This window comes from Candidatus Defluviilinea gracilis (assembly GCF_057138825.1).
Genome location: NZ_DBNHEF010000078.1, coordinates 1 through 57,671, shown reverse-complemented (window position 1 = coordinate 57,671; position 57,671 = coordinate 1). Strand labels below are relative to the sequence as shown.

Below are 57,671 nucleotides of genomic sequence, written 5' to 3'. Positions count from 1 at the left end.
TCCAGCGCGCGCGGGCGGGATCCCACGCTGCGAGGTTTACCTGCGCGTCGAAGACGCCTCCGCGTATCATCGCCGCGCGCTCGAAGCGGGCGCGACCGAATTGAGCGGACTCGCCCGCCGCGATTGGGGCGATGATGTCGCCTATTGCCTCGATTTGGACGGTCACACGCTGGCATTTGCGGAGAAGAGCAAACTGTTAGGTGACTAGAAAGTGAGTTGTAATTGTTCCAGCCACCTGACACTTTTGAATCAAGTGGTGGTCGAGTAGCCCCGAGGTACTCCGAGGGGCGTATCGAGACCACGATTCTGGCAATTTTCACCTATTGTTGGTCTCACCTCTTGCATAAGTTGCCCGACGTTTGAAAACGTCTCCTATGCAAAGCGTATTGTGCGCTCTCCCCTGGCAACGCCCGCCAGGGCAGTTGTTGCGCATTTTTGCAGGAGGTCTGTTGAAAAAGCGCTCGATACGGCGGCAACAGTACGTGTTCTTGAAAACAATTGGCATTTTCTGCCGCCTACCCTTCGGCAGGTTCAGGACAACGCTCGACCAACGGCGTGTTTTTGAAACAAACTGTCAGGTTGCTAGTCGTAATCTACTGATTATGAATTGGGAGATATTCCATGTTGAACGATAAATCGCAATGGACCGACACCCTCATCCACCTCTTTGCCCTCGCTTCGCGGCTGGAAGGGGAGGGACAATACAACCTCGCCAAGCTGACTCGCGCCGCGGCGGATTCGTTGTGCCGCCAGGAAACGTATCCGCTCGACATTCCCACCGACAAAGACGAACTAAGCGCCGAAGTCCAAAAAGCGCTTGAGGCGTTATCCCGTCTGAACGTGAGCGCGGAGTTGCTTTCCGCGTTGAAACAGGGCGCGGAGTTCATGGCTCAGGGAAAACTTTCGCCCATCACCGCCACGCCTCACCCGTACGTCTGCCGCGGGTGCGGACACGTCACGCTTTCTCCGCCCGTCGAGCCGTGCCCAACTTGCGGCGCATTTGCCGAGACCTTCCAAAAGTTCATGCCCAACTACTGGTTCGACGCGCTCCAGCCCGAGGCGGCGCGGGAACGCCTGCGTCAGACTCCGCTCGTGGTGGAGAAACTCATCGCGGGGTTATCCGATGAGGCGATGAATCAATCACCGTCCGACGGCGGCTGGGCGATCCGCAACACGTTGAGTCACTTGCGCGACGCGCAGGGCGTGCTCGATTTCCGCGTGGACTTGTTCCTCAAAGAGGCGCATCCCATCCTTGAATCGAAAGCCGTCTTCGCATGGGCAAAAAATGAATCGGAACGTCCGCCCTCGGGGCGCGACATCTTCGAGACCTATCGCGCCTCGCGCGCGGAGACTCTCCGCAAACTGGAATCGTTCGCCCCATCCGATTGGGAGCGCGTGGGCGAGCATGAAGAATTCGGCACGGTCACTCTCCGCCAGCAGGTCAGTTATTTCGCCGCGCACGAAGGCACGCATCTGGCGCAGATCGAAGCGCAAGCCGTCCATTGGCGGAGTGAACGTCGCTGACATGAATAACCCAACTCCCAACCCCGACCTCGTCGGCGACCTCTTTTGGGGCATCTTCAAACCCCAATAAATTCGCCTCGCGCTGACTCTCGATATCTTCGCGCCGTGGTCATGTTTAGCTGATTGAAGTGTATTCATCCTGTGGTCGCGCTGTGTGACAAAAGTCATTGGACATTTTTTCCTTTGACCAATACACTTACATATTATTCTCGAAATTGCCAAAGGAGAGATATGAAAACCTTCATACTCATTCACGGTATGTGGCACGGCGGCTGGTGTTGGGAGAGACTCGCTTCGATTCTTCACGCGATGGGACATCAAGTCTATACGCCCACACTGGCGGGACTCGCCGAACGCGCAAACATGCGCGGGGACGATATTGACTTGAACACCCATATTCAGGATGTGGTTGATTTGTGCCAAGCCGAAAATCTGCGCGATGTGATTCTCGTCGGTCACAGTTTGGGCGGATTCATGGCTCCCATCGTCGCGGACAGAATCCCCGAGCGCGTCGCGCACATCGTCAATCTCGATGGGATGGTTCCCGAAAATGGCAAGTCGCTGGCTGACCTGATCGGCGAGACGTGGGGCTTCTTCAAGAAGAAAGCAATCGAAGGCGGTGACGAGTGGTGGTGTCCGCCGATTCTGGAATGGACGTTCGGCGTCTCTGGCGCGGACTTGGAATGGGCGCAGTCCAAGTTGACTCCGCACCCGCTGAGGACGTTGTCCACGCCCGTCGCGCTCGAAAACCCACGCGCCAAATCCATCCCGTCTACTTTCATTCTTTGCTCCGAAGGGATGACGGAGGAAGAGATCACCGCCGAAGAAAAGAAGTTCACAGGCTTGGGAATGAAATTTCTGAGTCTGCCGACGGGTCACGACGCGATGATCACCATGCCGAAGGAACTGGCAAAGATTTTGCTAGAACTTGCATAATTCGCAAACTTCACTTGCCAAGGATGTTTCATGCTGCCAAAATCTGTGATGACTTTGAACTTTGTATTGATTCTATTCCTGCTCTCCTCCTGCTCGACCGTCGCCGCCCCGACGGGAAAGGCTGGGGAAACAGAATCCGCTCCCCCGTCGGGGAATGAGGCGAACGCCAGCCCGACGCCGATCCCGCCCACCGCCACATCCCTCCCCACGTTCACGCCGACTCCCGTCAGCCGCGTCGCAAGTCCCGAAAATATCGGCGAGTTTGTGCAGGTTTACAATTATTGGGAACAGGTGAGCGAGCAGATCGGGATGCCATTGACTGACGGGGTGATTTTTGATTTTGTCATCAGCCAGGATGGGAGCAGGTTTGCGATGGGATTCTGCAAGGGAGGGACTCATTCGATGACAGGGTATTGCCTGGCGGATAGCGTGATCGCGGTGAGGGACGCGCTGACGGGAGAGGCGATTCAGACTCTCCCTGTGGGCGACCTGAGCGTTCAGTCGGTGTCGTTTTCGCCCGATGGAAAAAAACTGCTGGCGACCCTGAAAAATATGTCGCTCGATTTTGTGATGGCGCTGTACGACCTGGAGACGGGCAAGCGCGAGCGCGCGTATTTTGACGGCAAGGCGGAAGATTGGTCTTATGTCACCGCCGAGTTCAGCCCCGACGGTGAGTTGATTTTATACAACTACAAAGGCGAAGACGATATACTGGAGATTCGCAGGGCTTCGGATTGGGAATTGCTCGGTTCCAAACTGGGCGTATTCAGTTACGAGAACATCGTGTTTGGCGACGACCCGAACATCGCGTACGGCTATGGGTATGACCCCGCCGCGTTCAAATTCGTCGTCTTCCGCATTGACCTGACTACTTATCAGGTTGTGGAAGTGGCGCGTTTCGACGATGAGAATTACCTGAAGCCTAGTTATCTGAACGTCATATCGCCCAACGGGAAATGGATTGTCTTCTTTTGGTATGGAGACTCGACCCTGAAAGTCCACGATCTCGAAAGCGGCGAATTGGTCGCCACCCTCAGCGAGCCAGAAATGTTCGATATTCGCGACGCCCGCTTCAGTCCCGACAGCCGCCTGCTGTTGGCGGATGGAGCCTTCGTCTGGGATCCCGACATCTTCGATTGGTCGCCTCCCGCCTTGAACGCGTGGGATACGTCCACGTGGGAGCATACCGCCTACGTGTACGGGAGTCACAAAGACGCGGATTGGATCTGGTTCGACAAGTCGGGCGAATCGTTCATCACCGCGGACAGGGTGGAGATCATGCGCTTCACCCTCCCCGACGCGGATTTTCTCGACGCGCAAGCCAGCGTGGAGAAATATCTCGACGCCGTCAGCGCGGGCGATTACGTCACCGCCGCCGATATGTTATTCCTGCCCGAAAATAGCGCATACGAGTTACTCGTCAGCAACGGCTTCGACCCCACGGATATGCCCACTGCGCTCGAAGGCGCCTGCGCCGTGCAGGACGGCTTTCCGTGCCTGCCCCTGCGTGACATTGTCCTGGGCTACCGCGAACCCGCGGGCGAAGACGGCGTGGTATACAGATTCTTTGTCACCTTCACCGCGCCCGACGGCTCGCAATTTATCGCGTCCGACGGCACAGACGAGTTCATCATCTGGGTCGGCGCGGACGGGAAGATCATGTCCCTGCACCCTGGGGCATTGGAGTGAGAGTATTAAATGACCCAACAAACATCCACCACCGTCAACCCCTGGTCGGACGACGACAACTCTGTCTTTCTGCGCCTGCGGATGAAGACCTTCTGGAATGGCGACTACTTCGAGCGGATCATCCTCCCGCTTCTCGACCTGCCCCAAAGCGGGCGCGTCCTCGACGTGGGCTGCGGCAACGGCGGCATTTCGCTTCTTCTCGCGGAACATCGCCCCGACCTGAAAATCACGGGAGCCGATTACGAATCGAAACCCATCGAAGACGCTTCCGCGTATGCCGCGCGTAACGGACTCAAGAATCTCACCTTCGAGCAGGGTGACGCGCACAACTTGAAATACGACGACGCGACGTTTGATGCAGTTGTCTGTCAGACCGTGTTGACTCACGTCCGCGACGCGGAAACGGTCATCAGGGAAATGGCGCGCGTCCTCAAGCCTGGCGGAATCTTCTTCGCGGCGGAATACACCAACTCCGCGATGGCGAACTACGACAACGTCCACTTCGACAAATACGACGAAGCCTGGTATCGCGAGTATTATCGAATCAACCTGCTGTTCATGAAAGGCAAGAAGGCGTTGGGACGCGGGGACAATACCGTCGGCGTGCGCGTGCCGTTGCTGGCGACTCAGGCTGGATTGGATGTGTACGACGTCCGTCTCAATGACCGTGCCATGCACGGCTTCCCTCCCTATCGCCACGAGAAGCAGAGGAATTATCTCGAACTCGTCAAAACAGCGAACATCGTTGACGACGATGAAAAATGGCTGAGGCTGGATATCGAAACCGTGATGGCTGGCGGCGGCACGGAAGAGGACGGTCGCTGGTTCCATCACGCCATAGACAGCGCGGGAATCGTCCGCGCGATTGACGAGGGGACGTTTGCCGCGACGGGGTCGTTTGCGTTATATTTGACGTTTGCGAGAAAAACCTAATTCTTCGTCATTGCGAACGATGGTCGAGTAGGGCTGAGTGTTCTTCTCAGCCCGTATCGAGACCGAGTGAAGCAATCTCTGCATTCAACAAAGGGATTGCTTCGTCGGGGAGAACACTCTTCTCGCAATAACGGAAAACTCTTTGGAGACCAACATGGAATCAAAACTCACAGGACAAACCGCCATCGTCACAGGCGGCGGGCGCGGATTTGGGCGCGAGATCGCGCGCGCGTTGGCGAAGGAAGGAGTCAAGATCGCGGTGGTGGCGCGTTCGGCGGATCAACTCGCGGAGACCGTGTCGCTGATTCAAAACGAAGGCGGACAGGCAATCCCCGTCACCGCCGATGTGACCGATGTTTCCGCCGTTGCCAAGATGGTCGCGCAGGTCGAGCGCGAACTCGGCGCGGTGGATATTCTCGTCAACAACGCGGGGCGGCTCACGTCCATTGCGCCCGTCTGGGAGGCGAATCCCGATGAATGGTGGCGCGATGTGGAAGTGAACATCCGCAGCGTGTTTCTTTGCTGTCACGCCGTCTTGAAAGGCATGACCCAGCGCAAACGCGGACGAATCATCAACTTCACCAGTTCGGGCATGCCCAATGTCTCGGCGTATGATTGCTCGAAGGTCGCGGTCACGCGCTTTACGGATACGCTCGCAAGCGAAGTCAAAGAATTTGGCATTTCCGTTTTTGCCATGACCGTGGGTCCCACGCACACCGAGATGATGGATTACATGATCGAATCCGAAGCCGGGCGCAAGTGGCTGCCCGACCTGTCGAAATGGCTCGAAGGCAAATGGCAGCCCGCCGAGTTGGCGGGGACGCTGGCGGTGACTCTCGCTTCGGGCAAGTACGACGCGCTGACGGGACGCTGGGTCAGCCCTGAGGATGATTTGGATGACATGCTGAAACGGATCGAGGAAGTGGAGAAGGATGGGTTGTATGCCTGGAGCATTCGTGGCTTGAAAAATCAGGCGGGGTAAGGTCAATGAATCGCTTTACAGATGTTGTAAAATTAATTGACGCGGCGTCCGTGCAGCGTTGGCGTTTATGTTATAAACGCGTCTGCATTATTGCCCATATATGAAAAGCCAACACGTACCCCTCCTCAAACGCCTGCAATCCTTCGAATTCCTGCGCGGGTTGGATTCTGCCATACTAAAAGATTTGGCGGGTAAATCGGCGTGGAAGGTGTACGCGCCCAACGAAGTCATTTTTTGGGAAGGCGACCAGCAATCAAATTTGTATTATCTGCAATACGGCTCGTTGAAGGTGTTGAAGTCCGCGCCCGACGGGCGGCAGCAGGTGTTACGCTTCATTAACGCGGGCGAGGTGTTCAACGAAATTGCCGCGCTTGCGGGCAAACCCAACCCCGCCACCGCCATCGCGCTGGAAGAATCGGGGTTGTGGTTGATTCCGCGCGGCGCGTTGTATCTCGCCCTGCCAGCCATGCTGGAGTATGTTTTTGCAAAGGTCGGGCTGGATCGCAAAGCAGTCTTGCTGCTGAAGCGAATCACCGCGCCGCAGACGACGGTTTTGCCTAACGGCGACAAGGTCACATTTGGCGACGGCTTGCGCGTGACCGTCGAAAAGAAAAATGGCAGGGTGGACGAAGCCGCGCTGAAAAAAGAGTTGGACAACATGATGAAACGCTGGGAGCCAGCCCTGCGCCTGCTCACCGAAGACATCCTGGTCAATCCGCTTTCGTTCTCGCGCATTCTCACCAGAGGCTGGCGGCACTTGCCCAAGTTTGGCGGCACGGTAGCAGACGAGTTGAAGCGCCTCTTTAGCGACGATTCAGTTCGCGCCGCGATGTCGGGCGTTTTGCTGTACACGGGTCTGCCACCTGAAAAACAGCCCGCCATTTCGGTGATGGGTCTGGTGACGCTCTTTGGCGACGGCTTTCATTTGCCCGAGGGCGGCATGGGCAAAGTGCCCGAGGCGCTCAGTCAGGCAATGCTCGCGCACGGCGGAGAAATCCATTTGAATACGCGGGTGGATAAAATCATCGTCAAGGATGGTCGCGCGCGCGGCTTGGAAATTCGCGGGCAGGGCTTGGTGGAAGTGGATGCGGTTCTTTCGACGGTCAGCGGGATGCTAACCTTCGGCTCTTTACTCGCTGACGAGGATTCCCCGCCTCGCTTGAAGCGCATGGCAAAAGAAGCGAATCTATCGCACAGCGCGTTTTCGGTGCAACTCGGTTTGCGGAACAAAATAGACGCGCCCAGTCATTCGCATTGTTTCCTGCCGCCGATGGAAAATCAAAGCGATGTGTTCACTCCCTGCGACGAAGGTGTAAAGTGGCTGGTGTACGACGCGCCGACGGTGACTCTGCCCGAACTCGCGCCCGCGGGCGGAAGCGTGATCGAAATGTATCCGCCCGTGCGCCGCGACTTGCCGCTCGACGATTGGAGCGAAGAGAAAAAAGAGGCGGTTCTCGAAAAAGCGGTGGCGGCTCTGTCGCGCGTTCATCCATTGGACATTGCCGTCAAGCGCATCGTCAGCCCGAAGGATTTCAGCGTCAATCTGAATTTGTATCGCGGAGCAGTGTACGGTTTGTCGCCGCAGATCGCGCCGTGGAATCACTTCCCACATCGCACGCCGATTCAAGGCTTGTACCAGACGGGGCAGACCACCTCCCCAGGCTACAGCGTGGGGCGAGCCGCCACGTCGGGCATCCTCGCCGCCGAAACGCTGATGACGGAATAGAGACGCGAAGATTTAACATCCAACGCAACACAAACACAACATCAAAGGATATTCACGATCAATATGAAGAAACTGTTCTTGGCATTGGTAATGATTACGTTAGCCGCCTGCGCGCCATCCACGCTATCCACACCCGAAAATACCCTCGTTGCGCCTGTGACGGAAGCGCCGACAGAAAGCCCAACCGCGCAGGGGAACGGTTGCCCTGCTGAGATAGCAGGCATGAAACTGCTGATAAACGAGGAGAATGGATACTGCCTGCTGTACTCCGCTGACCACTCCGTGATTCTGCCGCATTTGATTGTCATCAATCCCGTCAATGCGCCTGGGGATGTCCCTGGGGAGGCTTGGGCGGAAATCGTGATGGAGCCAGCGTCGGGTCGCACCGCGGCGCAAGTGGCGGACGCTCAAATTGCAGAATGGGGTGAGGGCTTCGGCATCACGCGGAGCGAGATTCTGGTGGACGGTCAGCAGGCAATTGTGGTGGACGGACTCCCCGGTCCGGACTCGCAACGCAAGGTTTTCGTGGTCGGCAACGAGCGTCTCTACACCTTGGCGTTCCTGCCGTGGTTTCCTTCCAATGACCCGAGCCAACCTACGCCGCTGGAAAATCTATATGCGACGATTGTGGGAACGATTCACTTTTTGCCGTAGGATGCGGGCTTTCACTCAAAACGCAAACCCAAAAGCGATCGCCATCCCGCACAGCATCACATCGAAGACAACCAGCAACAGCCACATCAGCCACTGCGCGTGCGCCTTTTTCTCCAGCACCGCATCGGAGGGGTTGTTCGGATCGTAGAACACTATCACCTGCGCGCCTTAGGGATATTTCGCGATCACCCGCCCCGCGCCCGTGCCGCCCACTTCCATCCCCGGCGCGATCTTTGCGCCTTGATACGTCTGCCCGCCGACTTGATACGAATATTGCACAACGGGATAATTCACGCTTCCGCTGTCGCCTGAACGCCTGCGCTCCAAATAGGATGCCAGCACCGTTCCCATCGCAGACGACCAACCTTGCACCGCGTTCATTTTCCGCTGGGTGAAAAAAATAATCGCAAGAAAGACCACGTTCAATATTACGAAAACACAACCAAGAATTCCAACTGTCAGCATGGATTCGTTGCTCATATCTGCTCCTTGTTGTTTGTACTTCGTATTACGTACTTCGTATTGCGTATTCCGCACCGCGTATTACGTAGTACGCAGTATTCATCCCTCATCCCTGAACAAAAGTCTCCAATCTCCAGTCTCTAATCTCCAATTCTCCAATTACGAATTACCACTTACCAATAACTCCCTCACCTCACCGTCACCTGCACCACCGCGCTATCCACGTGCTGATCGGTTCTCACTACCTGCAACTGTATGGCATACAACCCGCTCAAGCCATCCGTGTTCCACTCGGCGAGTAGACCATTGGTCACGGGCGCGTTGCCTTCGCCGATCTGAATCCACTCTTGCGGATTGAGTCCCTGCCCGATCAATACGCGATATGATGCAAAGTCTGCGCCAGCCGCGGTGCCGTTGACTTGCACCACTCCGCCCACCTCCGCAAACAATTCGGGGAAAGTGATATTCACATCGGGATTCGTCGGCGGGGCTTGAATGACATCATACGAGGAAGGCGGAATCGCCACGCCCGCGCTCTCTGCCCACGCGCGCGCATCGGACGGAACGACAAGATACACGCGCTCCTCAATTAATTGCGGCAACGTGAACACGGTGGCAAGCAAACCTGTCTCGCGGTTGATGGCGTACTTGCGATACATGTTATCGGCTTGCACAGGTTCGTTGCCCTGCAAGAAAACTTCATTCACCACGTTGGGACAATCCGATGTCGGCAACATGCCCGACGGATCGCACACATTGATCACCGAAACACCCGCAGGCAATGACCAATCTTCGGCGGGTAAATTTTGCGAGGCAACTTGCATCAACGCGTTCCACAACACACTGGAAATGCGCGGCGATAAATTTGTTGATTCGCGCGAACCTGCCCACACAGCAACCACGCGCAACGGCGAATAACCGATCGTCCACGCATCGAGCGCGTCTTCAGTTTGACCCAACATCACCGCGGCGGGTCTGCCTACGTTGAACGCGCTTGAATGATCCACACGCGCCGATTCATCGCTCAGCGAATGATTGATCAAATACGCAAGCGCGGGCGTGACCACAGGCTTCGCTTGCGGCGTCGTCCAATCGAGCCACACGCTGTCGTCGTTACCCTCCACTATCAAAATCGTCACCGACGTAAATTCATCATTGATGCTCTGCCCAAAATGCACGCCCTGCTCCGCGAACACGCCATACGCGCTCGCCGCGTCCACCAACGACAGATCAACGTTACGCGCGACTCCAAACGACGACATGATGTTGTCCACATTTTCAACGCCCATTTGCGATAGCACTTGCGCGGCGGGCGCGGGATAATCGTTCACCAACGCTGTCCGCAAACGGATGGGTCCGTGATACGCGCCGTCAAAATTTTGGATTTCCGTTTTACCGGGGATGTCCCACACTAATGAAGCGGGACTCAAGCCTCGGGTGAATCCAGTCAAATAGACAAACGCGTCTAACGCGGACCCCGACCTGTGCGCGCCTACGAGAGGCGTTTCTCGCCCCTCGAACGTTTCGCCGACCACCGCGAGGATTTGTCCCGTTGTTGGATCGGTGATGATCGCGCTGGCAGATGAATCGGGAATCGTGACCGAAGGCGGCAGAGCGGATAAGAATCGCAACGAGTCACATTGAATGGATGGATCAGGCAGACCCGCGAGTCGCGCCGCGTAAAACGCGCTGACGCATGAGGCTTGTTGTTGCACATTGAAATCCAATGTTGAGATGATCGTCAAGCCGCCGCGTTCGATACGCGCGCGCGGGAATTGCGAATCCAATTGGGCGAGGAGCAGGTTGACGAAAGCCGCGGCAGGTTGAACGTCGGGAGGAGGCGGTGGCTGAAAGAAGGGAGATTCTCCCAGCGCGTTGGCTGTCGCTTCGTCCGATAAAAATCCAAGAGCCGACATCTTCCGAATCGTTTCGTGTCCGCGTTCGATGGCAGTCTGCGGCGCGTCGTGCGGATTCAGACTCGGCGAGTCGCTCACCGCCGCGAGGATGGCGGACTCGGCAGTGGAAAGTTGCGTGGCGGATTTTCCGAAGTAGAGTTGCGCCGCGCTTTCGGCGCCGAACGCATAGCGACCGAAGTGCGCCGAGTTGAGATACCACTCGAGGATTTGTGCGCGCCCGAATTGCGACGTGATCTGCGCGGCGAGGATGCGTTCACGCAACGCGCGTCGGAATGATGGCGGCTCGTTGAAGAGGAGGAGATCGGAGACGAGTCGTTGCGCGAGGGTGGTGTGTAATTGGTAATTGGTAATTGTGGCGAGGTCGTAGCCCGCGTGATCGTAAAAATTTGGGTCGGAGGTGGCGATGACGGCGTCGGCGAGGGATTGAGGAAGATGTTGCGGGTTTGCGTCGCTGAGGGGAATGTAACGGCGCGGAGAATCATCGGGCGCGAAGGTGAATAAAATATGTTCGCGCGTGCGGTCATAGATGCGCGTGGGTTGGAGGAGGAGCCCGTTGGGAGGATTGAGGAGAATTGGGAGAGTTTGTATCGAGGGCAGGTCGCGCGTGAGGCTCACATACGCAAACGCAGTGACGATGATGAGCGCGGCAATCACCAACGAAAGGATCATCCCCGCGCTGACGAAGAGACTGCGCTTGCGAGAGTCGCTGGCGTGTTGTTTGGCGAGTCGCCGCTCGCGCCGCGCGCGCAGGATGGGGAGGGTGGAGGGCATGGGGGAATTGTAAAGGCTTGTCGTGAGTTTGTCGAAGGGAGGAAGGAGGAAGGATGATTATGGAGGAAAGACGAAAGAGGAAAGATGGTGGAAAGTAGAAAGTGGATTATGGTGTTATTGTGAATTTCACCCCTCGATCAATTCCCCCTGTCATTTCATCAAAGTAGCTTTTCTAATTCAGGGATCAAGGGCGGCAAGTCGTTTTGGACTGTATCCCACATTACTTTTTCATCCACCTTGAAATACACGTGCACGATCCGATTCCGCATGGCGCGCATCAAACTCCATGGGATGGAAGTGTGCGCTTCTTCCACTTCTTCGGGAATTTGATTCGCCGCCTCGCCAATGATGATGAAATTCATCTCGACCGCGCGAATCGATTTATCGTCTTCCTTGAATGTTTCGAAATCCATGTCCGCTGTGAATTTCTGGATTTCGGCAATCGCGCTGAGAATATCACGAATACGGTCCTGCCAGCCTCTAGGTGACATGGATCAATTCCCCCATCACGCGCTCGCGAATGTAGGGTTTCAAGCTGTCGGGAGTCCCAAGGTCAACGGGACAGCCGAGTAATTTTTCAAGGTAATCCTGCAACGCGAACAAGCCGAAATAACCGACGGGGCGGTTGAACTCGACGAGCAAATCCACATCGCTGGAGGTTGTGGCGTCATTCCGCGCGACAGAGCCAAACAGCAACAGGGATTTGACGCCGAATTGTCTTTCCATTTCGGCGTTCTTTTGCCTCAAGAGTTGAATAACGGCTTCCTGTTTCATGTCGAATATTATACGCTATCCTTCGATCAAATCTCCCAGCCATTCCATCAACCCGCCTGAGCCATTTTCTGGCAGATCGCTCTTCACGGTTCCAGTCCAGCCGTTGATCAACACGAGATGCTCGCGCCCGCCGAAGGGAAGTTCGGTCATCCACACAGGGAGCAGGGTGAGGCGGAAGGATTCGACCATCATCTTTGACGATGATGTGGAAATGAGTTGCGCGGGGGCGATGAGCGCAGGCAGTTCGCGTTTGTAGCGGGCGAGCGCTTGCACGCGAGCGTCGAGCGAGGCTTCCGCCATCGGGATGTCGTACACTTCGGCGGGCCAGTTCGCAAGATAACCCGCTTCGTATGGCTTGACGGCTTTCAATTCAAAGGTGGGAATCAATTGTTGGAAGACGCCTGAAAGTTTTCGCGCGGCAGGGATGGGCAGGTCGTTGATCAAAACGGGATACGAATCGGAGACGCGCTTCATCCGCATTTCAGATGTTGGTTGGCCGAAAACACCTTTATCATTTTCATACATTTCGCCCACATACTGAATTTCACCGCCGATGTCGAATGTCCATAACGGGAGATAAACGCCGCGCGGCAGATCAACTTTCTTTTCGGGTTGAATCTTGTTTTTCTCCACCCATTCGACCAAATATTTGATCGCGCGTTGTTGATCGAATTGATGCGGGATGATGCCATCGGGCGCGAGCAGTTGCTCCTCCGATTCCCAGTTGACGACGTGAGGCGAGCCGCAATAGACGCATGTGGTTGAAATTTGATTCGGCGGCAGGATGAACTCGCATCCGCAACCTTCGCAGTGGAAGACTTGCTGGTTCAACGGCTTGCCGTGTCCGCGCGCGGTTGCCATGGCGACGATGAAATCCTTTTCCCCCGCAAGGGGGGCGGCGCCGGGTTGCCCAACAAACTTTTGATTGCGCGAACAGTATTCGCACGTCAGCGATTGACCGTCGGGAGAGAACGACATCCGCCCGCCGCATTTGGGACACATGAATCGCTCGGCGTCTGCGGAGCGCAATCCCTCAGGCGGGAGAGGCAGATGGTCGGGGTCAACGATCTCGTCCGCTTTGAGTTTGCCGTCGAGGATCGCCAGCGCGCGCCGCGCCCGCGCGTGTTGCAGATTATGCGCGAGGCAATTTTCCAACGCTTTGCGCTTTTCGGCTTTATCGTCAATCAACTGGCTCATCCAAAACCATGTTTCGGCGAGGACATCGTGATCGTGGCTCATGTAGGCGGCGCGATCCAAGTAGCGGAGCGCGGCGTCTTTGTGTCCCGCCTTCGCTTCGATGATTCCACTGCGTAATAATTCTCTGCCGTAATCGCTGAACATCAATTAAATCTCCTTTACGGACCCGCGCACACATAATGGATCAACAAGTCGCTTCGATCTCTCGCATTTCCATCTATGGACAATTCACCGGGATAATAATCTCCGCGCGTGAGAAGCGCAATGACCATATCTTGCGGATTGGGAGTATCAACCATCAGTTGTATCTCAAACTCCCCGCCGCGCGAATCAGGCGGAAGGTCGGCAGGAATCGTCAGGTAGTCCTCCGGCACGATCTCTCGGAAGGGTATCCCTTTTTGAGCGACGATATTTTGCCTCTCGTCCAAGATGGTGAACAACAATTTTCCATCCGAATCATCAGGCACAGATTTGATGAACACAGACACCGACTGCAATCTGCCGCAGAAATTCGTAAACGACTGGCGGACTTCAACCCCATCATAAATTTCGGCTTGCGGGGCGTCTTCCTTTTCAAGATTTTTGTAGGTGGGCAGGGCGCACATCCCTCCTACATAGGCGTCATAGCCGCAGTAGGTGTAATAGGTTGTGTAGATGCCGATGGAGAAAAACACAGCGGTCAGCAGGATCGAGCCGAGACTAAAAAATTCCGCGAGCCGTCGTCTTTGTTCATTCGCCGCGACCAACCCTGCGAGACCCAGAAAAAACATCGGCGCGTATGGGATGTAATAGCGTCCATGCTTTGCGAGGGCAAGGACTCCGCCGGTGGCGTAATTCCCAACGAAGGCGACCGTGTAGGTTACGATACAAGCAAACACGAAGAACCCGATCAAAAAGAATCGAACCCCGCGAGGGATCGTCACACGTCCCGGCTCGGCAACGAATGCGGCGATGAGACCGATCAGCCAAATCAGATACAGCGGACTGGGGACTTTGCCTGCCCAATATCCATACGCGGCGATCCAGCCTTGGACTTGATACGGAAACGTCAGAACCATTCCCTGCACGAGCGGCGTGATGAATCCCATCGGGTCCGAAAGCATCGAACTCATCTGGCGCGGGACGCTTTGCTCTCCGCCTTGTCCGTATGTCGAAACATTGGTCGCGTAGACCGACCAGCCAACATTGAATATAGCCGATGCCGCCAACACGACGCCTAACAATAGAATCCATTTTTTTGAGGGGAAAGGATGCCGAACGAGAAGCAATAACAGCGGAAACAAAATAATCGCGCCGGGCTTTGCGCATCCCAGCAACAATGAAAGAAGGACCAACGCCCAAAGAGACGAAGACTTAATCTCCTGCTTTTCGTTCAGATAGATTCCGAGGACCAAACCGATGAAGGCGAAACTAAGTCCGTTCGTGAAGCCGTCCCCGTTCAGCGTGGACGCTTGAAACATGGCGCTGGGTGAAAGCGCGAGCAAAGCAAAGACCCACTTGCCGAACGGAATTTTGCGGATGGCGAAATATCCGCACAGGACATAGATCATCAACCCAGTGATCCGCAGAAGAATGATCGTCGGCAGAATTGGGAAATCGAACTTCCACCATAAGTATCTGCCGAGCAATGCCTGCGGTAAAAAAATGACAGGCGAATAGATGGACTGCGTCCCCTGCCCGTAACGAAGATTATCAGAAGCGCCAAACCGCCGCAGAAAATTTTCGCGGCTGAACAAGTCGAAGGCAGGCGACTGCGCGAGCCTGCGTTGATACGAAAGTTCAAACACCTCCTGGTGAATGCTCACGTTTGAAAAAACGGGCAGGTACTCATTCTCCGACATGTAATAAATGCGCACGAGATGCCGCTCTTCGTCGAAGCCCGCTCCATACGGAATTGTCACGCAATAAAAAATTCCGATCAGCAAGCCAGCGATCAGAAAAAAATTTGCCGCGTCAAACAATTTATTTTTTCGTTCGATCACTCCGCGTTCTCCTTTCGCTTGCGCGCAATCGCATCCGTCATCTTTGCCACGCGCGTCATCTCTTTCACATCATGCACGCGGATGATGTCTGCGCCGCGCGTGATGCCCACTGCCACGGTCGCGGCTGTCCCTTCGACTCGCTGGTCGGCGGGCAGATCGAGCGTGAAGCCGATGAACGATTTTCTGGATGAGCCCAACAGCACGGGATACCCCAACGCGCGGATTTCATCCAGCCTGTTGATCAACTCGAGATTATGCTCGCGCTTCTTTCCGAACCCGATGCCTGGGTCCAAGATTATGAGCGACTCTTCCACCCCGGCCTTTTTCGCGATCTCCACGCTGACGAGTAGCTCGCGCTTCACATCTTCGATCAGATCTTCATACTCGGAGCCAATGTACGCATTCCCAAGCCGCTCACGGACTTCGACACTCGCGGGATTACTGCGGTTGTGCATCAGGATCACTGGCACACGAAAAGCCGCCGCAACCGAAGCAAGCCGAGGGTCGGCACGAAGCGCCCAGACGTCGTTGAGAATGTTCGCGCCTGCTTTGAATCCCGCCTCGGCAACATCCGCTTTGGAGGTGTCAATCGAGATGAGCGCGTCGGGAAAATTTTTGCGGATGTCTTGAATGACGGGGATCACGCGCGCGAGTTCTTCCTCGGCGGTGACGGGTTGCGAACCGGGGCGAGTCGATTCGCCGCCGATGTCGAGGATGTCTGCGCCGTTTTTCAAAAATTGTTTTGCTTGTTCGAGTGCGGGAGACTTGCCCTCACCCCGTCCCTCTCCCGAGGGGAGAGGGGGTATCAGCCCGTCGCCTGAAAATGAATCGGGCGTGATGTTGAGGATGCCCATCACGTATGTTTTGCTTCCCCACTTGAATGTGAAGTTTCCAACTTGCAGAGAGTCGGATTTCATCGCGCGTGTTTGTTTGTATGCAACTTGCGCTTCGACTGCGCGGCGCGAACATCACGCGCCACTCCGCTCAGCGCGGAAATCATGGGATCTGATCCAACGGGCGCGCGAGCCAGGCTTCGGCTTCGTTGATGTCGGAAAAAATTTTCATCGCGGCGGCGGTGCCTGCCAGCGCGAGCGCGGCAACTTCGCGGATCGAGCCTGCCACTTTTTCATCGGCGACGACAACCGCGACGCGAATATTTCTTGCAGACGGATCGCTGTTCGCTTCGACCGCCGCGCGGATGGCTTTTTCGGGAATCTCTTTCACCGCGCGTAAGTCGTATAAATTTCGCGTGCGTCCTGTTGCGCCAAGCAAATGTTCCATCGCAAATTCGCGCCAATCGTTGAGAGTCGCGTCGGATAGATCGGTAAAGGTAAGCGTCATGCCGCCATCGCCGCGCCGCACGACGGTCATGCCGACGCCGGGTTTGGGTTTCCAATTGAGGGGTTTGATTTCAGTCATGGGAATGCCTCCGAGGTGATTATATCGTACCAAACCTCTTTACCGCGAAGCGCGCGAAGAACGCGAAGAAAACCTTTAACTCTTTGCGACCTTAGCGGTCTTTGCGGTTCGTTTTTTCCAACACACTCAGGATGTATTCCGCCGTGCGTTTGCCCGACATTCCATCGGTGAAGGTGATCTCATCCGCGACGAATTTCCGCCTCTCCTCCGCGTCGACGGTTGGATTCGCCAAGTAGAGATTTAACGCGTCTCGAAGCTGACTCTCGTTTTCGGCGACGCGTCCTGCTTTCGCCTCGCGGAATCGTTTGTGCGTGGGCCAGTCGCCAATCTCTTTCAGTGACAGTGAAAATTTATTTTTCTTATTCCACCCCCCAGGGATATCAATCGTCGCGGCGATCATCGGCGTATCGTGGACAGCGGTCTCGACCAGCATCGTCGAATAGACCGTCACCACTACATCCGAATATGCCATCATGGAGGATTTCTCGTCCATGTCTTCGCCGCCGTAGTAGCCGAGCGATCCGCCCAACGCGACGGGTTGGACAACGTGGACGTGCGGATATTTCTTCTCTAAATCAAATACTCTTGCGCGTTCTTCGGCGAAGATCTTCGGCCTATCCTGAAAATGACTCGGGTGCAGTCGAATCAACAACTGCGAAGGTTCTGCCAACGAATCGGATGAGACCAACTTCGCCAATGCTTCGATGTTCGGATAGTTCGGCGCGAAATGGACAAAACTACTGGCGTACGAAATTAATTTGCGATTGGGATCGAGTTTATGTAACTTGAAATATTCATCACGCGGCATGAGCCATTGCTTGCGGAAGTATCCATCATACGATGGGATGCCGCCGATATTGACGTTTTCAGGCTGCCAGTCCGAGCCGTAGACCAGTTCATCCTTTTGCAGTTGCGACCAACACGTTGCATACTGCACACCCGCGCCTGAGACGTTGTACGACGATGAATTGTCCCAGCCGACGATGACGGTCATGTTTGGGATTCCGCGTTTGGCGGATTCGCGCAGGAGGTAACGATCCATGCGCCAGCCTGGAGTCGAAGCGATGACTAAATCGGGTTCGTATTTGTCGAATAAGTCAGAATAAATATTTGTTGTGAAGCGATTTTGAATCTTCACAAGGAGTTTTCTTGCCCATGAAAAATTTCGCAATAACAAAATCATCAATGCAGATGGAATCCAAATCCCTAAGCGAAACTTCCAACCGTTCTCTGCCCACACTTCCCAGATGTGACTGTCCATGGCTTCGGTGTTGATGCGGCGCGAACCGCCGACGCGGCGCAGGTAGGCGAGGAGCCATTGGAGGCGGGGTTGAATTTTTTTGGCATAGTCGTTGGCTTGTTGGAGGCGGAGGCTTTCGAATGTAAGACCGTGAAGCGTGAAGCGTGAGGCGAGCTGTGCGACAATCGCATCATCGGTGAGGAGGATGACGTCGACGCCCGCGTTGAGCAATGTTGGGATAACGTCGCTTTGCAGGAAGTAGATGATCGCCATGCCGTGGTCGGCGGAGATGAAGATTCTTTTAGTCATGTAGTTTGGTGGTCGCGTGGTTGGATAGTCGGAAGATGATCCGCTTCTTTCCTGGTTTGAACTGATTCGGCTTCGGGAGATTCTATCTCATCTTCAACCCCGCCCGACGATGAACCATCGGGCTATTCCTACAAAGGACGCTATAAGCGTCCTAGCCGACTTTCAGTCGGCTTTGTAAATGTAGCACGGACGTTCACGTCCGTGCGGGATTGCCATGCCGTGGTCGGCGGAGATAAAAATTCGTTTCATATCTGATGGGTTTTACTCGCTTCGAGATTCGGCGGGATAAATCCCTGCCTCAGTACGTGAAAGTCCGCTCAAAGCGGACTCGCGCATCCAGCGCGAAGCGCTTCCATGTACTGAGCGTGCGGCTTCAGCCCAGCGTTTGCCATACCGTGGTCGTCGGAGATGAAAATGCGTTTCATATTTGATGGATTTTACCCGTTTTGAGACTTAGCAAAACACACATACCGACTTGTAGATTCGCCAAGAGTGCGGGAAAAATTGTCAACTATGGCTTTTGCCCAGTAAGTTCTTCGTATTTCTTGAAATCGGCGTCAGCCTCGACAGTTTTGCCAAGCGCTTGGTAAGCTAAACCACGAGGATAGTAAGGATCTGCATTTTTGGGATCAAGTTCTATTGCTTTGTCGAAATCTTGAATAGCAAGCTCATATTCCCCAAGCAACGCATAAGCAAGTCCACGATTGAAGTAAGCATATGCATCTTGAGGATTAAGTTCTATTGCTTTGCTGTAATCTTGAATTGAGAGCTCGTGTTTTCCTTGGTTATCATAAGCAAAGCCGCGATTAAGATAAGCCTCTGCATCTTGAGGATTAAGTTCTATCGCTTTGTTGAAATCTTGAATCGCTTGCTCGTTTTCTTCTAAAAAATAATAAGCTCGACCACGAAAGAGGTATGCATTTGCGTCCTGGGGATTGAGTTCTAAAGCCTTATTGTAATCTTGAATAGAGTGTTGATATTCTTCCAAATCACTATAAGCTAAACCGCGACTGATATAAGCTGTCGCATCTTGAGGGTCAAGCTCTATAACCTTATCAAAGTCTTGAATAGCACGTTCATATTCTCCAAGGAAGCCAAAGGCTACGCCTCGGTTACGGTAAATGAATGGGTTTTGTGGATCAAGTTCTATAGCCTTATCATAATCTTGGATGGCACGCTCATAATACCCCAGATAAGCATAAGCTAAACCACGATTAAGATAAGCCCGCTTGTCTTGAAAGTTTTGGATACCAAATTCGAAGGCATTGTCAATATCTTGTATGGTGCGCTCATATTCCCCTAACACGAAATAAACCGAACCACGATTGAGATAAGCAAGTGGGTTTTTGGGGTCAATCTCTAAAGCCTTATCGAAATCTTGAATAGCACGTTCATATTCTCCTAAATTGGTATATGCACTTCCGCGATCATTGTAAACGCCTGTCAATTGAGGATCAATTTCGATAGCTCTATTGTAATCTTGAATGGCACGTTCATATTCTCCTAAAGCTCTATGAACGCTTCCACGATTGAGATAAGCCTCTGCAAATTGAGGGTTGATATCAATCACCTTATCAAAATCTTGTATAGCACGCTCGTAGTCTCCTGAAATCGCATAGACCGAACCACGATTAAGATAAGCTCGTGCATATTGAGGGTTGATCTCAACAGCTTTGTCATAGCTTTGAATAGCACGCTCGTAGTCTCCTAACAACATATAAGCTAAGCCACGGTTGTAATAAGCAGCTGAAAATTGGGGATTATGTTCAATAGCATGGTCAAAGTCTAGAACAGCTTGGTCTAATTTATTGATATCACTCTTTGCGATGCCCCTATAGAAATAGATATTAGCAAGATTCTCAAGAATCTCTGGTTTCTCTTTCATATTTTGAATTGACAGATCAAACCGAGCAATAGCAGAGTCGTAGCGGTAAGATTCGTAATCAATGATGCCAGCCAAAAATGAGATTAATGCACTTGTCTCTAAACCTGCCTGTTGCTGAAAAGAGAATGATTCGAGTTCCGCTAATGTTGTAGATGGTTGTAAGGTTGTACTTTCTTCAAGAGGATAAAGTTGTTCAGGAGTCAGATTTTCGATATGCACGGTGATATTCGGGTTTTCAGTGGGACGATACCATCCCCAAAGCACAATATCAGCTAGATAACGCTCGCCTAATTTGCGTGCATAATCGCTACCCTGAGTTAATGTAATAACATCATCGATAATTACAATTTCGACATCTTCATCATTTGAAAAATCCGCATTCAGATTTTCTATGATTTCATTACGTAATCCATATACTTCTTCCGGCCCCTCGAAGGCGGCAATCATTATTACTAATTTTTCTTTGAGCTCCTGTCTGTGTTTCCCAAGTAAATACATTCCCACAAGTGCGCTCAATAATAAAATCACTAAACCAACCCTTACAATTCGCCTAGCAGGTTGAGAATATCGAGGACTTGTTTCTGGGATCTTGGCTCCTATTGGAAATGAGACCTTCAAATATACAGTCTTTTTACTGAACCCCACCCATCCCAACATAATGACGATGATGATTAATGCTGCGCCTGCTGTTATAGATGTCACCGTCTCCTGATCCCCCAACCACATCTTATAGTAGTTATACACCAAAGTAATCACCCCAATAAAGCCTGCAAGAGGTAGCCACAATTTCTTGAGCAGTTCAAAGAGATCGTTATCAGGCGGTTTGTCTGGCATAATCGCTCCGTATACTATTTATACCTAACATTCGTTGAAAATGTCATCTTTAACCCTACGAATAATACCAACTGAAAATCCTGTTATACACCGCCAGCAAAATCTTCTTGATAAACCCAACTTCCAACACGCGCTTTCCCCATCCAACTTTCTTCTTTCCTCTTTCTTGTCCCAACTCCCCTCTCAAATACCCCAGCGTATTGGACATATTCATCGCCAGCGGATCGGAGACCATCAGCCGCAACAAGCCCGCATCGTTCATGCGCTTGTCCAACTGGCGGACTTGCCCCATCGGCTTGTCCATGTCAAAGGGCAGGAAAAGTTGGCTTGAATTCATTTTTACAAGTGAGTATAATGCATGTATAAAAGCCGCAAGGCTTACCCCGTCTCGCGAAAAGTGGCCGCCTGTGGCCGCCTGCCCCCATCTATGTTGATGGACAAGGCTAGCGAGACGGGTTGCTTTAATACTCGAATACTTCTACCAACTTGTCCTTTATATAATCAATGGCTTCGCTGTCGTTCTTTGTATCACGGCGAAGGATTGCTCCCGCCACTAGATCTGCAACTTGAATCAAGTCTTCACTTCGGGAGCGTCGGAAGAAAACGCGGCTAAACCCATGCTGAATACCACGCACTTTCAACATGCGTTTTAATTTGACCAATGCGACATTGGCAGAGCCAACTTCATCCAAAATCAGGGTTCCCTTCTCGCGGACTTTTATGGGAATACGGTCTATCAATTCGGTAACAAGATACAGATAAAAATCCATTCCGTCGAGGATGCGAAGAGGCTCAGGGATTGTAGTCTTATCCACAATCAACGCCCAAGCCTTGAAGTTGGCCGCTTGAAGAGCAGATAGAGTCTTCTCGCGCAATTTCTTTGTAGTTAACACATTGAAATGAAATTCAAACCCTTTTGCGTAGTGTTCGCGTTTACGCAAATTTTCCAAAACAGAACGAAGTCCGTCGGCATCCTGAGTACCAACGAGCGCAACCACAAAATAACGAGAGGCTCCCTTTTCAAAGTTGAGACTGGCATCTCCCGCTTCATCGCCTGCAAGTGTAAAAGTTGTCATTGGATTAACCTTCCGCTATGAATAGTACCAACCAAAGATCTTGTTATACACCGCCAGCAAAATCTTCTTGACAACTCCAACTTCCAACACGCGCTTCCCCAAGCCTTCTTTCTTCCCCTTCGGGGACGATGTCTTTCCTCTTTCCTTCCCCAACTCCCCTCTCAAATACCCCAGCGTATTGGACATATTCATCGCCAACGGATCAGGGACCATCAACCGCAACAAACCCGCGTCGTTCATGCGCTTGTCCAACTGGCGGACCTGTCCCATCGGCTTGTCCATGTCAAAGGGCAGGAATTGTTTCAGTGAGGATTTATACGCGGTGAACTGCCAGTGACTCGCGCCAACCATCGCGGTCACGTCCTTCGACTGCGCTCCGCTCCGCTCAGGACGGTAAGTCAATCTCCAGTCTCTAGTCTCCGCATAGACTTTTCTATTCTCTTCCTCAGTCTGCCCCAGCGACAAGTTGAATTCCAAAAACGTTTCCCACGGAATGAATTGACCTTCTTCCAACTTCGCGTTTTCCCGCGCCCACTTGAGAGTCGACTCGTAAAACTCAGGCGGCGTGCGGAAGGGACGCGCCGTCACCATGCCAACATTTGGAAAAGTCTCTAAAATTTCAACGGAACGCGAGAGCCACTTCGGGGAGAACAACACGTCGCTGTCGGTGTAGGCGATGATCTCGCCAGGCGCGCCCACCAGCATCACATTCCACGCGCCGCCCTTGCCCATGTTCTTTTCGGACAGAATCAAATATTGGATTCGCCCTTCTTCTTTTTCTTTCACGAGAAAGTCGCGCACTTCGGCGCATGAACCGTTGTCAAAGACCATCAAGTCGAAGGGCAGACCCGCGTCCTTGCGCATGGATTCGAGCGAGACTTTCAGCACCTCGAGCGTCTCAGCGTAGAATCCGCTCAGGAAGGGGATGTAGTTCAACAAAGCCACGGTGATCCGTTCGGGCTTGGCAACATCTTTGACGAACTTGGCAGGGTTTTGACCTTTACGCATTTTCGATTTCCGATTTACGAATTACGATTTACGATTTTTTTGATTCGCTTCTGCCATCTCTTCGGTCTTACAACATTCTCGATCATATTTTCTGGCAAAAAGAAAAAGATCGCACGCAAAAACAATTCCAACTTGCGCGTCAATCTCAGCGACGTCATCTTCGGGCGGATAAGTTTACCATCCGCGAGTTGATGCGTCGCGTCTAAAATTGTGTAGCGCACATTCGCCTGTCCGCCCGCGAGACGGATATTTTCATTCGTTTCGGGATGTTCGTGGTGCGATTTGCCATCAGGCAGATGCGAGTAATCGTGATTTTGATGCACGATCATCACCGACGGCGTGCAATCAATCACAGCCCAGCCTTCCTTCCGCGCTTTGTAGATCATCCAATTGTCCCAGCCCGCGCGACCGATCGTAAAGTTCGGGACATCTTGATAACAGGATTTTGGGAAGAGGAAAAAATCGCTTCCTGCGGGACGGTGGAGAGAGCCTACTGCGTAAGCCATACTGCGTAATTTGTCTTGCCAGTCATTGGCGAACTCAAGCGGTTGAGTTACATCGAGATCCCAACGCTGACTAAGAAGGACGAATTTCGACCTTTGACTTTTGACATGCTTTGCGGCTTCAATAAAATCATCCATCAAAATCATATCCGCGTTGACGATGCACAGCAGGTCGCTGTCCGAGTGTTCGCGGGCAAGTTGAAACATGGATGAGATCAGCGGCACGCCCGATTCATTCCGCGCCACGTTGGGGATGTGCTTCACACCCAATTCACGCGCGGCTTCGGCAAGACCCGTCTCTTCGCCAAGCAAAATAACTTCGACATCGTAGAGAAGAGTCCATGAGCGGATAGCATTGCGCTGAATCATCGCGATGTGAGGGTTGGTAAAGGGTTTGGGGGCGGAGAAGAGGGTGAGTAAAGTCATCAGTGATCAGTTTTTAGTACCGCAAGATTTATCTTGCGCCCCCCCAGCGGCAACATGAATGTTGCGGTACGTTTACTTCTTGAGCGCGCGTTTATCAACATCCTTCAACGTCTTATGTTGCACGCCCGCATTGATCTTCATCAATTCGGGATGATCGTGAACCAGGTCCAAAACTTCCTTCCACGAGAAATCATCGCGTCCGTTGAAGTGGGCATAGACTTGGCGCATGAATTCCAAGTCTTCGGGCGTGTCCACCGTCCAGCGGTAGTCGCCGAAGTCAGTGACGTGGTGGAGCAGGGCGATATTATATCCGCGCGGGGAGGTGCCAGTTTGGAGTGATCGGTTATCAGTGATCAGTTGTACACCTTCGTAGAGATAGGGCATTACATGTTCACGGTGTTGAGGCTCTTTGGCTTTTTTCCACGCCTGCTCCAATGCGGTAAACGTGCAGACTTCGGTATCCAGACCAATCGGGTAAGTTCTTTTCCATGGAGGCGGAAGCCGATTCGCCGCAAAATCCACTGATGACTGTTCACTGATTACTGTTCTAACTACCTTATCAATCAACTCAGGGTCAATCACTGGACAATCCGCCGTGACACGCACAACCACATCCGCCTTCGTGGATTTGGCGGCTTGATAGTAACGGTCGAGCACATCGTAGAGACTGCCGCGCGTGAACGGGATTCCGCTGAAGTCGCAGTATTCGGCGACGGGGTCGTCGGACGCGTCCGTCGTCGTGGCGAACAAGGTTTGGGAAACAGAAGCAGACCGCGAGGTCCGAACGAAGACGCGTTGTAACATCGGTTGACCCGCGATGTCGGCGAGAATCTTCCCAGGCAAACGCGATGACGACATGCGTCCCTGAATGATGGCGACTACGTTTGGTTTCATGGTTTCTAGTAGGACAAATTGGCAATTTGTCCTACGATGTCTCTCCTTCAAATGGAATGGGAAGCGGAGTCACAAATCCTTTCACGCTGAATTTTTCAACATACTCGTAAACAGTTTGATAATCGAGACCGACCTGCTCGGCGATGTCGAAGATGCTGTGCTGACCTTCGAAGCGCATCATAATTTTTTCGATAGCGCGGTTGAGCGCCCAATTGTCGCGCCAATCCACCCAGAGACCGTGACCGCTGAGAAAAACGGGACCGCGGAAGGTGCGCTTGGGAATGTAGTTGCTGGCGTAGATGCGGATGATGTCTTCGGCGATTCGCGCCGCGCCGATGAGCATGTCCTCGTGGATGATGTCGAGATTATCGTCGGTGGTGTGATACTCGTCGTATGGGAAACGGTTGAGCGAGATGCATGGCACGTTGACGCCAGGTCCGTTGATGACGCGCTCGTCGTTGGCGGGAGCCGCCGCAAATTCTCGCACCTCATGATCCGTATCTCGTAACACGTAACTCGTAACTCGATCTAAAAGATGTGTGTGTTGCCGCGTATGATGCCATGCAATTTTATTTTTGTTGCCCGTCATCTCCATGAAAATTCCGCCGCGCAGATTCGGGATGAGCGACTCGTTGTGCGCGAGCCAGGCGATCGTGCCGATGGTCTCGGGTCCAAACCAAAAGCGGACGCTCATCGAGCCAGCGGGAAGCGGATTCTCTGCGAGTCGCCGCGCCAACTCGATCGCGCTGACTACGCCCGCGCCGTCGTCGTTGGCTTGCATCGGGTGACACGTATGCGCCTGCACAAGGAACTCACCCGCTGAGGGGTTCGCTCCGCCCTGCGGATGGACAACAGCCATAGCGACTTTGAATCCCTGCCTGGGATCGGTGATGAATTCAGACTTGATGACCGCGTGATACTTCTTGTCGCGTGGGAGTTTGTCGAACGTGTTCTTCGGCAGACAGAATCCCCAGTCGCGTTCGTAGTATTTGAAAACCCACGGCACGGTGTGCGGACGCTTCTCGTTGAAATACAAATGCGGCTGGAGTTCTTCAAAGGTCAGTACTTTATCAACGGGTAACGAGTACGAAACAATATGAAGCGGATTGTCCTTGAAATCCACGATGCGCTCGCCATCTTCGGTTTCCAAATACGCATCATGGACAACATATCGCTCAGGCACTTTCCATGTCCAGACTTGAGTCAGCGGCGCGTAGGTCTCGATGGTGTAGTTGGACGAGTCGGGCATATACGAGCCGACGATCTCCAACGTCTTGTCATGGTCGTCGGAGGCGAGGGTGCGGTGCAGAGGAAAGAATTCCGCGAGGATGGATTTGAGGGAGGAGTAGGGTTTCATAATCTTTGATTCAGCGGGCTAAAGCCCTGCCTCAGTTCTTGAAAGTCCGCTCAAAGCGGACTTGGCTACGCCAGCCCGAAGGGCTTCCATGTACTGAGCAGGCGGCTTTAGCCCCGCTCGTTTTTCCGCGAGGATGGATTTGAGGGAGAAGGCTTCACCTGAAGATACATCAAGGATAATAATCCCCCGCACCAGGATTGCCATTCTCCACAATTCGCCAATTATTTTTGTTATCAGGTGATGATAAAACAATTCGCTCTACCGAATAACAATCATTAATTGGAAAAGGGAAATTATCCTGTCTTTCACTCTGAATGTTATGAGGTGAAGAGCCATACGAAGGAGCGCCATAGGTTGACATAACTTCGTTCATAAAATCTTGAGTTCCCTGATACAAAACCAACACTGAGTAAGGAAGAGAATTTCCGAGCAAACTAATGCTATCAAGTCCAAGATATTCAGAATTTCCAAGAGATAGAAGTATCGTACCTTTCGGAAACCTATAAGGCAAACTGTATTTTCCATCATCAATATAGTATAGTGGAGACAGAATAATCGCATAGGAATTTGGGGGAATGATCGTGGTGTCAGTAATAACATCTTCACCCATATCCACACTAGGATTTACGGCATCCCAAGACACAATTACATCTGGCGTGCCTTGACCATTCGCATTAGTCGCAATCCACCATCCATTCACGTTTACGTCACCAGTCCCATAATTATATATTTCAACGTATTCGTTTTTATTTGGACCACTAAAAGCAAAACTACAAGGAACAGACATGACCTCAGATATTACGATTTCCCCTCCCCAACTATCGGTGTAAATGGAATTGGTTGCGTATCAATTGGAAGAACAGCAGAGGTGTTTGTGGGCAGTGTTGGCGTTTTCGTTTCAGTGGAAACAGGTAATTCTGTTTGAAAAACTGGCAAATAAAGAGAAATACCGCCTAAGAGCAAGATGACACCTATTAGCGTCGAAGATATTCGCTGACCTTGCGATGGCTTCGATCCAGATATTTTTTTAATTGGAAAAATTGAAATAAACAAAAAGATAATCCCCCCGATAACCAGCAGGGTAGGTATTGGGGTACCTAGTAATGTGGTAACAAGTTCACCCATAGAGATACTCCTATCGATTGCCCTTCAGCAATGGTTTTTTTCTTGTTATATCACAACAAAAACGGCCCCCCTTCATCCCGCACGCACGCCCTTGAACCATCACCCATTTTGGCAACAATTTTATCTTGACAATCCTCTACTTTCGTCGTACAGTATTCCTGTACAGATTGGAGAGACCTATATGACCATCGAATTTACCTACACCAGCGCACGCGAGAAACTCGCCAACCTGCTAGACCGTGTCACCAAAGACCGTGAAGTGGTCATCATTCAACGGCGCGGCTCTGAGGATGTTGCCATGATCTCAGCCGATGAACTTGCCAGCCTGACCGAAACTGCATATCTAATGCGTTCAGCACAAAACGCCCAGCGGATATTGTCCGCTTTGGCGCGGGCGTTGAAGAATGAAGGTCAAGCCAAGAGCATGGACGACTTGCGCCAAGAGGTGGGTCTTGAAGCAGAAAAAGCGTGAGGCGGTCTTTCAACCTGAATTTATTGAAGACCTCCGTTTTTGGGTCGGGACAGATCGCAAACTTGCTTTGCGCGTCTTTGAATTGATTGACTCAATCTTGAGAGACCCATTTGAAGGCATTGGCAAACCCGAGCCGCTCAAATATCTTGGCGCGGGCTGTTGGTCGCGCAGGTTGACACAGGAACATCGCATTGTCTATCTCGTGCGCGATAATCGAATTGACTTTCTGCAAGCGAGATATCATTACAGCAAATAAGTCACAACCACTCTCCGCTTTCTACTTTCCACTCTCTATTTCTCCTTCTTCACATAATACAACAAAAACGGATCGCGCCTCATCTCGCGTGCCGTAAATTCATACACCTCATTCGCCTTCATCAACTTCACATCCGCATTACCAATCTTCGCCGACTGGATCACGCCTGCCTGTTCCATCAACGCGCCCATCGGGTTAACTTCCGTCACAACGCCCTTATCAATATCGCGCACGAGCATCTCGAACGTATCCGTATACGTGACTCCATTCTCGTCCGTCACCTCGCCTGTGAACTGTTTCAGGAAACGATAATCCACGCCCTCCATTTGCTCGATATGATGAAAGAACGTCATGCTGTTCGTATACGACAGTCCGATCACCATAATCTTCGCATCGAGATCGCGCAACTTCCCAAACACCGAGTTCCGTTCATACGCGCTCTTGTATCGCAAACTTCCCAGTATCTCGGCGTGCTTCCCCAAAATCGCAAATGAATAAAACGGATGAAACACCCGCTTCGCGCGCGGGTCGAGCCGCACCAGTTCCGTCAACACGCCCATCTTCGACGGCGTCGTCCGCACATCCCACGCCGCGCCTTTGTTGAAATCAAAATTGAACGTCGGCATGATCAGCGTCCCGTCCACACCGAGCACAACCTCCAACGCGCGGATCACCGTCTGCGGTCCGCCGTCCACCTCGCCGAACGATTTATACGAACTATGCACCAGCAACGTATCCCCTTCCTCCACGCCCAGCGAGCGAAACCCCTCGACAAGATTTTCAAACGTAAGCATCTTTATTCTCCAGAATTCCAACTCTTCAACTTTTATCCACACTGACGCACGCTTCGCTCCCAGCCGACAATTGATTCGCTTCGATCAACCTTTTCTCCCCTTCGCTCTGAGCGAAGTGCCGATCCTGAGCGACAGTCGAAGGACGGCACGCAGTCGAAGAGTCTCTGTGCGCTCTGTGGCTAACCGCTCTTGACCATCTCATATGCCTCAAGTAGTTTACCAAAATTCCTCCTCCAATCCGCCCTCTCCTCCGCCGTCTTCCGTGCTAATTCTCCAATTCTCCTAAATTCTCTCTTCTTTTTTATCGCAAACAGAATCTTCTCCGCCAGATCATCCACATCCCCATCACGGAAAGTCCACCCATTGACTCCATCCTCAATCCATTCTTTATTCCCCGCAATATCAGACACCAAACACGGAAGCCCGCTCGCCATCGCCTCCATCAACGTCACGGACGAACCGTCCACATGCGACGGGGAAATATAAACATCCGCCATGTGATACCAGCGCGGCAAATCGCGTTGACCGACCTGTCCGCCGAAGTGAACTCGATCCATCACACCGCCATTCATCAATATCTTGCGGATGCTGGCTCCCTGCGACCCGCCTCCCAGCAGAATCAAATTCACATTCGGGTTTTCATTCGCCACTTTGACAAACGCTTTCACTAAAACATCCACACCGTAAATTGATTCCCATGTCCTACTACAAAAAAGAGTAATCACTTTCGACTGTTTACTGCTCACTGATAACTTCTTTTTACCTCTCGTCTTTTTCCACTTTCCACTTTCCATTCTGCGCGGAACAAAATGCTCAATATCCGTTCCCCATGGAAAAATAACCGTTCTTTCTGGATTCATTCCAAAAGAAACAGCCTTATCTCTTGAAACCCTCGCATCGCTCGTAAAGAACGCCGACTTACGCAGTACGTGGTACGTAATACGTTTCATCCACCAACTGCTCTCCGCATCCATCACCAAATCATACCCCCACGACATCGTCAGCAAGTGACGGAATCCGCTCAACGCCACGAGAAACGCGCAATTCTGAATCGGACCCGCGTGAATCAGATCAGGCTGAATTTCTTTGATCACACGTCGAAGATCGAAGGTCAAACGCGGCACATCCCGCCAGCGGAATTCGCTCCGCCCGCCTGCCCACAAAATCTGCTCAACATTCGCAGGGACAGGACGATCCTCCGTTTGCCGAGTCGTCGCCTCGAGTTGCAAAAAGAAGATTTCATGTTCCGTTTGTGCCAACGAAGACAGAAACCGATAATCGTGAGGAGTGTAGTTCTTGCTGAAATAAATGACTTTCAAAGTTTCACGTTCCAAGTGTCAGGTGTCAAGTTTCAGGCTACTATCGATTACAGCCGTTCCAATCAACAAATTGTCTTTACGGTGTTCGAGATAAATTTCATCACCAGCCGCTCTAAAAGCCAAAAAATATTCCGCTGATTCGTAACCATTCTCTCTGATCCATTGTCGGGCAGCATCTTCATGGCTTATATCACTTGGAATTCCTTCGAGCGCCATTACCACCCCTTCAGCAGGGAGAATCAGGGTGGGTATGTAATCAGCAATACCGCTTTCTCGAATTACAGTCATAGTTATGCTTCGGAATTCTGCGATGTCCATTTTCCTATCTCCTCTCTCAAGAAGCCGCGCCGAGGTCAGTCCATCTCAACTCTTTACCCATCGGCATGTCGGTCAATGCTCTAGTTCCAATGACATCTTGAATCTGGTCAGGCTTGATCGCGCCGACAGTGGCGGGGCGCAACACGTCAATCATCTCACGCGTGAACACTTCGCCAGCCTTGATCTCCCGCGCCGCCCGCAGACAGCGACGTTGCACAACAGCGGTATCAATTTCATTCTCAGCGATAAATTTATCGGCAGAGCCAAGCGAACGCTCAAGCAGGCGCGTCTCTTCGACCATGCGCGCCCATTTGGCGGGATCCATCGCAAACTTGTGGTCGGGACCTTCGCGGTCGTTGCTGTCGGTGAAGTGACGCTCGATGACGCGCGCGCCAAGCGTCACCGCGCCGAGAACGGGAGCGACCGCGTGCGTGTGATCGGAGAGTCCCAGAATCACATCAGGGAACATCGTCGCGTAGGTCTTCAATACGTTCAAATGCAAATGGTCGTAGTTGTTCGGGGACGCGGTGTAATTGGTATTGCACTGCATCAACACGAGTTGCTTGTTGATCTTGAGAACCGCATGGACAGCCTTCTGCACCTCCCCAATCGTGGACGCGCCCGTGGCGATAAAGAACGGCTTGCCCTTGCTCGCCATGCGTTCCAGCGCTTCGATCCAATCAATCTCGCCAGAGCCAGCCTTGTAGACGGGCACATATTGGTCGAGGAAATCAATCGCGGCGAAATCATACGGCGACGAGAAATAATCAATGCCCGCTTCCTGACATTCCTCCATCAACGTCAACGTCCACTCGAAGGGAATGGACGCGGCGCGATAGACCTCGGTCACCGATTTCTTCCACGTCGCCTGATGGCTGACCTGCGAGTTCATGTGCGAGAAGCCATAATCCGAGACGATCTTCGGCGCGTCGAAATTCTGGAATTTGGCGGCATCCGCTCCCGCCTCTTTCGCCAAACGGATCAACAGTTTCGCCCGTTCCAAATCGCCATCGTGGTTCGCCGCAATATCAGCGATGAAGTAGGTGGGATGGTTCGATCCGATCGTGCGATTTCCAAATTTAATTTCCATGTGTTCCTCCGAAAAGGGTTGAATTGTATTTTATCGTATTACATTTTTCGGCTTATAATCTGCGCATGCCCATTCATGTTTTCACCAGCAAAGCGACATCATCGCAAATGCAAGAGATGTTGGAGTCGTTTTCCGAAATGCGCATGATCAAGATCGTCGTTGACATCGAACGGGAAATCCTTGCAGGTGGAAGCGGAATGCACTACGAATGCGAGCAACTGCTGTTGAACGATGGCAGTGAACAGAAAGATCTTTGGGGCGCAAACTGGTTTCCTGACGAGCAGGAAATCGAGTTCGAATCGCTGATCAATATTCGTCCGCATCAAAACAGAAGCATTATTATTCAAGATAAAACGATCTGCGATAAAGTTGAACGTATCACACGGAATTACTTTGAAGGAGTAAAGCCATGACCATATATGCCGAATCCTTTACAAAAGAATCGCCCGCTCGGCAGTTGGGAGCGCTCGCCGCCACGCTGGGACGGGTTGCCTCCTCCGCCGAGAAAACCGCTCGCGCCAAGGCGATCATCCCGATGCTGGACGAATGTGTCCAATTCATCGAATGGACTCTCTCTCAGCAAACCGAAGCCGCCAGCAAAGAACTAAAGGATATTAGCCTCATGCTCAAATTATGGCGTGAGGGTTGGGAACACGCTCAAACTGACGAACGCCTCAGAACGCTTTTATCCGTACAGGCAAGGAAATGGTCTGACCAAGCGTTAGAATATTCAGGGTTGTTAACCTAGCTGACCTGACAGGTTTCCGCAGCACCGTGATTAAGCAAGTTGTATTCCATCCGCTGAAGTCCGATGGGCAAGCGCCACGTAAAACCTGTCAGGTCTTCGGTTTTGGATTTGAGAAGTTCAAGAGGCATAGGTCACTTTCGAGATATCACCGTTGAATATGGACAAAGCGGGACTTCTCCCATTGTTCGATTTCTTGAAGGCACTTTGTCTTCAACTCAATGGTTGCAAAGGATACATTGATTGAATTTCTAGCGAAACGCACAAGGTCATTTATTGTGTATCCGAATTCTCTGGCTACAGCGATATATTCGTCACATAATGTACTACCAATAATTGAGGGGTCATCACTATTAATTGTGACACATACACCCAACTGATCTAAATCACGAAAAGGGTGTTGACTCATTTTTGGATAAACCTTGAGGCGAATATTACTTGTTGGACAAATATCAAGTGGGATTTGGCGTTCCACCAATTTATTAACTACATTTTTATCTTCCGTTGAGCGAACGCCATGACATATGCGATCTGCTTGTAACTCTTTGATGGCACCCAAAACACTACTAGCTCCACTGGTTTCTCCAGCATGGGGAATACTTCGCAAACCTATTTGTTTTGCCTTCTGAAAGATGTCGCGGAATGGTTCTGGAGGCGCATCTACCTCATTTCCTCCAAGCCCTATACCAATTACGCCACGCTTTTGTCCCTGAATAGCGTAATCTAAAATAACGTTAGCTATTGTAGGATCAAAAACTCTAGGGTTGCTGCCACTGAAATGGCGATTGCGGGGAATGCCAAATATCCATTGCATTTCTACGCCAAAGTCATCACGAGCTTTCTGACGACCGACAGTAATCCCGTCAATAACATCTTGAAAATGCAAATTCTTTTCCCAAACGTGAAGATGTTGATAGATAGAAATATACACTTCTCGATAACGAATATTCTGATGCATCATATCGCGTCCAGACTCGTACACGACAAGAGCAAAGTCTTCAGCGGAGCGAATCAACTGCATACATAGCTGATAATAGGAATGGAAATCTTCAAAATTTTGAAATGTAACCGACCTTTGTAATGATTCAACTCTTTCGACAACTCCTAGATGTGAATATTTATGAGCTAGTTTAAGAGCCGTCGTTGAAGGGATGGCACCTTCTAAATGAATGTGAAGTTCAGCTTTAGGCAAAGTTCTCACTAGTTCATCGAGATTCATAACCTACCTCCCAATCCTCCCCAAATGCGTATTCTGAAATGCGTCTTCGTGTTTCAACCCGTAGCCGATGATGCGATCACAACTGGAGTGACCGAGCAAAAACTCCGAAGGAGTGGAATGATTATAGATTCGGGTTCGATGATTTACCAACCCCGAAGGGGTGTCATTGATTCCGCGTGAATCATGCCATCCTGTTTTGGATTTGAGCAGTTCAAGGGTCATAAGCTTATTTCTTTGGTTGCATAAAATTTTCTCTACAATAATTCATTAGGTTCCAAAAATACTCTTGGCGATAATCTATTTGCCATAAATCAGAATCCTTATCTGCAATAAATTTCTCCCACAAACCGCCTGAATCAAGATATTGGGACGCATTATTGGTATTGTTTTGTTTATCCACCCACAGTAGAGCAGGCATAACCCATGCTTGATCATAATGAAGATTCGTTCTGGGAAGGTAGATGTTTAGATATTCTGTAAGGTATTTTACGCTTTTATCGTTTGCAAAACATGCAAGCGCAAAACAATGACCCTGACCAGCATATGTCATTTTGCTTTCTACAAGTTTTGCGCCAATTTCATCAGCATACTGTGACCAGCCTTTTAATCCGCAAAACCAACTTCCAGTTATTTGCTCGCGCCAATCACCTGACAAAAGCCGTTGAATGATTTCATCATCCAAAACCAATAGGGCTTTTCTCACCTTCTCATTGAATGAAACTTGTTCGTCATCTTTCAATAAGTAATAATAATTGCCATGCAGGATATGAAGATAATAGGGGGCTACCCAATTGTTGATGAATTTATCCATCTCAGATTACCTCCCAATCCTCCCCAAGTGCGTATTCTGGAACGCGTCTTCGTGCTTCAACCCGTAGCCGAGGGCGCGGTCAAAACTGGAGTGACCGAGAAGGACTGTCCCTGCGAACATCAGCCACGGCGTGGAGGTTAGGGCGCCCAAGGCATAAAGGGCAACCGAAAGCCCCTTGTGGTGGACCAAGTTATACGTCCAGGCGCCGAAGCGGGGGTTTGCCAAATAGCCGATCATGCTCAGATCGGGCGCAAAAAACCACAGCGCGTACCATCCCCACCCGTAGTCCAATCCAGAAAAAAGAAAAAGGGCGAGCCCGAACAAAAAGAGTTCTTCGAGTTTGAGCAGATTTTTCATGTGTCTCCTGTGGCGCAATTTGGCAAATTGCGTTACTGTTGATAACCCCTGATTTTCTGTGGATAACCCTGTTGGAACTGTGTATAGAACCCGTCCAAACCAGTGGAGAACGAGGGGATTTCGCGCCCCAAATCTGTGGACAACTTGTGGACAGACAGCCATAAATTGTGGGATCGCTTGGCGGTCAAACCCGACCTTTCGACTGATTGCGGCTCGATGAGGCTTTCTCTCAGCCCGAACTTTCGCGCCACCTCCACCCCGAACTGATACTTGTTCATCGCCTGCGCGCCGACGACGTGATACAAACCGTGCAAATCATTTTCGAGCATGGCAATGAGCGTCTGCGCCAGATGATTGACCCACATCGGGCAGAAGATGACATCCGTAAACCCGTTGACGTTTTTGCCCTCGCTCAAGTTGTTGATGAAGAATTCGGGGAGGCTTCTTTTTGCGCCCAATGACCAACCGAAAAAATTAACTCTGGCAATAATTGCCTGCGGGTTAACTTGTTGCACGGCGCGTTCGCCATCGAGTTTTGTCTGAGAGTAAACACCTGGCGGATTTGGTTCATCTTCCTCTGTGTACACTCCCTCTTTTGTGCCGTCAAAAACCGAGTCGGTCGAAAGATGGACGAAGGGAATATTTCGTTCGGCGCAAGCGGCGGCTAACTCCCTCGGAAGTTCTGTATTCAGTAGCCTCGCCTGTTCTGGATCTTCTTCACACATTTCAAGATTCGCCAACGCGGCGCAGTTGACGAGCCACTCAGGTCTTGTCGAATCGAGAATGGAATTGACACTGCCCGACCTGAGCAGATTTGCATGAAGCACCCGAAACGGAGCGGATTTCAATTTACCCCTGTCCACGCCAATGACATCATGCACGCGCTTGGCTTCAAGTGCGAGGTTGATTCCGAGCAGTCCGCTGGCGCCAGTTATGAGTATTCGTGCCATGTGTCAAGTTCCATGATACACGTTACAAGGTACGAGTTACAGGTTACGTATCTCGTAACCCGTAACTTGTATCCCGTATCACGCATCACCCCTCCAACTTCCCCTGCTTAAACAACTCCTCAAACGGCGCAACGAATTTTTTGATTCCGTCAATATCGAGCCATTCGGAGTTATTGTCGCTGGTGTAGGTGAATCCATCGGGGAGCGGTTTGCCTTTGTCTTTCCACGAGTAACCGAACCACGTTGCTTCGGCGGGTTGGATGACGTACATCTTGTCGAGTTCAATCGTGTGACGTGCCTCATCATCCGAGATCAAGTCTTCGTGGAGTTTTTCGCCAGGGCGGATGCCGATGATGTTGATCTTTGCATTCGGCACGATGGCTTTGGCAAGGTCAACGACTTTCGTGCTGGGAATCTTCGGCACGAACACTTCGCCGCCTTCCATTTGCTCGATGCAGTCAATGACGAATTTGACTCCCTGCTCCAGCGACAGCCAAAAGCGCGTCATGCGCTCGTCGGTGATGGTGACTGTCCCATTCTCGCGTTGTTTGAGGAACAACGGCACGACCGAGCCGCGCGAGCCGACGACATTCCCGTATCGGACGCACGAGTAGCGGGTCGCTGAACCCGCGGCATATGCGTTGCTTTGGACGGTCAACTTCTCGGCGGCGAGTTTTGTCGCGCCGTATAAATTCGCGGGGCTGACGGCTTTGTCCGTGCTGATGGTCATCACCTTTTTCACGCCCGCATCCAACGCGGCTTCGACCACGTTCGCTGTGCCCATGATGTTGGTCTTGATGGCTTCCATTGGGTTGTACTCACACGCTGGGACCTGCTTCAACGCCGCCGCATGGACAACGATATCCACGCCATGCATCGCGCGGACGAGTCGCTCCCTGTCGCGGATATCGCCGATGAAATAGCGCAGTGACGGATGGTTGAATCCGCCCACCTGCATTTCGTGCTGTTTCAACTCGTCGCGGCTGAAGATGATGATCTTCTTCGGCTGTTTCTCGGCAAGCAAAGTCTGCGTAAACTTCTTGCCGAAAGACCCCGTCCCGCCTGTGATGAGTATGACTTGATTTTTCCAGTCCATGATTTCTCCTGTTACCTCTGGTGGTCGAGTAGACACGAGCGATAGCGAGTGTCGTACCGAGACCACACTTCTTGTTTTCATACGGTGGTCGAGTAGTGGCGCATGGTTTTCGCGCCACGTATCGAGACCACACCTTTTGATTTCATATTCACATGTCACTGGTGGTCTCGATACGTCCCGCACACGCTTCGACTTCGCTGTCGCTCCGCTCAGCGCGGCGGGACTACTCGACCACCGAGTTGGGATGAATTACTTTATCGCTTCAAACACGCCAGAATCTTTTGTGATGAAGATTGAGCCTTGTTGCTCCAGTTTATCTTGCGATGCTTGCTTAATTTGCTCCAACTTGCCTTCCTGAAGGTCAGAAAGAGCAGTCATCGAACGCAGATAAGCAACCAGCGGTTCCAATTCAGTGACGCGCAAACTATCATCGTAACGAGAGAGGGTCACTTGCGGAAAAACGGATTTCAATTGTGCCAGTCCATTCTCCAGAGTAAAAGATAACGTCGCCTTGCTGACATAATTCCCGTTGCTGATCTCCTCCAACCAGCCCGTGATTTCCTGCATATGCCGTTCGCCGACAGTCGTTGCAAACAGATGACCGCCCGTTTTCAAGACTCGTTTCATCTCTCGAATCGCCTTCGCTCTGTCAGGGACATGATACAGCATGTGATTGGCGATGACCGCGTCGAAGGTTTCGTCGGGGAACGGAATTTCCTGCGCGTCGATCTCTTTGAAGTTGTATGCTCTCCCAGTGACGACCAAGTTCCGCCAAGCCGAATCAAGCATCCCTGCGGAAAGATCCGAGAGGGTGATGTCCCACGTGGATGGGATGCGATGACTGTTTTCCTTCCACAAATATCCAGGTCCGCATCCGAGTTCTAATATCTTCGCGTTTGCTGGAAGTTTCAACAGATGGTCGAAGACCCAATTCATCCAGCCATACGGATTTGTGCTGAAGCGTTGATGGATCGCCACGCGCGCGTCGAGGTTCGATGAGTCTTTGTATTGATCGGTCTTGAGATATTGCTGATCGGTAAACTTGGACAAAGTCTCTAGTCTCCAGTCTCTATTTTCTAATCACGATCAACGGATACTGCCCGTTCTCGGCAAAAAAATTTGGAAACACGGCTTCGAGCCAAAACACGAATCGCAAAAACGCGCGCCCGCCGAACGGACGGACGAACCAACGCAAGATGCGCGTGCTCATGCTTCGCCAGGGTTTGATTTCGATGGGCATCTTCGAACCGATCTCGCGCTTGAGCCACGCGGGAGTCATCTTTTGCACGAACGTCCCTGCGGGGTCTTCTTCGCTGAGCCATTCTTTTTTCTTTTTCGCCGAGCGACCCGAAAGTTTGCGCATGAGTCCGATCAACGGTTCGGCGACGCGACTCAAAAGAGGATCATGCCAGCCGTTGACGATCGCCGCAGTTCGTCCGCTGGCGAGCACGCGATGGATTTCAGAATACGCGCGCGGATGTTCGGTGAGCGCGAGGTGATGGATCGCGTGCATCGAAACCGCGCCGTCGAACGCGTCGGCTTTGAACGGCAAATTGGCGAGGTCGCCGACGACAAACAGTCCGTGATCGCCGATGCGTGTCCGCGCTTCGCGTAAGGCTTGAATGGAAATATCCAGGCACACGCGCTTTTGGTATCCCTGCGAATAGACTTTATATTCTTCGTATTGCACAGGACCCGAACCCGCGTCGAGCAGGAGGTTGCCTGTGGGAATCAATCCGTTCATCACGCGCAGGCGCGTTTTGTGGATGTATTCGCGCGAGACGGGGCGCAGGTCTTCGTAACGGGCGTTTTGATAATTCCCGTCGTCTTCCTGTTGCCAGCCGATCTCATCATAAAACTCGCGGACTTTTTGTTTGGTTTCGTTTGTCATGTTTTTATTTCATCGGTGGTCGAGACGCAAGCAGTCGAGACCACCAAGTTTCAAAAGTATATTTGTTACAAAAATTACTCTACGGCGTGGTGGTCTCGATACGTCCTTCGTCTCCGCTACGCTCCGCTCAGGACTACTCGACCACCGAGTTTCATTTCCACGTAAACGGCTCACCGACTAAAAACCTGAACGTATCTCCAAAATGATTCATTCCTTCATCGCTCAACACTTTTTCGAGAGACCACACGTCAAGGTCATCCCAAAAATTCATCAACCGCCATGGGAATGGACGCGGATATTCAAAAAAGAAACGATATGCATAATTCCATGCCTTCGCGGTTTGTTCATCGTTCAAACGATGCGCGGGCAAATCGGATAAAACATTTTCGAGCGCGGCAAAATATTCATCCCACGAGTTCGGGTCAATTGTGAAGCCGCGACCGCGATAATGCGTTTGTCCGCACGAGATGACGGGGATGCCGTTCATCGCGGTCTCGACGCCGACGGTGGTTGTGTATGCCAACCCAAGATTTGCGATCTCGATCAGATCGTACGTGTTGATGTTGTCCAACGCGCCGATCACGTGGATGTGACTCGGCAATTCGGGCAACGCTTCGCGCACGACAGTCCCCATTGATTTCGCCTGCGGGACAATTTTCTCGCCAGGGTGAATCCGCACGACGAGTTGTACATCCGTCCGCTCCGCAAAGTATTGGACGGTCTTGGTGATCCACTCGCTCATGGATTCGGCGAAGATGTTTCGCCCAAGCGTGAGACTGTCACCCAACACGTTCGCGGCAAGCAGGACGATGGGTCTGTTGTCCAAGCCCATGGCTTTGCGCGTCTCTTCGGCGCCTTGTGATGAGACGTACTGCCACAGTCGTTTTGATTTTCCCCACACGCGCGCGCCGCGTCGGGCGTTCTCCAAGTCGGCGAGGCGTTCGTACATTTCGTCGGTCATCGGCAGTTTGCAACGCGCTTCGACGAGATAGTCCGTGTCCTGCCGCATTATGGACGTGTTCTGCGCCAGCCAAATTTGTTCGCGCTGGTCGTTGAATTCAAACGTGACGGCGGGAATGTTCAAATATTTCGCAACGCGGAAGACGATTCCCATTTCGAGGATCAATCCGTTGGGAACAAGCACAACATCAGGCTTGTTGGCTTGCATCCACTCGAGCGCGGCGAGGGCGGCGAAGGTGTTGCGCTTGATCCGCAGATCGTACAACGCTTTGTCTTTCGCGTTCGACATGTCCACTTCTTCGCGCATGAGGGTGTATTGCGCGTCCCAGAGGGAGATTTCGGCGATGTCAGTGTGGAGAGGGGCTGGGAGGTCGAAGGTTGAAGGTCGAAGGTCTAGCATGGAAACGTGAGGAACGAAAGAAGAAAGAGGAAAGAGGGCGTCTCTTGTGTGGAGTCCGCGTTGTTTCTGAGTCAGTTTATCCATCTCTTTGTGCCATTCGGAATAGGGCAGAGTCAACAGCGTGACCTTGTGACCGAGTCCCGCGAGGGCGAGGGAGATGTACGCGGCTTGTTCGATCCAGTAGTGGAGGGTGGCGAAAAAGAGGATGTTTTTTACTGCGTACTGCGGATTGCGTATTGGTGATTGAAGGATTGGCTTGATCGATTCAACGGCTTGAGGGAGTGATTTTTTTAGGCGCGAAAGGTTGAAGTGGTCTTTGCGGGCGCGATTCTTTTGCCGAAGCGAATAATCGAGTTCGGCGGCGAGAGGCAGTGCGCCCAAAAAGTTGCGGAGGGAATTTTTGTTCATAAAGAGAGAGTAGATAATTAGAGAGTAGAGAGTAGTCCGATGACTAATCATCTGCTCTCTATTCTCTAACCGCTGATTTTCTCGATCTTCCAATTCAAACGCGGACGAATCGGTCCTTGCCGCAGTTCGGGCCATTGCGTGCCAGGCGCGCCTGAAATATCCACGTTGAACGAGATGGCATTCTCGTCCATGAAATATCGCTTGACGCCGAACGAACTTGCGTTGACGCCGAGATAGTAACGACCCTCGTTGAAAAAATCGGCGGGGATTTCGCAACGACTCACGTAACGTCCCGCCGCGCGCGCGCCGAACTGCTCGAACTGTTGCGCATCGTCGGTGTCGAACGCGGTAAAAACATATTCGCCGCGCATCGTGTTGAGATACATGCCCACGCGCAGACCCGTGACGGGCGCGTCGAGTTGATATTCGAATTCGATGACGACTGGCTCGGTGGATCGGACGGTGTCTACGACCGCGCCGTTTCTTTCTTTGATTTTGATTGATACGGGTTTAAATGGCGCGCTCGCCGCTGGGACCTCGTCCGCCTCCCAAACGCGCTCGCCTGATTCGGCTTGACCCGACGCGAGATAAAAATCAACGGCTTCGGGAGTCGGCGCGCGCTTGATGAGTTGTCCTTTTTTCAAGACGATGGCTTCTTGAGTCAATCGCAGAATCGCGGACATGTTATGACTCACAAACAAAACCGTGCGTCCCTGTTGCGCCACGTCGTTCATCTTGCCGATGCACTTGCGTTGAAACTCCGCGTCACCCACTGCCAACACTTCATCTACAACAAGAATGTCAGGCTCCAAATGCGCCGCGACCGCGAACGCCAACCGCAAGTACATGCCCGATGAATAGCGTTTGACGGGCGTATCAATGAACTGCCCCACTTCCGAGAAGTCCACGATGGCGTCGAAGTTGCGGTCAATTTGGGCGCGCTTCATGCCGAGGATCGCGCCGTTCATGTAGATGTTTTCGCGCCCCGTCAGTTCGGGATGAAACCCCGTCCCCACTTCGAGGAGCGAGCCGACGCGTCCGCGCACGGAAACAGTCCCCGTCGTCGGTTCGGTGACGCGGGAGAGTATTTTCAGCAGTGTGCTTTTCCCCGCGCCGTTGCGTCCGACGATGCCCAGCACTTTGCCTTCGTCGAGGTCGAAGGAAACGTCGTGCAACGCCCAGATGAAATTTTGATTCAAGCGTCGGTCCGATTTTCCAACGAGCGCTTTCGCCAAACGGATCGGCGCCGAGACCGTATCCACGATCACATCACGCAGCATGTTATAGCGAAACTTGGTTTCCGCCGCGCCGATCTTGTATTGCTTGCCGAGGTTTTGCACTGAGATAGCGGTGGTCATTGGGTGAGAGGTAAGTGGTAATTGGAGATTGAGAATTAGAGGATTAGAGAATTAGAGAATAGAGGATTAGAGATTGGAGACTGGATGGTTGACTACTTTCTACTTTCTATCCTCTGCTCTCTATTCTCTACTATCTATTTATCTAAATCGTATCTGCGAAAGTTTTTTCCATGCTTCTGAAATAAAAAAGTCCTGAAATAAAAATCAGAATAGAGATGGTGACAGAAACCCACAATGTGATGTCAGGTCCATTGCCTGCGCCGAGGAGCGCCCAGCGGAATCCGTTCACGACGCCTGCCATCGGGTTGAGCGAGTAGAGGATCTGCCACTTCGCAGAGACCACAGACGCCGAGTAGGCTACAGGTGTGGCGAACAGCCAAAACTGAGTCAGAAACGGGAGGGCTTGATTCACGTCACGATATTTCACGTTGACCGCCGAGAGCCACAACGCGACTCCCAGGGCGGTGATGATCGCAAGCAGGAGGAAGAACGGAAGAGTCCAAATCAAATTCCACGCGGGAGTCACTTGATAGTAAATCATCAGCGCGATGAGAATGACGAACGCGATGGCGAAGTCAACAAGACCTGCGAAGACCGATGACATGGGAAGAATCAAGCGCGGGAAATAAATTTTTGTGACCATGTTGTTGTGCGCCACGAGCGAGCGGCTGCCCTGATTGAGCGCGACAACGAACAAACCCCACGGCAATAACGCGGTGAACGAAAACACGGGATACGGAATCCCTTCGGTGGGAAGTTTTGCCACTTTGTCGAAGAGGAAGGTGAACACGAGCATCGTCATCACGGGTTGGATGACAGCCCACGCCATGCCGAGCAGAGTCTGTTTGTATTTCACTTTCACATCGCGCCAGACCATGAAGAAGACCAACTCGCGGTACGTCCACAGATCGCGCAGGTTCAGCGCGGCGAGTCCTTTGGTGGGTTTGATGTAGATGGTGGTAGGTTCGGTCATTTTCGGATTGCGGACTTTAGTCCGCTATTTGCAACATAAGCGGACTGAAGTCCGCGTTCCGTTTATTTTCGATTTTCTTTAAACCATTGGATCGTGCGCCGCATCCCCTCCTCGAAGGGGACTTGTGCGCTCCAGCCGAAATAGTCTTTCGCGCGGCTGACGTCGAGCGCGCGGCGGGGTTGACCGTTCGGTTTGTCTGTCTGCCAGACGATCTTGCCTGTAAAACCTGTCATTTTCGCGGTCATCTCCACGAGGTCTTTGATGGAAATTTCGTAACCCGAACCGAGATTGACAGGTTCGGAGCCGTTGTATTTTTCGGCGGCGGTGACGATTCCATCGGCGGCGTCTTCCACGTAGAGGAATTCGCGCGTCGGCGAGCCGTCGCCCCAGGCGGGGATTTCCTCCTCGCCACGTTCGGTCGCTTCGACGGTTTTGCGGATCAGCGCGGGGATGACGTGCGAGGTCGCCAGGTCAAAGTTATCGCGCGGACCGAACAGATTCACTGGCATCAAATAAATTGAGTTGTATCCGTATTGCTGACGATACGCCTGCGATTGCACGAGCAGCATTTTCTTCGCCAAACCATACGGCGCGTTTGTCTCTTCGGGATAGCCGTCCCAAAGGGTCTCCTCTTTGAAAGGAAGCGGCGTGAACTTTGGATACGAACAAATTGAACCAACCGCGACAAACTTTTCAATCCCCTTTTGCCAAGCCTGATGAAGCAACGGCACGCCCATCATCAAATTGTCGTAGAAAAATTCGGCGGGTCGCCCCATGTTGGCGCCGATTCCCCCTGCGAGGGCGGCGAGGTGGATGACGATGTCGGCTTTGAAATCAGTGAGGACGCGCGAAATGTCTTCCGATTTTCGTAGATCGTACTGCGAACTGCGTGGGACAAATATATCTTTCGCGCCGCGCTGCTGGAGTTTCTCGACGACGAACGAGCCGAGGAAGCCCGATCCGCCCGTGACGATGACTTTTTTGGTTTGCCAGAAGGTGTTGGTCATATTTTCCTTAGCAAGACCTCACAGGTCTTTGAGACCTGTGAGGTCTACTATTATTGAACGATAAACTGCGCATTACGATACCGCGTATCGGTCGGGTTCTGGATGAGACCCGTCTTCAACGCGAACAACAATTCGCGGATGCCGTCGTCCACGTCGAGGGTGGTGTCGAAGCCGAGGACGCTTTTGATCTTGGCAAACGACACGGTGATGTCGCGCATGTCGCCGCCGAAGGTGAGGTCTTTGTATTCCACTTCCACTTCGGGCATGCGCTTGCGGACCAACGTCACGATATCGTCTTTCGAGTAGTTGCCATTGTCGGTGCCGAGATTGAAAATTTGTCCGCGAATTTTCGACTGCTCCGCTTCGAGTCCCATGATGACGCCGCGCGCCACGTCGCGGATATGGACGAACGAACGCGAGTAGCCGCGTTGGTAGATGACCAGCACGCGTTTGGTGAACGCCTCCAGCACAAATTGATTCACGATCAAGTCGAAGCGAGTGCGCGGGGATAATCCATACAATGTGGCAAATCGGAACAACAATGGCGCGGTCGGCGAATCTTTTTGTGAAAGTAAAAATTCTTCCGCCGCGATCTTCGTTTCAGCATACAACGATTGCGGATTCAACGGCGACTCTTCGGTGACAGGCTTGCCGTCTTGAGATAATCCATAATTGCTGTACGTGGATGCGAACACGAATCGCTCCACGCCCAAGTCTGTCGCTTGTTCATAAACCATCTTTGTTGAATCAACGTTGTACTTCCACGCGACCTGCTTCCCCACCGCCTGACACGCGGGGAATCCAACGATCGCGGCGAGATGGATCACCGCGTCAGGTTTCTGCCAACCATCTTTGAGCGCGTCCTTCACGGCGCGCGGTTCGGTCACGTCCGTTTTCACGAAATGAAAATTGGGATGATGCAAAAACGGGACGATGGCTTCACCGCCGAAGAGCAGAGAGTCGAGGGTGGTGACGCGGTATCCAAGCCGAAGCAGTTCGGAGGTCAGAAGCGAACCGATGTAGCCCGCGCCGCCCGTGATCAAAATATGTTTCATGAGGTCCCATCCATGTTGAGAGTCACTTTGAATCCATCTACTTGAATCGTCGGCGCGTTTTTATCGGTCACGATCGTCACGCCCTGTTCGATGCAGGTGAGTTTGCACACGTCCACCACATCGCCCTTGCCGACGACGCGCGCGCGATCGAATCCCGCCGCGCGAATTTTTGCGATGTGTTCTTTCACGCGCTGTCGCGTTTTGCGATAGATCGAAAACGACCGCTCGACATAATCCACCGCGAGACGGGCGCGCAGGGCGATGCCTTCGGGCGTGATGATGTAACGCAACTTCTTGCGTTCGGCGCGCTTGACTTTGACCGCGCCTTTCGCGACGAGCCGCTTGAGATGCCAATTCACGGTTCCCACCGCGACGCCAAGCTGGGTCGCCAGCGTGGACTGATTCACATCTGGATCGTTTTCGATGTTTTCGAGCAGGGTAAGTTCGCGCAGTTCTTCGTTTGTGGTTTCCATAGGATTCATCGGTTCAAAATTCAGTGACTGAATTATAACCGAGAATGAGGGGGTGTCAAACGAGGGATTCGGATGAAGAGCATTCGAAGGGATGATATGCCGCCATATAAAACCCCATGACACCCCTTCGGGGTTGACTCGCCTATTTGATGCAACCCTATCATCATTTCACTCCTTCGGAGTTATGAGCGCATAAGGCAAGTTAAGCAACAACCTGCGGGACGGTTTATTCAGGCAATGGACAACTGAGCGCGGGCATCGGCTCGCGCGTGAACAGCGACGGCGATTCGCCCGTGAGCAAAACGGACAACGCCTCCACGTCCCCATTGTCGTTGGCGCAACCGATCACGATCACATCCGCGCCGTCGGGAAAATCGAATTTCGGAGAGGGTATCGGCAAAATAACATTCGACGATTCTGAACCCACAAGATAGAACACAACGCGATTGTATGGTCGCGGTTTGTATGCGGGCCAGGCGTGGTTGATGGGACCCGAATCGGATTTCAAATAGTATGGGTAGATCGCCTGTCCATACGCGATGACGGCTCGGTCGTTTTGAAGGAAACGTTCGAGATCATCGTTGGTTAACGACTGATCAAGCGATTCGGCGGCAACCAAATACTCGCTCATCAACTGTGGGGCGGTTTTTTCAGGATAACGATTTGAAAATAGCCGATTCCCGTAGGTGACAGACGATCCGATTAAAAGAAAGACAACTGCAATCGTCGTTGCATTGACCCAACTTGCGGAAGTCTTTTCAACCGTTTGTGATTCGTCCCTCGCCGAAACATCCTGTGCGGAACGAGTAACAACATACCAAATGATGTAGGAGAACTGAACCAGCCCGATGGAAAAGTAGACGAGGGTGATCCAATCGGCTGGGAGGATGAACCGCCAGCCTGAGATGCGTCCCACGGAAACACTGGCGTTGTATCCCATGCCGATCAGCACGGGAGCGATGGCAAGGTATTTGTTTTTCTTCCACGCGGTTCCGAATCCCAGCGCGATCAAGCCCATGTTGATGAATAACAAAATCCAACTTTGAAATGAAAGTTCACCCTGCCACGCGCCCCAGAACGGCTCAGAGGCGACATATGCTTTCAAACTTTCGATACGAAACGATTGCGGTAAATAAATATAACTGTAAATCACGTTATGGAAATAATGCGCCGAGACGAATCGCAGGACTTCATCGGGATGCTGGAGGATAAAGTCGGTGACTTGTTTGTTCTGCGCATCGGACTCTTCCAACGTTCGACTCGAAACATCCGTAGTAAACGCTTCGGGATCCGCAAGATGAGGCGTAATGCTGTACAGCCCAGCCATGTTCGCGCTGTACGGCGAGACGGGACTTTGAAGCGCGATGCGCCCTGTAGTTTGGTAAATCTGCGCGAGCCAGGGAAGCAAGACCAGACCAACGCCAGCCGCGATGAAACCTACGCGTGCAATTCGTTGTCGGAAATTTTCCGCGTTGAACAGGAAGACGATCACAAGAAAAACGGGAAGCAAAAGGATGGGGTGTCCGCGCGTCAGGGTCAACAACCCCAACACGCCGCCCAATGCCAAAAGAGAATTGCGTCGTTCGCGCGGATTCTCGAACCAGCGGAGCATCAGCCAGAGCAGGAGGACGACGAGTCCCATTGAAAACACGTCGCTCAACAACAGTTTCAGATGAGATACTTGAATGACGTTCGACAGCGCGATCGAGTTTTGTTCGCGCAGGATCACGAGCAGACTGGCAACGACGCCCGCAGTCCGATTTCCGATGCGGCTGACGAGCAGATAAACCAAGACAGGGATGATGGCGAGAATCGCAATCTGAAGAAAAACTAGCAGTCCATAATTTTCTCCCGCGAACAAATGCAGGAACGCCAGAAAGAAAGAATACAACGGCTTGACCCAAAAGTCGTTCGGCAATGCTGTGCCTGTCAAAAATTTATGCGCGACGGTGTCGTATAGGATCGAATCGCCGAATGGATAACTCTGAAAATTGGGAGGCGCAGGTTCGAGCACATTGTAAGACGACCGCGCAGGTTGATTCCACCAGAGAAAAACCGCCAATGCCCACAATGCGACACAAGCCAACACGTTGACTCGGTTTCGACCCACTTCGCCGAATCGCAGAACAAGTACGTTGAACAATAATCCGATACCCCACGCAACGACCACCTGTGAGATCAACAACGGGACTCCAGGTCCCTGCCAGTAGATCGCGTCGGGAGTGAGTCCAATTTTGGTGAGGGCGATGAAGAGGATGAGGAGCGCGAGCAGGAGAAGGGCAATTCCGCTCGGAACAAGGGATGAGCGATAGGTTTGAAAAAGATTCGAGCCGCTTCCTTTGACGAAGACAAAACTTACAATGAATTGAACCGCGATCAAGGCAATCCAGACAAGGATCGGATACAAACGCTCACGATAGGAAGCAAGCGATCCCAAATTCTGATTTGAAGTGAACAGCAGGAAATAGGTTAGACTGCCCAACGCGAGCCATGCCCAGAAGGTTTCGGTCTTATCCCACAGGTTGGCGATGAGTCTTCCCGTTTTCAGTTCGAGCCAGTTCTTTTTGAAAGATGCAACCAGTAAAAGCAAAATCGCCAGCGACAGGACAAGCACAGCCAGCAGTAGGATCAATCGAAGCGCGGAATACTGCAAGAAGACGACCGACTCCGCTTCGCTAGGCGCGGTGAGAAACTTCCAGAACACGAACAGTCCCTCGATCAAAGCAAGGGACAAGCTCAGCCGCAGTGCGGTTGTTTTCCGTTGAGGGGATGTTGTCGAATCCATTGTGATTCTTTGAATGATAAAATGTTACCATACAGATATTACACACCGTCCCGCAGGTTTTCTCGCAAAATAAGGTTGATTAAACCAATCCTGCGGGACGTTCTGTGTGAGGTCAGTTACCATATTCAAAACCGACATGAAATCCTCTCCCTCCTTCGACGCGTCAGGCGTCGCCTACCAACAATCTCGCATCTCCCACTGGGACTCCATCGCGCGCAAAACGGATTCGTGGCGCGGCATGGGCAGGTGGTATCACCAGCGGCTGGCGGAGATCTATCGCTTTCACATCGCGCCGAACCTGAGCGTGATCGAGATCGGTTGCGCGGACGGGAAACTGCTCGGCGTGTTGAATCCCGCGCGAGGCGTGGGCGTGGACTTTTCGCCTGAGATGATCCGCCGCGCCAAAGTAAAACATCCGAACATCGAATTCATCGAAGCCGACGCGCACGATCTCTCGGCGATCAACGAAACATTCGACATCATTATCCTCTCCGACCTCGTCAATGATTTGTGGGATGTGCAACGCGTCTTTCAAGAAATTAAAAAACTTTGCACGCCGCGCACGCGCATCCTCCTTAACTTTTACAGCAGGCTTTGGCAATTGCCGCTGGGCATCGCGCAAAGTCTCAACCTTGCCACGCGCAACCTCTATCAAAACTGGTTGACGCGCGAAGACATCCGTGGGTTGATGCGCCTCGCGGGGTTCGAGCCAGTGCAGATCACGCAAGAGATTCTTTTTCCGCTTCCGTTGGGCGGGCTGGCGAATAAATTTCTCGTGCGGCTGTGGCCCCTGCATCATCTCGCGTTGTCGAACTTCGTGGTGGCGCGACCAACCATCCAACGCGCACAAGAGCCGACGGTGTCGGTCATCGTCCCCGCGCGGAATGAATCGGGCAACATCAAATCTATTTTCGAACGGACTCCCAAAATGGGGCGCGCGACAGAACTCGTCTTCGTCGAGGGACATTCGAAGGATGACACGTACGCGGCAATCCAGCGGGAAGTGAAAGCGCATCCATCCACCCCCAGCCTGATTCTCCAACAGTCGGGCATCGGCAAAGCGGACGCGGTGCGACTCGGCTACGCCAAAGCCACTGGCGATGTGCTGATGATCCTCGATGCCGACCTGACGGTGCCGCCCGAAGACCTGCCGCGTTTCTATGAGGCGCTCGTTTCGGGCAAGGGCGAATTCATCAACGGCGTGCGGCTGGTGTACCCGATGGAAAAAGAAGCGATGCAGACGTTGAATTTTTTCGGCAATAAATTTTTTAGTCTCGCGTTCTCGTGGTTGTTGGGTCAGCCCATCAAAGATACGTTGTGCGGAACAAAAGTGTTGTGGAAAGACGATTACGAACGCATCGCTGCGAACCGTTCGTACTTCGGCGATTTCGATCCGTTCGGCGACTATGACTTGATCTTTGGCGCGGCAAAATTGAATTTGAAAATCGTTGACCTCCCCATCCGTTACCGCGAACGGACATACGGCTCGACCAATATCTCGCGCTGGAAACACGGTTTGTTGTTACTGCGCATGGTCGCTTTTGCGGCAAGACGGATAAAATTTGTTTGAAACAAAAAATCCCGAAGGGATGTGACGATTATAGAATCAAGCATTCCGATTCCCAAATCCCGAAGGGATGACACACGTGGAAAAGAATATCACCCCTTCGGGGTTTATCAACCACTCACACAACCATCTATAATCATTTGACCCGTTTCGACAGGCTCAACGCACCGCCTTCGGGGTCACAAGAGATCACACACCACTTACAAAGAAATCAATCATGGGAATTAATTTACATCAGGATTTGATAAACAAAAATCACGAGTTATGGAATCGCAAGCCGATTCTGCGAACGGCGTATCAAGACATGTATCGAATCGCGGCGACGCAGTTGAGCGGATTGTCCGATTCAAAGATCGTCGAACTCGGCTCGGGCATGGGACACATCCGCGATGTGATTCCCAACTGCATCACCACCGAGTTATTCCCCTTTCCGTGGATCGACCAGATCGAAAACGCGTACAAACTGTCGTTTGAGGACGAATCAATTTCCGACCTGATCTCGACCGATGTGTTTCATCACCTGAAATACCCTGGCACCGCGTTGATCGAACTTCATCGCGTCCTCCGCCCTGGCGGACGGATCATCCTGCTCGAACCGTGCATGAGCCTGCTGGGACTGCTCGTGTACGGCGCGTTCCACGTCGAGTCGATTGCCATCACGAAAAAAATCGAGTGGCTCGCCCCCGCAGATTGGTCGCCCGAACATTTGGATTATTACGCCGCGCAGGGAAATGCCACGCGCATCTTCGTTGGAAAGAAATATCGTTCCCAACTCACGGCATGGAAAAGCGTCAAAACCATCCGCCTCTCGGCGCTGGCGTACGCCGCCTCGGGCGGGTACTCAGGTCCGCAACTGTACCCGACAGGGATGTATTCGGCTGTAAAATCACTGGAAAAATTTCTCGACCTGTTCCCATCCCTGTTTGCGACGCGGTTGCTGGTGGTGCTGGAGAAATGAGCGAACCTTTCAACAGGTTTCCTGCGAGGCAGGTGAGCAACCCTGCTTGTTGATTTTTTTCAGCCATTTGAAGAAGTATCTCTTTTGTGCCCCCGCCGCGCAATTTTTTAAAGTCTGCACGATCTAGCCTCCAGAACATACACCAACAACCTGCATAGCCGCCTTGCTCTCCAAAACGAGCAACTATACCTTTCCTGAAGTTTATCAAAAAACAAGGTTGTACCATCTTCGGATGCCGTTTCTCTGATTTCTCTCGAAAAAGAAACAGCATTAATTCTCTGCGTAATGTTCCTTCATAACTCTTTCCGCAAAGGATTCTAAAGAATTCGGTTCTCTTCGCAAAATCCATGTCAGCACATTTGGGTTCCCCATCAAGCCCCGCCTATCGTAATACTCGAACATCTTAACCAGATTCTCCAAAGCATAATCGCTCAATCCCGCTATTCCAAGTTTCCAGTCTTCAATCGTCATGATCTCAGCCTTCACATCTCGCCTCAGGACTTGACTGAAGGTTTCCGCCGCCTCAACATGCGACGTGGGCATTGTCCCTGCCAATTCGTAAATGGCGTTTGTATGATCAGGCTGGGTCAAAACGATTCTCGCTACCTCAGCCACATTTTCCAGATCCACAAAACTGAATTTAGATTCTACGGAATATGGCACGCGCAAAACTCCTTCACCCATAGTGCGCTTCCATCCCGCCAGAAGATTTTGCATGTACGGAGCAGGTTGCAAAATAGTGAAGGGAAGTCCCGACTCGAAAAGCGACTCCTCCACGCGCATCTTTTGCCAGTGATGATTCATCGCTTCGATTTGCGGGCGCAAAACCGAGTGATAGACGAAATGCTCCACACTTGCTTTCTTTGCCTCATCGATTACCGATTTACCAATTACCGTTTCACTGGGACTCATGTTCGGGCAAATGTGATAGACCGCCCGCGCGCCTCGCATCGCGGACCGAATGTCTACCTGATGGCGCAGATCGCCGACGATGACCTTCACCGCGCCGAGGGATTTCAAAACAGCGACCTGTTCTTCGCGATGGACAAACGCGCATATGCTGTCAACTTTTGAAAGCGCCTTGGTTATTGCCTTGCCTGTCTTGCCACTTGCGCCAGTAACGAGGATCATGTTCTGAATATAATCCATTTTGGAAGTCTATTTCCATCTTGCCAAATCAGAATATATGTTCTACAATGAAACACGATGGGTTTCTTGCGAAAGGCCCTTCACCACAGAGAACATGGAGAAAAAGAGCATTTCTCAAAGGTCTCTGTGGCTCAACAAAACTCACTTATGCAAGAAGTCTACCATTCCCCTCCAAACAGAAAGGCTGTGACACATGTTAAATCTCAACTCGGTAATGATCGGAACGACTCAACCGCAAGTATTAGCCGCATTTTACGAAAAAGTTTTAGGCAAGCCAGCGGACATGCTGGACGCAGAACATGGTTTTTGGGGATGGCAAGTGGGCGGCGCATTCATGTCCGTGCTGGAGCATTCGGAGATGGGCGGCAGAGCCAAAGACCCAGGGCGGGTGATGATCAATTTCGAGACAGAACAGGTCCGAGAGGAATTTGAGCGGATCAAGTCCATTGGCGGAACCGTTGTCAAAGAGCCATACGATATGGGCGGCGGATGGATCGCCACGTTGGCTGATCCCGATGGAAATCTCTTTCAATTGATCAGTCCAATGGTTGGACAATAACGTGACCGCTCCGCAATTCAATTCTGGCTTTGTGAAAAACGGCAACGCGCAGATTTATTACGAAACGGCTGGCAGTGGGTTGCCGTTTGTGATGATCCATGCTGGCGTGGCGGACAGTCGCCAGTGGAATAACGAGTTCGCATTTTTTGCACACAAGTATCAGGTTCTGCGCCACGATATGCGCGGCTATGGGAAAAGCGAACCCGTTGACGGCGAGTTTAATCACATGGGTGATTTGGTCGCGGCGCTTGATGCTCTTGGAATTCACGAGCCACTGATTATGATGGGCTGTTCGATGGGCGGAGGCTTGGCGATGGATTTTGCGCTAACGCATCCATCCAGAGTCAAAGCGTTGATCATGGTTGGCTCAGGTCCCAGCGGCTTGGAGTTAGATGCGCCAACGCCCGCGAAATTTGCCGAAGCAGAGAAAGCGTTCGAGGCAGGCGATCTTGATCTTGTCTGTGAGATCGAAACGCAGATCTGGTTCGATGGCATGGATCGAACGTCCGAACAAGTGAATCAAGCAATGCGCACATTGCTATATGAAATGAATCGGAAGGCGCTGGCGTATGAAGCGCTGAAACGTGGCAAACGCTTACCGAACACGGAAACTCTGGCGTTTGATCGCTTGGCAAACCTCACGATTCCCGTTCTGGTGATCGTCGGCGCGCATGACGTCCCGTATATTCAGGGAGCGGCAGACTATATGGCAGAGCATATTCCTTCCGTGAAAAAAGTGAAAATGGAAGACGCGGCACACCTGCCCAACATGGATCACCCTGAAGAATTTCAGCGGATCGTGACAAATTTTTTGAAAAGTTTTTCAAGTTGAAGCCATTTCGGCTGAACAAACATGCCATCCATTGAAAAATGCCCGCCGCCTGAAAACTCATTGCTTGAAAAGTATTCGATAAATGGAAATTACGTAGATTGTTACACTACAACGATTGACAAGCAAGTTTCCTTCCCTGAATTTATTTTGGTGTTTTACACAACCTGGCTTTTCAAAACAGAGCGTTTGATTTTGAAAGCGCTTGTCAATAAACCATCCACCGATTTACAGGCGAGGCGACTAGCGAACGCTGAAATCGATTCTTTCGCGGCGTGGACTGTCGAAGCGCGAGGCGCTCACGAATTACTGATGTGCGATTTTATGACTCGCACGCGCTCATGGCTGATGGTGGACCAGGTTGGGGCGGCGACAAAACTCTACTTCGGGTCGGCAGTTGTCCCTGCGAAGAGAAGCGTGAGTCTGGATTTCGGATTCCGCGCGCTGCTGGGCTTCCATCAAATTTATTCTGTTTTGCTTTTATATTTTGCAAAGCAGAAATTACATTGAGAAAATCAATAAGCCCAAGTTCTTTTATGGGACGCAGATGAACGCGGATGGATGCTGAAAAAAAACAAATCCGCATCCGAAGAATTATTTCCGATAGCGGCTACTCGCGAGATCAAAAGGTCATTGAGAAAATTCTCAATGACCTTTTGATTTCAAGCGCTAAAGCCGTTCAAATTTTGCCTGGAAGAAGCGCAGATACTTCGGCTCGTAGACCATCTTCAAGCCGCGAGTCGATTCGCGTTGGTCGTACACGGCTTTGACCGATTCAGCGACGACATCCATGTGGGCTTGGGTGTAGACGCGGCGCGGAATGGTGAGGCGGGTCAACTCAAGTTTGGGGTAGTAATGATCGCCCGTCTTCGGGTCGCGCCCCGCCGAGGCGATGCCGCGCTCCATCGAGCGGATGCCCGAATCGAGGTAGAGTTCCGCCGCGAGGGTTTGGGATGGAAATTCAATTTGTTTGAGGTGCGGGTAGAACGCTTTCGCGTCGAGGAAGATCGCGTGTCCGCCAATCGGTTGAACGATGGGGATGTTCCACTCCGTGAGCAATTCACCGAGGTACAAAACCTGACCGATGCGCGTGCGGATGTGGTCGTCGTTGACCGATTCTTCGATGCCGATGGCGAGCGCTTCCATGTCGCGTCCCGCTTGTCCGCCGTAGGTGTGCAGACCTTCGTAGACAACGACCAAATTGCGGAGTTCTTCAAAAATCTCGTAATCGTTGATCGCCAGCCAGCCGCCGATGTTGACGAGGTTATCTTTTTTGGCGCTCATCCACGCCGCGTCGGTGTAACTGCAAAACTCTTTGAGAATTTGCGCGATGGTCTTATTAGCATAGCCTTCTTCGCGTTGTTGAATGAAGTAGGCGTTTTCCAACATGCGCGTCGCGTCGAGATACACTTTGATTCCGTGTTGGTTGCACAGCGCGCGCAAGGCTTTGATATTCTCCATACTCACGGGTTGACCGCCCGCCATATTGACCGTGCCAGCGACGCTGATGTAGGCGATATTATCCGCGCCGTGTTTATCAATCAGCGCCTGCACTTTGTTGAGATCAATGTTGCCCTTGAACGGTTTCAAACTTGTGGGGTCGTGCGCTTCGTCAATGATGACATCGTAGAACACGCCGCCCGCCAATTCTTGATGCAAACGCGTGGTGGTGAAGTACATGTTGCCCGGCACGATCTGCCCTTTTTTGATGACCGTCTGGCTGATGAGATGTTCCGCGCCGCGCCCTTGATGGGTGGGGACGATATATTTATAGCCGTAGTATTTTTGGATCGCCTCTTCGAGGTGATAGAAGTTTCTGCTCCCCGCATAGGCTTCATCGCCGAGCATCATGCCCGCCCACTGACGGTCGCTCATCGCGCCTGTGCCGCTGTCGGTTAACAAGTCAATGTATACGTCTTTCGATTTGAGCAGGAAGGTGTTGAAGCCCGCTTCGAGCAAGGCTTGCTCGCGTTCTTCGCGGGTGGTGACGGTGAGCGGCTCCACCATCTTGATCTTCCAGGGTTCCGCCCACGAGCGGCGTCCGAATTGTTGCCCCATGGTCTTTGGCGTTGGATTGGTCATGAAATGTTCTCCTTGAATTTTTGATTGACCACAAAGGGTCCGAAGTAGGTCAGGCTTTTAGCCTGACGCATTCTTGAAATCTTGTGCGCGGCGGGTTATAAACTACAAGTTTCGTGGTTGAAAATTTATTCCAACGGGAGCGCCATCGTGGCTTTGACTTCGGTCAGGACGAGGCTGGTTTGAATCCGCGCCACGCCTGGGATCGGGGTGATCTTGTCCACCACGAAACGCTCCAGGTCTTTGCGATTTTTCAGGACGACCTTCAACAAATAATCATGCTCGCCCGTGATGTGATGACACTCCAGCACTTCGGGCATCCGCCGCGTGGCTTCGCGGAATTTTTCCACTTGCTCCACTTTGTGCATTTGCAAACTGATGTGGATGAAGCAGAGCAGATCGTAGCCAGCCTTTTCTCGATCCACGATGGCGGCGTACTGGCGGACGTAGCCGTCTTTCTCCAACCGCTTCAAACGGGAATGGGTGGCGGGCGGCGATAAACTGATCTTCTTCGCCAATTGGACGTTGCTCAAACGCCCGTCCGCTTGAAGCGCGCGCAAGAGCGATTTATCCACGCGGTCTAACATCATGTTCTTGGAATTTTTTATCATATTCAGACCTCAATTTCAATGGAAATTCGATGTTTTTGCGAAAAGTCAAAACAAAATGAAATCATAACCGATAAAGTTTATAAACATTCCAAATTCAATAGTGGAAACGCGCCTACGGCGAAGAAATGCAAACTTTCCCTGCTTCAGTCGAGACGCAACAAAAAGCCGATGGTTGGGATCAACCATCGGCTGGGAGTGAAGCGAAGTAAGTCAACAACGCGGGCTACGGTCAACGAGTGATGCTGTTTGCCTGCTTCAAAATATCGTCGGATACTTCGACACCGTACGCCTGGGCGGCTTTGAGGTTGACGAAGAGATAGTATTCAGCCGTTTCCACCGGTGTGTTGGCTGGCTTTGCGCCTTTGAAAATTCGGTCTACGATTTGGGCGCCCTGTTCGGCTTGACCGGAAAATGTGGTGGTGTAGTCGGTGATTGGGAATGTTGTATCTCCGCCGCGCCCAGTGGCGAAGATGGGGACATCGTATTGGTCGGCTTGCGCGACAAGCATATCCAAGCCGGCTTCGAGGTTTGCCGAAAGCAGTCCGATGAAAATAATCGTATCATCCGGCAGGGTTTCCACCGCCGCGGCCATCTTTTCTGGGGTGGTCACCGCGCTGGCGGGTAGCAACTCCACTCCCTGTTGTGGGATTCCGTCAAAGAGGCTTTGCATGACCATTACGATAAACGGATCATCAGGGTTGTAGGGAATATAAACATATTGGGTCTCCGGCATAACCTTGAGCGCCCACTCCAAGGCTTTATCTGCCCGGTTCACCACTTGGATGCCGGTCACATTGCCGCCAGGATTGGCGACGCTTTGCACTACGCCTTCTTCCACTGGATTGATGACCGGGTCGAACACAACCGGGATGTCTGTTCCTTCCACGGCTGATTTGGCGGCTTTGGTGGGCAGGGTTCCAATCGTAAAGATCAGGTCCACGTTCTGTTCCACCAGTCTTTTTGCTTCAGCATCGAACGCCGCCTGGTCGCCTCCTGTCACTTCTTCATTATAGACGTAGGTAATGTTCTCTCCTTCCACATAGCCCAGTTCGGTCATTGAGGTTTTGAACCCATCGTAGGCAGGCGCCAGCCACGCCAACTCCATGATCACCCCAACCGTATAGGTCTTGGGTTTTGCCACTCCGCAACCAGCAAGGAGGAGGCTGATGACCAACAGAGAGAATACAATTCGTTTTGCGAACATAATGGTTTTCTCCTTTTGAATAAACTACCACGAGTAGTAATATTGTAAAACCAATCTACTTGATGCAACTTTTAAAATAGTAAGCTAACAAACCCGTAAATTACGCCAAACAGAAAGCCGATGGATTGAATCACTCAGAGGCTTGGAATCTTGCTTCGCCATCCCACAGTAAAGAATCCGTCACTACTTCCTCTCCACCCTTCGACAGGCTCAGGACAAGTTTGGAGCCCTTAGTAACTATCTCAAAACTCTTTGAGGGCATATAATTTCAGTGCCAACAAAGGAAACCCAACGATGAAGAAAAAGACGCCACTACCCACTATCTGGGAGGTTCCCGATGAATTATGGAAGCGCAT

The 57,671-nt window shown here is 51.9% G+C and carries 57 protein-coding genes and 1 pseudogene (1 of these 58 running past the window's edge); 17 read left to right on the top strand and 41 right to left on the bottom strand.

The window, feature by feature from the left end:
- The 8 genes from AC16KF_RS15215 to AC16KF_RS15180 all read left to right on the top strand — a co-directional run.
- On the top strand, positions 1–208 hold the 3' portion of the coding sequence (locus AC16KF_RS15215; protein WP_484038192.1) for a VOC family protein. 191 nt of this gene lie to the left of the window's left edge; the window shows 208 of its 399 coding nt (coding positions 192–399); its start codon lies off the left edge, out of view; it ends in the stop codon at positions 206–208.
- A gap of 413 nt (positions 209–621) precedes the next feature.
- Positions 622–1,524, top strand: a complete 903-nt coding sequence (locus tag AC16KF_RS15210; protein ID WP_484038191.1) for a DinB family protein — start codon at positions 622–624, stop codon at positions 1,522–1,524.
- A gap of 231 nt (positions 1,525–1,755) precedes the next feature.
- Positions 1,756–2,460, top strand: a complete 705-nt coding sequence (locus tag AC16KF_RS15205) for an alpha/beta hydrolase (protein ID WP_484038190.1) — start codon at positions 1,756–1,758, stop codon at positions 2,458–2,460.
- 30 nt (positions 2,461–2,490) lie between these two features.
- Positions 2,491–4,149, top strand: coding sequence for a WD40 repeat domain-containing protein (locus tag AC16KF_RS15200; RefSeq protein WP_484038189.1), 1,659 nt, complete (start codon positions 2,491–2,493; stop codon positions 4,147–4,149).
- A gap of 9 nt (positions 4,150–4,158) precedes the next feature.
- Positions 4,159–5,082, top strand: coding sequence for a class I SAM-dependent methyltransferase (locus AC16KF_RS15195; RefSeq protein ID WP_484038188.1), 924 nt, complete (start codon positions 4,159–4,161; stop codon positions 5,080–5,082).
- 154 nt (positions 5,083–5,236) lie between these two features.
- Positions 5,237–6,064 carry an SDR family NAD(P)-dependent oxidoreductase gene (locus tag AC16KF_RS15190; RefSeq protein WP_484038187.1) on the top strand — a complete coding sequence of 276 codons (828 nt, stop codon included), beginning with the start codon at positions 5,237–5,239 and terminating at the stop codon, positions 6,062–6,064.
- Positions 6,065–6,164: 100 nt separating this feature from the next.
- Positions 6,165–7,790, top strand: a complete 1,626-nt coding sequence (locus AC16KF_RS15185; RefSeq protein WP_484038186.1) for a cyclic nucleotide-binding domain-containing protein — start codon at positions 6,165–6,167, stop codon at positions 7,788–7,790.
- Positions 7,791–7,853: 63 nt separating this feature from the next.
- Positions 7,854–8,444 carry a hypothetical protein gene (locus AC16KF_RS15180; protein ID WP_484038185.1) on the top strand — a complete coding sequence of 197 codons (591 nt, stop codon included), beginning with the start codon at positions 7,854–7,856 and terminating at the stop codon, positions 8,442–8,444.
- Positions 8,445–8,459: 15 nt separating this feature from the next.
- Here AC16KF_RS15180 and AC16KF_RS15175 read toward each other — a convergent pair.
- The 18 genes and pseudogenes from AC16KF_RS15175 to AC16KF_RS15090 all read right to left on the bottom strand — a co-directional run bounded on the left by AC16KF_RS15175 (position 8,460) and on the right by AC16KF_RS15090 (position 27,622).
- Positions 8,460–8,825: pseudogene (locus AC16KF_RS15175) on the bottom strand (DUF3592 domain-containing protein).
- Positions 8,826–9,094: 269 nt separating this feature from the next.
- Complete coding sequence (locus AC16KF_RS15170) at positions 9,095–11,593, bottom strand: transglycosylase domain-containing protein (RefSeq protein ID WP_484038184.1); 2,499 nt, start codon at positions 11,591–11,593, stop codon at positions 9,095–9,097.
- 158 nt (positions 11,594–11,751) lie between these two features.
- Positions 11,752–12,084, bottom strand: coding sequence for a HepT-like ribonuclease domain-containing protein (locus AC16KF_RS15165; RefSeq protein WP_484038183.1), 333 nt, complete (start codon positions 12,082–12,084; stop codon positions 11,752–11,754).
- A complete protein-coding gene (locus AC16KF_RS15160) occupies positions 12,074–12,367 on the bottom strand; it encodes a nucleotidyltransferase family protein (RefSeq protein ID WP_484038182.1) in 294 nt (97 codons plus the stop codon). The genes AC16KF_RS15165 and AC16KF_RS15160 overlap by 11 nt, the downstream gene beginning before the upstream one ends.
- 15 nt (positions 12,368–12,382) lie before the next feature.
- On the bottom strand, positions 12,383–13,708 hold the full coding sequence (locus tag AC16KF_RS15155) for a TFIIB-type zinc ribbon-containing protein (RefSeq protein WP_484038181.1): 1,326 nt from the start codon (positions 13,706–13,708) through the stop codon (positions 12,383–12,385).
- A 14-nt stretch (positions 13,709–13,722) separates the two neighbouring features.
- Positions 13,723–15,546, bottom strand: a complete 1,824-nt coding sequence (locus tag AC16KF_RS15150) for a DUF2142 domain-containing protein (protein ID WP_484038180.1) — start codon at positions 15,544–15,546, stop codon at positions 13,723–13,725.
- Entirely contained in the window at positions 15,543–16,463 is a 921-nt protein-coding gene (folP, locus tag AC16KF_RS15145) for a dihydropteroate synthase (RefSeq protein WP_484038179.1), read from the bottom strand. The genes AC16KF_RS15150 and folP overlap by 4 nt, the downstream gene beginning before the upstream one ends.
- A 79-nt stretch (positions 16,464–16,542) precedes the next feature.
- A complete protein-coding gene (locus AC16KF_RS15140) occupies positions 16,543–16,965 on the bottom strand; it encodes a hypothetical protein (RefSeq protein ID WP_484038178.1) in 423 nt (140 codons plus the stop codon).
- A gap of 91 nt (positions 16,966–17,056) precedes the next feature.
- Positions 17,057–18,514 carry a hypothetical protein gene (locus tag AC16KF_RS15135; RefSeq protein ID WP_484038177.1) on the bottom strand — a complete coding sequence of 486 codons (1,458 nt, stop codon included), beginning with the start codon at positions 18,512–18,514 and terminating at the stop codon, positions 17,057–17,059.
- A gap of 511 nt (positions 18,515–19,025) precedes the next feature.
- A complete protein-coding gene (locus AC16KF_RS15130) occupies positions 19,026–21,233 on the bottom strand; it encodes a tetratricopeptide repeat protein (RefSeq protein WP_484038176.1) in 2,208 nt (735 codons plus the stop codon).
- A 55-nt stretch (positions 21,234–21,288) separates the two neighbouring features.
- Positions 21,289–21,570: a hypothetical protein gene (locus AC16KF_RS15125; protein WP_484038175.1), complete on the bottom strand. Its 282-nt coding sequence runs from the start codon at positions 21,568–21,570 to the stop codon at positions 21,289–21,291.
- 124 nt (positions 21,571–21,694) lie between these two features.
- Entirely contained in the window at positions 21,695–22,309 is a 615-nt protein-coding gene (locus AC16KF_RS15120) for a DUF3800 domain-containing protein (protein WP_484038174.1), read from the bottom strand.
- 15 nt (positions 22,310–22,324) lie between these two features.
- Positions 22,325–23,317 carry a glycosyltransferase family A protein gene (locus AC16KF_RS15115; RefSeq protein ID WP_484038173.1) on the bottom strand — a complete coding sequence of 331 codons (993 nt, stop codon included), beginning with the start codon at positions 23,315–23,317 and terminating at the stop codon, positions 22,325–22,327.
- A gap of 14 nt (positions 23,318–23,331) precedes the next feature.
- A complete protein-coding gene (locus AC16KF_RS15110; protein ID WP_484038172.1) occupies positions 23,332–24,246 on the bottom strand; it encodes a hypothetical protein in 915 nt (304 codons plus the stop codon).
- Positions 24,247–24,318: 72 nt separating this feature from the next.
- Positions 24,319–25,140, bottom strand: a complete 822-nt coding sequence (locus AC16KF_RS15105; protein WP_484038171.1) for a cytidylyltransferase domain-containing protein — start codon at positions 25,138–25,140, stop codon at positions 24,319–24,321.
- A 31-nt stretch (positions 25,141–25,171) separates the two neighbouring features.
- Positions 25,172–26,497, bottom strand: a complete 1,326-nt coding sequence (locus AC16KF_RS15100; RefSeq protein ID WP_484038170.1) for a DUF4910 domain-containing protein — start codon at positions 26,495–26,497, stop codon at positions 25,172–25,174.
- A gap of 169 nt (positions 26,498–26,666) precedes the next feature.
- Positions 26,667–27,284, bottom strand: coding sequence for a lamin tail domain-containing protein (locus tag AC16KF_RS15095; RefSeq protein WP_484038169.1), 618 nt, complete (start codon positions 27,282–27,284; stop codon positions 26,667–26,669).
- 11 nt (positions 27,285–27,295) lie between these two features.
- Positions 27,296–27,622 carry a hypothetical protein gene (locus AC16KF_RS15090; protein ID WP_484038168.1) on the bottom strand — a complete coding sequence of 109 codons (327 nt, stop codon included), beginning with the start codon at positions 27,620–27,622 and terminating at the stop codon, positions 27,296–27,298.
- A gap of 181 nt (positions 27,623–27,803) precedes the next feature.
- Between AC16KF_RS15090 and AC16KF_RS15085 the strand changes: the two genes are divergently transcribed.
- Together AC16KF_RS15085 and AC16KF_RS15080 are read left to right on the top strand one after the other, a co-directional pair.
- Entirely contained in the window at positions 27,804–28,094 is a 291-nt protein-coding gene (locus tag AC16KF_RS15085; protein WP_484038167.1) for a type II toxin-antitoxin system Phd/YefM family antitoxin, read from the top strand.
- Entirely contained in the window at positions 28,075–28,350 is a 276-nt protein-coding gene (locus AC16KF_RS15080; protein WP_484038166.1) for a Txe/YoeB family addiction module toxin, read from the top strand. The genes AC16KF_RS15085 and AC16KF_RS15080 overlap by 20 nt, the downstream gene beginning before the upstream one ends.
- Positions 28,351–28,385: 35 nt before the next feature.
- Here AC16KF_RS15080 and AC16KF_RS15075 read toward each other — a convergent pair whose 3' ends face one another.
- The 4 genes from AC16KF_RS15075 to AC16KF_RS15060 all read right to left on the bottom strand — a co-directional run bounded on the left by AC16KF_RS15075 (position 28,386) and on the right by AC16KF_RS15060 (position 31,871).
- Positions 28,386–29,144, bottom strand: coding sequence for an AAC(3) family N-acetyltransferase (locus tag AC16KF_RS15075; RefSeq protein WP_484038165.1), 759 nt, complete (start codon positions 29,142–29,144; stop codon positions 28,386–28,388).
- Positions 29,145–29,323: 179 nt separating this feature from the next.
- Positions 29,324–30,463, bottom strand: a complete 1,140-nt coding sequence (locus AC16KF_RS15070) for a glycosyltransferase family 4 protein (protein WP_484038164.1) — start codon at positions 30,461–30,463, stop codon at positions 29,324–29,326.
- 18 nt (positions 30,464–30,481) lie between these two features.
- Positions 30,482–30,781, bottom strand: coding sequence for a hypothetical protein (locus AC16KF_RS15065; protein WP_484038163.1), 300 nt, complete (start codon positions 30,779–30,781; stop codon positions 30,482–30,484).
- 16 nt (positions 30,782–30,797) lie between these two features.
- Positions 30,798–31,871 (bottom strand): N-acetylneuraminate synthase family protein, encoded by a 1,074-nt coding sequence (locus AC16KF_RS15060; RefSeq protein ID WP_484038162.1) that lies wholly within the window; start codon positions 31,869–31,871, stop codon positions 30,798–30,800.
- Between the two features lie 65 nt (positions 31,872–31,936).
- On the opposite strand from AC16KF_RS15060, the gene AC16KF_RS15055 reads away from it, so the two are divergent.
- Together AC16KF_RS15055 and AC16KF_RS15050 are read left to right on the top strand one after the other, a co-directional pair.
- Positions 31,937–32,284, top strand: coding sequence for a DUF5674 family protein (locus tag AC16KF_RS15055; RefSeq protein WP_484038161.1), 348 nt, complete (start codon positions 31,937–31,939; stop codon positions 32,282–32,284).
- A complete protein-coding gene (locus AC16KF_RS15050) occupies positions 32,281–32,619 on the top strand; it encodes a hypothetical protein (protein ID WP_484038160.1) in 339 nt (112 codons plus the stop codon). Before AC16KF_RS15055 ends, AC16KF_RS15050 begins: the two co-directional genes overlap by 4 nt.
- Positions 32,620–32,764: 145 nt before the next feature.
- On the opposite strand, the gene add is transcribed toward AC16KF_RS15050, so the two are convergent.
- From add to AC16KF_RS14975, 15 genes are all read right to left on the bottom strand, one after another.
- Complete coding sequence (gene add, locus AC16KF_RS15045; RefSeq protein ID WP_484038159.1) at positions 32,765–33,835, bottom strand: adenosine deaminase; 1,071 nt, start codon at positions 33,833–33,835, stop codon at positions 32,765–32,767.
- A 3-nt stretch (positions 33,836–33,838) separates the two neighbouring features.
- Positions 33,839–34,057 (bottom strand): DUF4260 family protein, encoded by a 219-nt coding sequence (locus AC16KF_RS15040; RefSeq protein WP_484038158.1) that lies wholly within the window; start codon positions 34,055–34,057, stop codon positions 33,839–33,841.
- Between the two features lie 4 nt (positions 34,058–34,061).
- The gene (locus AC16KF_RS15035) at positions 34,062–34,646 is read right to left on the bottom strand and encodes a DUF6000 family protein (RefSeq protein WP_484038157.1); all 585 of its coding nucleotides are present in this window, start codon (positions 34,644–34,646) and stop codon (positions 34,062–34,064) included.
- Positions 34,647–34,652: 6 nt separating this feature from the next.
- Positions 34,653–35,003: a DUF4260 domain-containing protein gene (locus AC16KF_RS15030; protein WP_484038156.1), complete on the bottom strand. Its 351-nt coding sequence runs from the start codon at positions 35,001–35,003 to the stop codon at positions 34,653–34,655.
- Between the two features lie 32 nt (positions 35,004–35,035).
- Complete coding sequence (locus AC16KF_RS15025) at positions 35,036–35,953, bottom strand: SDR family oxidoreductase (protein ID WP_484038155.1); 918 nt, start codon at positions 35,951–35,953, stop codon at positions 35,036–35,038.
- A gap of 85 nt (positions 35,954–36,038) precedes the next feature.
- Positions 36,039–37,049, bottom strand: coding sequence for a UDP-N-acetylglucosamine 4,6-dehydratase (inverting) (gene pseB, locus AC16KF_RS15020; RefSeq protein WP_484038154.1), 1,011 nt, complete (start codon positions 37,047–37,049; stop codon positions 36,039–36,041).
- Positions 37,050–37,298: 249 nt separating this feature from the next.
- Positions 37,299–38,099 carry a class I SAM-dependent methyltransferase gene (locus AC16KF_RS15015; protein WP_484038153.1) on the bottom strand — a complete coding sequence of 267 codons (801 nt, stop codon included), beginning with the start codon at positions 38,097–38,099 and terminating at the stop codon, positions 37,299–37,301.
- 19 nt (positions 38,100–38,118) lie between these two features.
- Positions 38,119–38,940 carry a class I SAM-dependent methyltransferase gene (locus AC16KF_RS15010; RefSeq protein ID WP_484038152.1) on the bottom strand — a complete coding sequence of 274 codons (822 nt, stop codon included), beginning with the start codon at positions 38,938–38,940 and terminating at the stop codon, positions 38,119–38,121.
- 151 nt (positions 38,941–39,091) lie between these two features.
- Entirely contained in the window at positions 39,092–40,708 is a 1,617-nt protein-coding gene (locus AC16KF_RS15005; protein ID WP_484038151.1) for a capsular polysaccharide export protein, LipB/KpsS family, read from the bottom strand.
- 65 nt (positions 40,709–40,773) lie between these two features.
- Entirely contained in the window at positions 40,774–42,066 is a 1,293-nt protein-coding gene (locus AC16KF_RS15000; RefSeq protein ID WP_484038150.1) for an ABC transporter ATP-binding protein, read from the bottom strand.
- A 142-nt stretch (positions 42,067–42,208) separates the two neighbouring features.
- Positions 42,209–43,039, bottom strand: coding sequence for an ABC transporter permease (locus tag AC16KF_RS14995; protein ID WP_484038149.1), 831 nt, complete (start codon positions 43,037–43,039; stop codon positions 42,209–42,211).
- Between the two features lie 62 nt (positions 43,040–43,101).
- Complete coding sequence (locus AC16KF_RS14990) at positions 43,102–44,046, bottom strand: GDP-L-fucose synthase family protein (RefSeq protein ID WP_484038148.1); 945 nt, start codon at positions 44,044–44,046, stop codon at positions 43,102–43,104.
- Positions 44,047–44,096: 50 nt separating this feature from the next.
- Positions 44,097–45,101 carry an NAD-dependent epimerase/dehydratase family protein gene (locus AC16KF_RS14985; protein WP_484038147.1) on the bottom strand — a complete coding sequence of 335 codons (1,005 nt, stop codon included), beginning with the start codon at positions 45,099–45,101 and terminating at the stop codon, positions 44,097–44,099.
- Complete coding sequence (locus tag AC16KF_RS14980) at positions 45,098–45,574, bottom strand: winged helix-turn-helix transcriptional regulator (RefSeq protein ID WP_484038146.1); 477 nt, start codon at positions 45,572–45,574, stop codon at positions 45,098–45,100. The genes AC16KF_RS14985 and AC16KF_RS14980 overlap by 4 nt, the downstream gene beginning before the upstream one ends.
- Positions 45,575–45,800: 226 nt before the next feature.
- The gene (locus tag AC16KF_RS14975; RefSeq protein ID WP_484038145.1) at positions 45,801–48,359 is read right to left on the bottom strand and encodes a glycosyltransferase family 39 protein; all 2,559 of its coding nucleotides are present in this window, start codon (positions 48,357–48,359) and stop codon (positions 45,801–45,803) included.
- Between the two features lie 136 nt (positions 48,360–48,495).
- Between AC16KF_RS14975 and AC16KF_RS14970 the strand changes: the two genes are divergently transcribed.
- Both AC16KF_RS14970 and AC16KF_RS14965 read left to right on the top strand, forming a co-directional pair.
- Complete coding sequence (locus AC16KF_RS14970) at positions 48,496–49,929, top strand: glycosyltransferase (protein ID WP_484038144.1); 1,434 nt, start codon at positions 48,496–48,498, stop codon at positions 49,927–49,929.
- Positions 49,930–50,143: 214 nt separating this feature from the next.
- The gene (locus AC16KF_RS14965; protein ID WP_484038143.1) at positions 50,144–50,884 is read left to right on the top strand and encodes a class I SAM-dependent methyltransferase; all 741 of its coding nucleotides are present in this window, start codon (positions 50,144–50,146) and stop codon (positions 50,882–50,884) included.
- Between the two features lie 270 nt (positions 50,885–51,154).
- On the opposite strand, the gene AC16KF_RS14960 is transcribed toward AC16KF_RS14965, so the two are convergent.
- Positions 51,155–52,033: an SDR family oxidoreductase gene (locus AC16KF_RS14960; RefSeq protein WP_484038142.1), complete on the bottom strand. Its 879-nt coding sequence runs from the start codon at positions 52,031–52,033 to the stop codon at positions 51,155–51,157.
- A 193-nt stretch (positions 52,034–52,226) separates the two neighbouring features.
- On the opposite strand from AC16KF_RS14960, the gene AC16KF_RS14955 reads away from it, so the two are divergent.
- Genes AC16KF_RS14955 through AC16KF_RS14945 form a run of 3 tightly spaced genes read left to right on the top strand, consistent with a single transcriptional unit; the run spans position 52,227 to position 53,931 of the window.
- The gene (locus AC16KF_RS14955; RefSeq protein ID WP_484038141.1) at positions 52,227–52,592 is read left to right on the top strand and encodes a VOC family protein; all 366 of its coding nucleotides are present in this window, start codon (positions 52,227–52,229) and stop codon (positions 52,590–52,592) included.
- Between the two features lies 1 nt (position 52,593).
- Positions 52,594–53,424 (top strand): alpha/beta fold hydrolase, encoded by an 831-nt coding sequence (locus tag AC16KF_RS14950; RefSeq protein ID WP_484038140.1) that lies wholly within the window; start codon positions 52,594–52,596, stop codon positions 53,422–53,424.
- A gap of 21 nt (positions 53,425–53,445) precedes the next feature.
- The gene (locus tag AC16KF_RS14945; protein ID WP_484038139.1) at positions 53,446–53,931 is read left to right on the top strand and encodes a hypothetical protein; all 486 of its coding nucleotides are present in this window, start codon (positions 53,446–53,448) and stop codon (positions 53,929–53,931) included.
- Between the two features lie 159 nt (positions 53,932–54,090).
- Here the strand turns inward: AC16KF_RS14945 and AC16KF_RS14940 are convergent, their stop codons facing one another.
- The 3 genes from AC16KF_RS14940 to AC16KF_RS14930 all read right to left on the bottom strand — a co-directional run bounded on the left by AC16KF_RS14940 (position 54,091) and on the right by AC16KF_RS14930 (position 57,315).
- Positions 54,091–55,503 carry a tyrosine phenol-lyase gene (locus tag AC16KF_RS14940; protein ID WP_484038138.1) on the bottom strand — a complete coding sequence of 471 codons (1,413 nt, stop codon included), beginning with the start codon at positions 55,501–55,503 and terminating at the stop codon, positions 54,091–54,093.
- A 125-nt stretch (positions 55,504–55,628) separates the two neighbouring features.
- The gene (locus AC16KF_RS14935) at positions 55,629–56,111 is read right to left on the bottom strand and encodes an Lrp/AsnC family transcriptional regulator (protein WP_484038137.1); all 483 of its coding nucleotides are present in this window, start codon (positions 56,109–56,111) and stop codon (positions 55,629–55,631) included.
- Between the two features lie 229 nt (positions 56,112–56,340).
- Positions 56,341–57,315 carry an ABC transporter substrate-binding protein gene (locus AC16KF_RS14930; RefSeq protein WP_484038136.1) on the bottom strand — a complete coding sequence of 325 codons (975 nt, stop codon included), beginning with the start codon at positions 57,313–57,315 and terminating at the stop codon, positions 56,341–56,343.
- Positions 57,316–57,671: the final 356 nt, after the last annotated feature.

Coding starts and splice junctions, on each gene's coding strand:
- AC16KF_RS15095 (WP_484038169.1), bottom strand. CDS start 27,284: ATGTCTGTTCCTTGTAGTTTTGCTTTTAGTGGTCCAAATAAAAACGAA.
- AC16KF_RS15075 (WP_484038165.1), bottom strand. CDS start 29,144: ATGCTTACGTTTGAAAATCTTGTCGAGGGGTTTCGCTCGCTGGGCGTG.
- AC16KF_RS15165 (WP_484038183.1), bottom strand. CDS start 12,084: ATGTCACCTAGAGGCTGGCAGGACCGTATTCGTGATATTCTCAGCGCG.
- AC16KF_RS15170 (WP_484038184.1), bottom strand. CDS start 11,593: ATGCCCTCCACCCTCCCCATCCTGCGCGCGCGGCGCGAGCGGCGACTC.
- AC16KF_RS15040 (WP_484038158.1), bottom strand. CDS start 34,057: ATGACCCTTGAACTGCTCAAATCCAAAACAGGATGGCATGATTCACGC.
- AC16KF_RS15010 (WP_484038152.1), bottom strand. CDS start 38,940: ATGACAAACGAAACCAAACAAAAAGTCCGCGAGTTTTATGATGAGATC.
- AC16KF_RS14985 (WP_484038147.1), bottom strand. CDS start 45,101: ATGAAACATATTTTGATCACGGGCGGCGCGGGCTACATCGGTTCGCTT.
- AC16KF_RS15085 (WP_484038167.1), top strand. CDS start 27,804: ATGACCATCGAATTTACCTACACCAGCGCACGCGAGAAACTCGCCAAC.
- AC16KF_RS15125 (WP_484038175.1), bottom strand. CDS start 21,570: ATGAATTCAAGCCAACTTTTCCTGCCCTTTGACATGGACAAGCCGATG.
- AC16KF_RS14935 (WP_484038137.1), bottom strand. CDS start 56,111: ATGATAAAAAATTCCAAGAACATGATGTTAGACCGCGTGGATAAATCG.
- AC16KF_RS15005 (WP_484038151.1), bottom strand. CDS start 40,708: ATGAACAAAAATTCCCTCCGCAACTTTTTGGGCGCACTGCCTCTCGCC.
- AC16KF_RS14955 (WP_484038141.1), top strand. CDS start 52,227: ATGTTAAATCTCAACTCGGTAATGATCGGAACGACTCAACCGCAAGTA.
- AC16KF_RS14940 (WP_484038138.1), bottom strand. CDS start 55,503: ATGACCAATCCAACGCCAAAGACCATGGGGCAACAATTCGGACGCCGC.
- AC16KF_RS14995 (WP_484038149.1), bottom strand. CDS start 43,039: ATGACCGAACCTACCACCATCTACATCAAACCCACCAAAGGACTCGCC.
- AC16KF_RS15195 (WP_484038188.1), top strand. CDS start 4,159: ATGACCCAACAAACATCCACCACCGTCAACCCCTGGTCGGACGACGAC.
- folP (WP_484038179.1), bottom strand. CDS start 16,463: ATGAAATCCGACTCTCTGCAAGTTGGAAACTTCACATTCAAGTGGGGA.
- AC16KF_RS14990 (WP_484038148.1), bottom strand. CDS start 44,046: ATGACCAACACCTTCTGGCAAACCAAAAAAGTCATCGTCACGGGCGGA.
- AC16KF_RS15030 (WP_484038156.1), bottom strand. CDS start 35,003: ATGAAAAATCTGCTCAAACTCGAAGAACTCTTTTTGTTCGGGCTCGCC.
- AC16KF_RS15205 (WP_484038190.1), top strand. CDS start 1,756: ATGAAAACCTTCATACTCATTCACGGTATGTGGCACGGCGGCTGGTGT.
- AC16KF_RS15065 (WP_484038163.1), bottom strand. CDS start 30,781: ATGGACATCGCAGAATTCCGAAGCATAACTATGACTGTAATTCGAGAA.
- AC16KF_RS15160 (WP_484038182.1), bottom strand. CDS start 12,367: ATGAAACAGGAAGCCGTTATTCAACTCTTGAGGCAAAAGAACGCCGAA.
- AC16KF_RS15130 (WP_484038176.1), bottom strand. CDS start 21,233: ATGCCAGACAAACCGCCTGATAACGATCTCTTTGAACTGCTCAAGAAA.
- AC16KF_RS15050 (WP_484038160.1), top strand. CDS start 32,281: ATGACCATATATGCCGAATCCTTTACAAAAGAATCGCCCGCTCGGCAG.
- AC16KF_RS15120 (WP_484038174.1), bottom strand. CDS start 22,309: ATGACAACTTTTACACTTGCAGGCGATGAAGCGGGAGATGCCAGTCTC.
- AC16KF_RS15190 (WP_484038187.1), top strand. CDS start 5,237: ATGGAATCAAAACTCACAGGACAAACCGCCATCGTCACAGGCGGCGGG.
- AC16KF_RS15210 (WP_484038191.1), top strand. CDS start 622: ATGTTGAACGATAAATCGCAATGGACCGACACCCTCATCCACCTCTTT.
- AC16KF_RS15000 (WP_484038150.1), bottom strand. CDS start 42,066: ATGACCACCGCTATCTCAGTGCAAAACCTCGGCAAGCAATACAAGATC.
- AC16KF_RS15185 (WP_484038186.1), top strand. CDS start 6,165: ATGAAAAGCCAACACGTACCCCTCCTCAAACGCCTGCAATCCTTCGAA.
- AC16KF_RS14965 (WP_484038143.1), top strand. CDS start 50,144: ATGGGAATTAATTTACATCAGGATTTGATAAACAAAAATCACGAGTTA.
- AC16KF_RS15200 (WP_484038189.1), top strand. CDS start 2,491: ATGCTGCCAAAATCTGTGATGACTTTGAACTTTGTATTGATTCTATTC.
- AC16KF_RS15140 (WP_484038178.1), bottom strand. CDS start 16,965: ATGACTGAAATCAAACCCCTCAATTGGAAACCCAAACCCGGCGTCGGC.
- AC16KF_RS14975 (WP_484038145.1), bottom strand. CDS start 48,359: ATGGATTCGACAACATCCCCTCAACGGAAAACAACCGCACTGCGGCTG.
- AC16KF_RS15105 (WP_484038171.1), bottom strand. CDS start 25,140: ATGAAACCAAACGTAGTCGCCATCATTCAGGGACGCATGTCGTCATCG.
- pseB (WP_484038154.1), bottom strand. CDS start 37,049: ATGGACTGGAAAAATCAAGTCATACTCATCACAGGCGGGACGGGGTCT.
- AC16KF_RS15135 (WP_484038177.1), bottom strand. CDS start 18,514: ATGACTAAAAGAATCTTCATCTCCGCCGACCACGGCATGGCGATCATC.
- AC16KF_RS15035 (WP_484038157.1), bottom strand. CDS start 34,646: ATGGATAAATTCATCAACAATTGGGTAGCCCCCTATTATCTTCATATC.
- AC16KF_RS14960 (WP_484038142.1), bottom strand. CDS start 52,033: ATGGATTATATTCAGAACATGATCCTCGTTACTGGCGCAAGTGGCAAG.
- AC16KF_RS15115 (WP_484038173.1), bottom strand. CDS start 23,317: ATGCGTAAAGGTCAAAACCCTGCCAAGTTCGTCAAAGATGTTGCCAAG.
- AC16KF_RS15100 (WP_484038170.1), bottom strand. CDS start 26,497: ATGAAACCCTACTCCTCCCTCAAATCCATCCTCGCGGAATTCTTTCCT.
- AC16KF_RS15110 (WP_484038172.1), bottom strand. CDS start 24,246: ATGACTTTACTCACCCTCTTCTCCGCCCCCAAACCCTTTACCAACCCT.
- AC16KF_RS15090 (WP_484038168.1), bottom strand. CDS start 27,622: ATGGGTGAACTTGTTACCACATTACTAGGTACCCCAATACCTACCCTG.
- AC16KF_RS15055 (WP_484038161.1), top strand. CDS start 31,937: ATGCCCATTCATGTTTTCACCAGCAAAGCGACATCATCGCAAATGCAA.
- AC16KF_RS14980 (WP_484038146.1), bottom strand. CDS start 45,574: ATGGAAACCACAAACGAAGAACTGCGCGAACTTACCCTGCTCGAAAAC.
- AC16KF_RS15155 (WP_484038181.1), bottom strand. CDS start 13,708: ATGTTCAGCGATTACGGCAGAGAATTATTACGCAGTGGAATCATCGAA.
- AC16KF_RS15025 (WP_484038155.1), bottom strand. CDS start 35,953: ATGGCACGAATACTCATAACTGGCGCCAGCGGACTGCTCGGAATCAAC.
- AC16KF_RS14945 (WP_484038139.1), top strand. CDS start 53,446: ATGCCATCCATTGAAAAATGCCCGCCGCCTGAAAACTCATTGCTTGAA.
- AC16KF_RS15180 (WP_484038185.1), top strand. CDS start 7,854: ATGAAGAAACTGTTCTTGGCATTGGTAATGATTACGTTAGCCGCCTGC.
- AC16KF_RS14970 (WP_484038144.1), top strand. CDS start 48,496: ATGAAATCCTCTCCCTCCTTCGACGCGTCAGGCGTCGCCTACCAACAA.
- AC16KF_RS14930 (WP_484038136.1), bottom strand. CDS start 57,315: ATGTTCGCAAAACGAATTGTATTCTCTCTGTTGGTCATCAGCCTCCTC.
- AC16KF_RS15060 (WP_484038162.1), bottom strand. CDS start 31,871: ATGGAAATTAAATTTGGAAATCGCACGATCGGATCGAACCATCCCACC.
- add (WP_484038159.1), bottom strand. CDS start 33,835: ATGAATCTCGATGAACTAGTGAGAACTTTGCCTAAAGCTGAACTTCAC.